51 protein-coding genes (2 of these 51 running past the window's edge) are annotated in these 56,631 nt (G+C 59.1%); 17 read left to right on the top strand and 34 right to left on the bottom strand.

Annotated elements, in window-relative coordinates; genetic code table 11:
* From acpT to OSH03_RS18300, 20 genes are all read right to left on the bottom strand, one after another.
* A protein-coding gene (gene acpT, locus OSH03_RS18395; protein ID WP_266179762.1) for a 4'-phosphopantetheinyl transferase AcpT crosses the window boundary here: on the bottom strand, nt 1-221 show its start. 388 nt of this gene lie to the left of the window's left edge; only the first 221 of its 609 coding nucleotides appear in the window; its start codon is at nt 219-221; its stop codon lies beyond the left edge, outside the window.
* Nucleotides 222-223: 2 nt separating this feature from the next.
* Nucleotides 224-1,453 carry a beta-ketoacyl-ACP synthase gene (locus OSH03_RS18390; RefSeq protein ID WP_061096832.1) on the bottom strand — a complete coding sequence of 410 codons (1,230 nt, stop codon included), beginning with the start codon at nt 1,451-1,453 and terminating at the stop codon, nt 224-226.
* Nucleotides 1,450-2,181, bottom strand: coding sequence for a 3-ketoacyl-ACP reductase FabG2 (locus OSH03_RS18385; protein ID WP_028014712.1), 732 nt, complete (start codon nt 2,179-2,181; stop codon nt 1,450-1,452). The genes OSH03_RS18390 and OSH03_RS18385 overlap by 4 nt, the downstream gene beginning before the upstream one ends.
* Entirely contained in the window at nt 2,178-2,651 is a 474-nt protein-coding gene (locus tag OSH03_RS18380; RefSeq protein ID WP_266179761.1) for a hotdog family protein, read from the bottom strand. The genes OSH03_RS18385 and OSH03_RS18380 overlap by 4 nt, the downstream gene beginning before the upstream one ends.
* Nucleotides 2,648-3,817: a beta-ketoacyl-[acyl-carrier-protein] synthase family protein gene (locus OSH03_RS18375; protein WP_266179760.1), complete on the bottom strand. Its 1,170-nt coding sequence runs from the start codon at nt 3,815-3,817 to the stop codon at nt 2,648-2,650. The genes OSH03_RS18380 and OSH03_RS18375 overlap by 4 nt, the downstream gene beginning before the upstream one ends.
* A 1-nt stretch (nt 3,818) precedes the next feature.
* Nucleotides 3,819-4,397: a DUF3261 domain-containing protein gene (locus tag OSH03_RS18370; protein ID WP_061096835.1), complete on the bottom strand. Its 579-nt coding sequence runs from the start codon at nt 4,395-4,397 to the stop codon at nt 3,819-3,821.
* A complete protein-coding gene (locus OSH03_RS18365; protein ID WP_266179759.1) occupies nt 4,394-6,718 on the bottom strand; it encodes an MMPL family transporter in 2,325 nt (774 codons plus the stop codon). Before OSH03_RS18365 ends, OSH03_RS18370 begins: the two co-directional genes overlap by 4 nt.
* Nucleotides 6,687-7,292 carry a LolA family protein gene (locus OSH03_RS18360; protein WP_119916325.1) on the bottom strand — a complete coding sequence of 202 codons (606 nt, stop codon included), beginning with the start codon at nt 7,290-7,292 and terminating at the stop codon, nt 6,687-6,689. The genes OSH03_RS18365 and OSH03_RS18360 overlap by 32 nt, the downstream gene beginning before the upstream one ends.
* Complete coding sequence (locus tag OSH03_RS18355; protein WP_061096838.1) at nt 7,289-7,711, bottom strand: acyl-CoA thioesterase; 423 nt, start codon at nt 7,709-7,711, stop codon at nt 7,289-7,291. The genes OSH03_RS18360 and OSH03_RS18355 overlap by 4 nt, the downstream gene beginning before the upstream one ends.
* A gap of 3 nt (nt 7,712-7,714) precedes the next feature.
* Nucleotides 7,715-9,406 (bottom strand): glycosyltransferase family 2 protein, encoded by a 1,692-nt coding sequence (locus OSH03_RS18350; RefSeq protein WP_266179758.1) that lies wholly within the window; start codon nt 9,404-9,406, stop codon nt 7,715-7,717.
* Complete coding sequence (locus OSH03_RS18345; RefSeq protein ID WP_253543400.1) at nt 9,397-9,750, bottom strand: ApeI family dehydratase; 354 nt, start codon at nt 9,748-9,750, stop codon at nt 9,397-9,399. The genes OSH03_RS18350 and OSH03_RS18345 overlap by 10 nt, the downstream gene beginning before the upstream one ends.
* Entirely contained in the window at nt 9,737-11,098 is a 1,362-nt protein-coding gene (locus OSH03_RS18340; RefSeq protein WP_266179756.1) for a class I adenylate-forming enzyme family protein, read from the bottom strand. The genes OSH03_RS18345 and OSH03_RS18340 overlap by 14 nt, the downstream gene beginning before the upstream one ends.
* Nucleotides 11,091-11,678, bottom strand: coding sequence for a COG4648 family protein (locus OSH03_RS18335; protein WP_266179755.1), 588 nt, complete (start codon nt 11,676-11,678; stop codon nt 11,091-11,093). Before OSH03_RS18335 ends, OSH03_RS18340 begins: the two co-directional genes overlap by 8 nt.
* A gap of 6 nt (nt 11,679-11,684) precedes the next feature.
* Nucleotides 11,685-11,936 (bottom strand): acyl carrier protein, encoded by a 252-nt coding sequence (locus OSH03_RS18330; RefSeq protein WP_024908875.1) that lies wholly within the window; start codon nt 11,934-11,936, stop codon nt 11,685-11,687.
* 10 nt (nt 11,937-11,946) lie between these two features.
* Nucleotides 11,947-12,204 (bottom strand): phosphopantetheine-binding protein, encoded by a 258-nt coding sequence (locus OSH03_RS18325; protein WP_028014701.1) that lies wholly within the window; start codon nt 12,202-12,204, stop codon nt 11,947-11,949.
* Nucleotides 12,185-13,000, bottom strand: a complete 816-nt coding sequence (locus OSH03_RS18320; protein ID WP_061099613.1) for a lysophospholipid acyltransferase family protein — start codon at nt 12,998-13,000, stop codon at nt 12,185-12,187. The genes OSH03_RS18325 and OSH03_RS18320 overlap by 20 nt, the downstream gene beginning before the upstream one ends.
* On the bottom strand, nt 12,997-13,719 hold the full coding sequence (locus OSH03_RS18315; protein ID WP_266179754.1) for a beta-ketoacyl synthase chain length factor: 723 nt from the start codon (nt 13,717-13,719) through the stop codon (nt 12,997-12,999). Before OSH03_RS18315 ends, OSH03_RS18320 begins: the two co-directional genes overlap by 4 nt.
* Nucleotides 13,720-13,784: 65 nt before the next feature.
* Nucleotides 13,785-14,849 carry a class I SAM-dependent methyltransferase gene (locus OSH03_RS18310; protein ID WP_266179753.1) on the bottom strand — a complete coding sequence of 355 codons (1,065 nt, stop codon included), beginning with the start codon at nt 14,847-14,849 and terminating at the stop codon, nt 13,785-13,787.
* Between the two features lie 68 nt (nt 14,850-14,917).
* A complete protein-coding gene (locus tag OSH03_RS18305) occupies nt 14,918-15,307 on the bottom strand; it encodes a lipoprotein (protein WP_253543395.1) in 390 nt (129 codons plus the stop codon).
* A 321-nt stretch (nt 15,308-15,628) separates the two neighbouring features.
* Nucleotides 15,629-16,678 (bottom strand): AI-2E family transporter, encoded by a 1,050-nt coding sequence (locus OSH03_RS18300; protein ID WP_041911893.1) that lies wholly within the window; start codon nt 16,676-16,678, stop codon nt 15,629-15,631.
* A gap of 145 nt (nt 16,679-16,823) precedes the next feature.
* Here OSH03_RS18300 and OSH03_RS18295 point away from each other — a divergent pair, with 145 nt between their 5' ends.
* Nucleotides 16,824-18,041, top strand: coding sequence for an MFS transporter (locus OSH03_RS18295; protein WP_266179752.1), 1,218 nt, complete (start codon nt 16,824-16,826; stop codon nt 18,039-18,041).
* 4 nt (nt 18,042-18,045) lie between these two features.
* On the opposite strand, the gene OSH03_RS18290 is transcribed toward OSH03_RS18295, so the two are convergent.
* Both OSH03_RS18290 and OSH03_RS18285 read right to left on the bottom strand, forming a co-directional pair.
* A complete protein-coding gene (locus tag OSH03_RS18290) occupies nt 18,046-18,603 on the bottom strand; it encodes a DcrB family lipoprotein (RefSeq protein ID WP_028014694.1) in 558 nt (185 codons plus the stop codon).
* A gap of 72 nt (nt 18,604-18,675) precedes the next feature.
* On the bottom strand, nt 18,676-19,341 hold the full coding sequence (locus OSH03_RS18285) for a 7-cyano-7-deazaguanine/7-aminomethyl-7-deazaguanine transporter (RefSeq protein ID WP_028014693.1): 666 nt from the start codon (nt 19,339-19,341) through the stop codon (nt 18,676-18,678).
* A gap of 167 nt (nt 19,342-19,508) precedes the next feature.
* Here OSH03_RS18285 and tusA point away from each other — a divergent pair, with 167 nt between their 5' ends.
* Nucleotides 19,509-19,751, top strand: a complete 243-nt coding sequence (gene tusA, locus OSH03_RS18280) for a sulfurtransferase TusA (protein WP_008503071.1) — start codon at nt 19,509-19,511, stop codon at nt 19,749-19,751.
* A gap of 106 nt (nt 19,752-19,857) precedes the next feature.
* On the opposite strand, the gene yhgN is transcribed toward tusA, so the two are convergent.
* Nucleotides 19,858-20,451, bottom strand: coding sequence for an NAAT family transporter YhgN (gene yhgN, locus OSH03_RS18275; RefSeq protein ID WP_003861574.1), 594 nt, complete (start codon nt 20,449-20,451; stop codon nt 19,858-19,860).
* A gap of 177 nt (nt 20,452-20,628) precedes the next feature.
* Between yhgN and asd the strand changes: the two genes are divergently transcribed.
* The 6 genes from asd to glgP all read left to right on the top strand — a co-directional run bounded on the left by asd (nt 20,629) and on the right by glgP (nt 31,340).
* The gene (gene asd, locus OSH03_RS18270; protein ID WP_061096847.1) at nt 20,629-21,732 is read left to right on the top strand and encodes an aspartate-semialdehyde dehydrogenase; all 1,104 of its coding nucleotides are present in this window, start codon (nt 20,629-20,631) and stop codon (nt 21,730-21,732) included.
* Nucleotides 21,733-21,971: 239 nt separating this feature from the next.
* Entirely contained in the window at nt 21,972-24,158 is a 2,187-nt protein-coding gene (gene glgB / locus OSH03_RS18265; protein WP_266179751.1) for a 1,4-alpha-glucan branching enzyme, read from the top strand.
* Nucleotides 24,155-26,128, top strand: a complete 1,974-nt coding sequence (gene glgX, locus OSH03_RS18260; RefSeq protein ID WP_266179750.1) for a glycogen debranching protein GlgX — start codon at nt 24,155-24,157, stop codon at nt 26,126-26,128. Before glgB ends, glgX begins: the two co-directional genes overlap by 4 nt.
* A gap of 17 nt (nt 26,129-26,145) precedes the next feature.
* Complete coding sequence (gene glgC, locus OSH03_RS18255; RefSeq protein WP_028014690.1) at nt 26,146-27,441, top strand: glucose-1-phosphate adenylyltransferase; 1,296 nt, start codon at nt 26,146-26,148, stop codon at nt 27,439-27,441.
* The gene (gene glgA / locus OSH03_RS18250) at nt 27,441-28,874 is read left to right on the top strand and encodes a glycogen synthase GlgA (RefSeq protein ID WP_061096850.1); all 1,434 of its coding nucleotides are present in this window, start codon (nt 27,441-27,443) and stop codon (nt 28,872-28,874) included. Before glgC ends, glgA begins: the two co-directional genes overlap by 1 nt.
* 18 nt (nt 28,875-28,892) lie before the next feature.
* Nucleotides 28,893-31,340 carry a glycogen phosphorylase gene (gene glgP, locus OSH03_RS18245; protein WP_266179749.1) on the top strand — a complete coding sequence of 816 codons (2,448 nt, stop codon included), beginning with the start codon at nt 28,893-28,895 and terminating at the stop codon, nt 31,338-31,340.
* Nucleotides 31,341-31,426: 86 nt separating this feature from the next.
* On the opposite strand, the gene glpD is transcribed toward glgP, so the two are convergent.
* The gene (gene glpD / locus OSH03_RS18240) at nt 31,427-32,935 is read right to left on the bottom strand and encodes a glycerol-3-phosphate dehydrogenase (protein WP_048957380.1); all 1,509 of its coding nucleotides are present in this window, start codon (nt 32,933-32,935) and stop codon (nt 31,427-31,429) included.
* A 188-nt stretch (nt 32,936-33,123) separates the two neighbouring features.
* On the opposite strand from glpD, the gene glpE reads away from it, so the two are divergent.
* Genes glpE through OSH03_RS18225 form a run of 3 tightly spaced genes read left to right on the top strand, consistent with a single transcriptional unit; the run spans nt 33,124 to nt 35,109 of the window.
* Entirely contained in the window at nt 33,124-33,456 is a 333-nt protein-coding gene (gene glpE, locus OSH03_RS18235; RefSeq protein WP_028014686.1) for a thiosulfate sulfurtransferase GlpE, read from the top strand.
* A gap of 47 nt (nt 33,457-33,503) precedes the next feature.
* A complete protein-coding gene (gene glpG, locus OSH03_RS18230; protein WP_045259371.1) occupies nt 33,504-34,334 on the top strand; it encodes a rhomboid family intramembrane serine protease GlpG in 831 nt (276 codons plus the stop codon).
* Between the two features lie 16 nt (nt 34,335-34,350).
* Complete coding sequence (locus OSH03_RS18225; RefSeq protein ID WP_126816070.1) at nt 34,351-35,109, top strand: DeoR/GlpR family transcriptional regulator; 759 nt, start codon at nt 34,351-34,353, stop codon at nt 35,107-35,109.
* 61 nt (nt 35,110-35,170) lie between these two features.
* Here OSH03_RS18225 and malT read toward each other — a convergent pair whose 3' ends face one another.
* A complete protein-coding gene (gene malT / locus OSH03_RS18220) occupies nt 35,171-37,876 on the bottom strand; it encodes an HTH-type transcriptional regulator MalT (protein ID WP_266179748.1) in 2,706 nt (901 codons plus the stop codon).
* Between the two features lie 585 nt (nt 37,877-38,461).
* Between malT and malP the strand changes: the two genes are divergently transcribed.
* Both malP and malQ read left to right on the top strand, forming a co-directional pair.
* A complete protein-coding gene (gene malP, locus OSH03_RS18215; protein WP_266179747.1) occupies nt 38,462-40,855 on the top strand; it encodes a maltodextrin phosphorylase in 2,394 nt (797 codons plus the stop codon).
* A 9-nt stretch (nt 40,856-40,864) separates the two neighbouring features.
* Complete coding sequence (gene malQ / locus OSH03_RS18210; RefSeq protein ID WP_266179746.1) at nt 40,865-42,943, top strand: 4-alpha-glucanotransferase; 2,079 nt, start codon at nt 40,865-40,867, stop codon at nt 42,941-42,943.
* 111 nt (nt 42,944-43,054) lie between these two features.
* Here malQ and gntT read toward each other — a convergent pair whose 3' ends face one another.
* The 3 genes from gntT to gntX form a co-directional block, all read right to left on the bottom strand.
* The gene (gene gntT / locus OSH03_RS18205) at nt 43,055-44,371 is read right to left on the bottom strand and encodes a gluconate transporter (protein ID WP_151412432.1); all 1,317 of its coding nucleotides are present in this window, start codon (nt 44,369-44,371) and stop codon (nt 43,055-43,057) included.
* 307 nt (nt 44,372-44,678) lie between these two features.
* Nucleotides 44,679-45,254, bottom strand: a complete 576-nt coding sequence (gene nfuA / locus OSH03_RS18200) for a Fe-S biogenesis protein NfuA (protein ID WP_003861601.1) — start codon at nt 45,252-45,254, stop codon at nt 44,679-44,681.
* A gap of 61 nt (nt 45,255-45,315) precedes the next feature.
* Nucleotides 45,316-45,999 (bottom strand): DNA utilization protein GntX, encoded by a 684-nt coding sequence (gene gntX / locus OSH03_RS18195; RefSeq protein WP_045259366.1) that lies wholly within the window; start codon nt 45,997-45,999, stop codon nt 45,316-45,318.
* A gap of 36 nt (nt 46,000-46,035) precedes the next feature.
* On the opposite strand from gntX, the gene bioH reads away from it, so the two are divergent.
* Nucleotides 46,036-46,809, top strand: coding sequence for a pimeloyl-ACP methyl ester esterase BioH (bioH, locus tag OSH03_RS18190; RefSeq protein ID WP_266179744.1), 774 nt, complete (start codon nt 46,036-46,038; stop codon nt 46,807-46,809).
* A 112-nt stretch (nt 46,810-46,921) separates the two neighbouring features.
* Nucleotides 46,922-47,191 carry a YdgH/BhsA/McbA-like domain containing protein gene (locus OSH03_RS18185; RefSeq protein ID WP_061096861.1) on the top strand — a complete coding sequence of 90 codons (270 nt, stop codon included), beginning with the start codon at nt 46,922-46,924 and terminating at the stop codon, nt 47,189-47,191.
* Between the two features lie 33 nt (nt 47,192-47,224).
* On the opposite strand, the gene feoC is transcribed toward OSH03_RS18185, so the two are convergent.
* The 5 genes from feoC to greB form a co-directional block, all read right to left on the bottom strand.
* A complete protein-coding gene (gene feoC / locus OSH03_RS18180) occupies nt 47,225-47,461 on the bottom strand; it encodes a [Fe-S]-dependent transcriptional repressor FeoC (protein ID WP_041911908.1) in 237 nt (78 codons plus the stop codon).
* An 11-nt stretch (nt 47,462-47,472) separates the two neighbouring features.
* The gene (feoB, locus tag OSH03_RS18175) at nt 47,473-49,791 is read right to left on the bottom strand and encodes a Fe(2+) transporter permease subunit FeoB (protein ID WP_266179743.1); all 2,319 of its coding nucleotides are present in this window, start codon (nt 49,789-49,791) and stop codon (nt 47,473-47,475) included.
* A 30-nt stretch (nt 49,792-49,821) separates the two neighbouring features.
* Nucleotides 49,822-50,049 (bottom strand): ferrous iron transporter A, encoded by a 228-nt coding sequence (gene feoA / locus OSH03_RS18170; protein WP_006177893.1) that lies wholly within the window; start codon nt 50,047-50,049, stop codon nt 49,822-49,824.
* Nucleotides 50,050-50,348: 299 nt separating this feature from the next.
* Nucleotides 50,349-52,679, bottom strand: a complete 2,331-nt coding sequence (locus tag OSH03_RS18165) for a Tex family protein (RefSeq protein ID WP_266179742.1) — start codon at nt 52,677-52,679, stop codon at nt 50,349-50,351.
* An 86-nt stretch (nt 52,680-52,765) separates the two neighbouring features.
* Nucleotides 52,766-53,239, bottom strand: coding sequence for a transcription elongation factor GreB (greB, locus tag OSH03_RS18160; RefSeq protein ID WP_014885539.1), 474 nt, complete (start codon nt 53,237-53,239; stop codon nt 52,766-52,768).
* A 229-nt stretch (nt 53,240-53,468) separates the two neighbouring features.
* Between greB and ompR the strand changes: the two genes are divergently transcribed.
* Both ompR and envZ read left to right on the top strand, forming a co-directional pair.
* Nucleotides 53,469-54,188 (top strand): osmolarity response regulator transcription factor OmpR, encoded by a 720-nt coding sequence (gene ompR, locus OSH03_RS18155; protein WP_001157751.1) that lies wholly within the window; start codon nt 53,469-53,471, stop codon nt 54,186-54,188.
* A complete protein-coding gene (envZ, locus tag OSH03_RS18150) occupies nt 54,185-55,531 on the top strand; it encodes a two-component system sensor histidine kinase EnvZ (protein WP_045259360.1) in 1,347 nt (448 codons plus the stop codon). Before ompR ends, envZ begins: the two co-directional genes overlap by 4 nt.
* 96 nt (nt 55,532-55,627) lie before the next feature.
* Here envZ and pckA read toward each other — a convergent pair whose 3' ends face one another.
* A protein-coding gene (gene pckA / locus OSH03_RS18145; protein ID WP_045259359.1) for a phosphoenolpyruvate carboxykinase (ATP) crosses the window boundary here: on the bottom strand, nt 55,628-56,631 show its 3' portion. It continues 616 nt past the right edge of the window; 1,004 of the gene's 1,620 nt are visible here — the last part of the coding sequence; its start codon lies off the right edge, out of view; its stop codon occupies nt 55,628-55,630.

Genomic DNA, 56,631 nt, shown 5'->3' with positions numbered 1-56,631 from the left:
CTCAGGTTGAACCACAGCGGCTCCCCCTTTGCAAAGGCCGGTTTCCCCTGCTCGCCGTAAATGATGTCGGGGAGCGGAGTGGGGGATAACGTTCTGGCGAGCAGCGTCCGGCCAGCCAGCCAGGAGGCCTGTCGTGCACCCTGAGGTGCCCTGTCTGCGAGCGTTGACGCCAGCGGGTCCGCGCAAAGGGTGGAAATTTTTCCCAGTACAAACCGGTACATAGTTACGCCCAGCGTTTAATGATAATCGAGGTATTGATGCCGCCAAACGCGAAGTTATTGCTCTGCAGATACTCGCAGTCAATCTGACGGGCTTCTCCCATAATATAATCTAAAGCCCCGCATTGCTCATCCGGCTGCGTTAAATTGAGTGTCGGGGCAAACCAGCCTTCGCGCATCATCTGCAGGCTCATCCACGCTTCCAGCGCGCCGCAGGCCCCCAGCGTGTGGCCAAAATAGCTCTTCAGCGAAGAAACCGGCACGCTGTCACCGTAGATGGCGGCCGTCGCCTGGCTTTCGGCGATATCGCCGCGGTCGGTGGCGGTACCGTGCGCGGAGATATACCCCATATCCCTTGCGCTTAACCCCGCCATCGCCAGCGACTGCTCCATGCAAATCTGCATCGTGTCACGCTGCGGCTGGGTGATATGGGCCGCGTCGCAGTTGGTGGCGAAGCCCACGATCTCACCGTAGATGGTGGCCCCGCGCGCTCTGGCGTGCTCCAGCTCCTCCAGAATCAGGGTGCCTGCGCCTTCCCCAATCACCAGACCATCGCGCTGCGTATCAAACGGCGACGGGGTGGTTTTGGGTTCGTCGTTGCGCTGGCTGGTGGCAAACAGCGTGTCAAACACCGCCGCTTCAGATGGACAAAGCTCTTCCGCACCCCCCGCGACCATAACGGTCTGATACCCGTGGCGAATCGCCTCCCAGGCGTAGCCAATCGCCTGGCTGCCGGAGGTACAGGCGCTTGACGTCGGGATCACGCGGCCGCGCAACCCAAAGAACAGGCCGGTATTCACCGCCGTGGTGTGCGGCATCATCTGGACGTAGGTTGTCCCGGTGATGTTATTGGTGTGCTTTTCGGTAAGCATGGTCGCGAACTCGCTGACCGGGCCGGTGCTGCCTGTTGAAGAACCGTAGGCGATACCGGTTTGCCCGTTGGTGAGCACCGCTTCGCCAATCAGCCCCGCCTGCTCAAGCGCCAGCTCGGTGGCGCGGGTCGACATTAGCGACACGCGGCCCATGGCGCGGATGCGCTTGCGGGTATAGTGTTCCGGCAGCGCGAAATCGTCGATCGGCGCGCCCAGCAGGGTGTGCAGGCCATCGTACACCTGCCATTCCGGCATTTTACGCACCGCGTTTTCATACGCCAGCAGCCGGCTGGAAACGGAGTGCCAGTTCTCGCCAAAGGCGGTCACGCCGCCCATGCCCGTAATCACCACGCGACGCGTCATAGCATGCCTCCGTTAATCGAAATGACCTGGCGGGTCACGTAGCCCGCGATATCCGACATCAGATAGCTTGCCAGCCCGGCAACCTCCTCGGCCTGGCCCATACGTTTCATTGGGATGATGGACATCGCTTCTTTGAGCGCGGCCTCCTCCATCTCAATCATGCCGGTATCAATCAGCCCTGGCGCAATGCAGTTCACGGTGATTTTGCGTTTTGCCAGCTCGATCGCCAGCGCTTTGGTGGCGCCGATAATGCCCGCTTTGGCCGCGCTGTAGTTCACCTGGCCGCGGTTGCCCATCACGCCGGAGACGGAGGATAAGGTAATAATGCGCCCGCCTTGACGGGTGCCGATCATGGGCATAATGCAGGGGTGAATGACGTTATAAAAGCTGTCGAGATTGGTGTGGATCACGCTGTCCCAGTCGTCTTCACTCAGCGCCGGAAAGGCGCCGTCGCGGGTAATTCCGGCGTTGCTGACCACGCCATACCATGCGCCATGGGCATCAATTTCCTGCTCCAGCACCTCGCGGCACTGCTCGCGGTTGCCCACGTCAAACGAGAGTAAACGGCCGCTGCCGCCCGCCTGGGTGATGGCGTCCAGCGTCTCCTGCGCGCCTGCGGCATCACGATGGTAATGCACGCCGACGGTGAACCCGTCAGCGGCAAGCTGGCGGGCGATGGCGCGACCAATGCCTTTGCTGGCCCCTGTGACCAGTACGGAACGACTCATGCGTGGGATCCCTGATTAAAAAGCGATGTTAATTCTTCTGCACTCGGCTGGAAGGTGTTGACCCGGCCCGTGGCCAGCGTCTCTTCACCTGCGCAAATCGTGCATTCAAAACTGCCGAAGCGTTCGTCCTGCATCAGCAGCTTAACGGTAATGTCCAGCGTTAAGCCGTTGGCGAAACGCCCGCTGGCGCAGACCAGCTCGCGCGCGCCGAGCACCATGCCCAGCGCGATATGTTCCTGCCCCTGCTGCTGACGATGCCAGCCCGACCAGACGCCAACGGTCTGCGCCATCAGCTCGAGCGCGTACCAGCCCGGCAGGTCGCCATCGGCATTGAGAAACGGTGCCAGCACGCTTTGCCTGTCAACCGCCACGCGGCAGACCGCCATGTCATCCGTTACATTCTCAACGGACCCCAGCAGCATCATGGGCGCCTCGTGCGGCAAATAGGCTTCGGGTGATAGATAGCTCATGACGTTCTCCCCAGCAGAATGCTGGCGTTGTTGCCGCCAAACGCGAACGAGTTAGATAAAATGACCGGCTTTTTCAGGGCGGCGCGCTGGTGCAGCAGGCCGCACGGCGCCAGCGTCTCGTCCGGAGCGTAGCGGGAAAAATCCTGCGGCGGCAAGGGCAGATCGCGCGTCAGGATAAGCCAGCTCAAAGCCGCTTCGGTAATGCCGGCAGCGCCCAGCGTGTGGCCTGTAAGGTGTTTGGTTGAACTGCACGGCACGCTTTCCCCGAAGAGATCGTGAACCACCTGTGATTCAATCTGATCGTTGAGCGGCGTGGCCGTGCCGTGCAGGTTGATATAGCCAATGTCGTCCGGCTGCATGCCCGCTTCGCTGAGCGCCTGAGTGATAGCCCTTATCGCCCCTTCGCCCTGAGGATGCGGGGCGGAAATATGGTACGCATCGCTGGATTCGCCCGTCCCGAGCAGCGCCACGTCCGCGGGTTCCCGGCTCAATACCATCAGCGCCGCCGCTTCACCGATGGTGATCCCCCGGCGGTCCCGGCCAAACGGCTCGCAGAGCGTGGGGGAGAAGGATTCAAGGCTGTTAAAGCCGTTGACGGGCATCCGGCTCAGGGTATCGGCCCCGCCGACAATGGCGATATCCACCAGCCCGGCTTCAATCAGACGTTTGCCGCCGATCATCGCCCGCGCGCTGGAGGAGCAGGCGGTGGAGATCGTATAGGCCGGGCCTTCAAGCTGCAGCCAGTTGGCGAGAAAGCGGGACGGATCGCCCAGCTCCTGCTGCGGATACTGCCAGCGCGTGCTGGTCTCGCCGTCCGTCATGCGCCTAACGTGCTCATCGCCTTCGTCCAGCCCGGAGGTGCTGGTTCCCAGCACCACGGCCACGCGGTCGCGGCCAACGCGGGCGATGGCCTCGTCGACGGCGGGCTGAATCTGCGCCAGCGCGGCCAGCAGCAGCTGGTTGTTGCGGGTGCGGTGTGCAGAGAAGGTGTCCGGGATGAGCGGCAGCTCGCCTTCCACGCCGCCCAGTACCGCTTCGGGTGTTCCCTGCAACCAGCCGGTCCGGGCGTGCATGCCCGGCGCCACGCCCGCAGCCAGGTTGGCGGCAATCTCATCTGGAGAGTTGCCCAGCGCGTTGACCATGCCAACAGCGGAAATATAGATCATCTCAGTCACCCAGATATTGAATGGTGATGTGGTATTTAAAGACGTGCTGCTCGATGCTTATCGGCTCGCGCTTGCCCTTGCGCTGGAGGTAGACAATCTCCGTCACCAGCTTGCCGCTGGCGTTGCGCAGCTCGCGCCGATCGCCATTGTCCTTCAGCGTCCAGCCCTTCGGCAACTGCGGCTGCCAGGCGCTAATCGGCCAGTGGCTGAGCATCACGTCGGCCAGCACCTGGCTGGCTGGCGGCAGCTGCGGCACGACGATGGACTGCTCGGTATGAATACCGCTCTCGTCGTACGTTGCCAGGAACAGACGGATCCCCACGGAGGAGAGCCCGGCCAGCGTGACCTTATGCGCATCCGCGTTGAGCATCACCAGCAGGGACTGCGTTTGCCCGTTAAAGCTGCCGGTCAGCAGCTGCTGGGAGCTTACCGCCGGGCTGATGCCGGGCGGCGGAAGCGTGACTTTGGTGCCCGGCTGGAGCCAGGCCTGAGGCCGCGTCTCTTGGGTATCGGTCGAATGGCTGCAGCCTGCCAGCAGCAGCGCCGCGGCCAGCGCGACGGCGCGATAAACAGCGTTCATTTACGTTTTCTCTCTTTCTTATCCGGCATCGCCAGCGGGGCCAGCAGGAAGGCGGTGAAAATACCGCTCACCAGCACAATACCAAAGCTGCTGATGGCCTGGGTGGCGCTGAAGACGAGCATGCCCAGCGTCAGCAGGGTGGTCATCATCGCCAGGGTAATCGCCAGCATCGAGGTCAGCGGCGTACCGCGCGGGTTGCTGAAGAACAGCGTGTAGTTAATGCCAATGCCGAGCACCAGCACCAGCGCCAGCAGTGAGAACAGATTCACCGGGTGGCCCGTTGCGGCCAGCACCGCCAGCCCGCAGCTCAGCGACAGCGCGGACGGCACCAGGCTTATCAGCCCTTTGCGCCAGCCGAGGCGCAGCATCGCCCCGCAGGCAATCACCGCCAGCGCCGCAAACAGTAGCCCCGTCAGCAGCGTGCGGTAGAGGGCAAACAGGCTGTCAAAGCTGGCTTTGCGATCCACCCAGACGACGCCGTCGTGGCGCGCGGCCAGCTCACCGAGCGCCGCGCTGTTTTTTGCGCCGTCCACCGGCACGAGCACGCCGCTTTCCCCGTCGGGCAGTGTCAGCCAGAGCAGACGCCAGCCTTCGCTGGCCGGGCTGTTAAGCCACGCGTCCACGCTGACCGGCATGGCCTCCAGATTTGGGGATACGGCGTTGAGCCCTGCGCTTTTCAGCACGTCCGTCACCGCCGGCGCGGCGTTCCGCAGCAGCGTAAGGTCGCTTTTCTGGCGGGCCAGCGAGTTCAGCGGCAGGGTGCGCCAGCGGGCAATCTCTCCCGCTTTTTGCGCCTCGGCCAGCGCCGGGGTAAAGGCTTCCAGCCGCTCCAGCGTTTGCTGGGGCGAAGCGCCGTGCACCACAAACCATTTCTGATCGACGCTTTGGCCGGTCAGGGCGGTAATAGCTTTCTCCTGCGCCAGAATATCTTTCGGCAGCGCCTGCAGCTGGGCGATGTCGTCATCCACCCTCAGGGTGCTCATTCCCACGGCAGAGAGCAGCGCCAGCGCGACGGGCAGGCCAATGGACAGTTTTTTACTGCGTCGCCAGGCGGCCAGCCAGCGCAGCATCAGGACCATAAAGGGAACCGGGCGCACCGGTAAACCCCGGCACAGCCACGGATGCCAGAAAATCACCGTCAGGCAGGAGGCGCTCAGCCCCACGGCGGCGAACACCGCCATCTGGCGGATCCCGGGGAAGGGGGCCAGCATCATAATCAGGTAGGCGGCGACGGTCGTCAGCAGCGCCAGCAGCAGCGCATTGCGCACTTTGGCCAGGCTTTGCCAGGGGGAGAGCTCCGCGCCGTGGACCATCCGTTCGGTCAGGTAGTAGAGCGTGTAGTCTGCTGAAATACCGATGATGCTCATGCTCATCACCAGCGTCATCAGGTGCAGTTCGCCAAAGAGCAGCAGCGTCACCGCCGTGCCCGCAAGCGCGCCGATGGCAATCGAGAGCACGCTCAGCAGCAGCGGGCGCAGAGAGCGGAACACCGCCACGATCAGCAGGAACACGCCAAGCAGGGTGGCGATGCCCAGCGTCGAGACGTCGCGCTTGGCCTGCTGGCTGGCGTAATCGCTGTAGAACACGGTTCCGCGGGAAAGCAGCTGAGCCTGCGGATAGCGCGATTTCAGCGTCTGTTGCAGCGCGTTAAGCGTCGTCACGAGCCGGTGGGTCTGCTGCATATCAAACGATGACCCCGCCAGCTCGCCGTGCAGCAGATACCAGTAGTTTCCCGCCCCATCCTGCGTGACCAGCCAGCCGTCCATCAGCCGCAGCTTCTGGCCGTTTTGCGCCAGGGCGAGCTGCGAGCCGCGCATCAGCATCAGCGGATCGTTTTGCAGCTCTTTGCCGCTGACGCCGGAAAAGGCGGAGTAGAGCTGGGATAAAATCCACTGCGCCTGCGCTTCTCCGCCGTTTTGCAGGCGGGCGCGGGTGGCGGGATCGATCAGCCCGTTGCGGTGCTGCCAGAAGAATTCTCCCCAGGCCTTTTGCCCGGCGGCGTCCATCGGGCCCTTAACCTCGCGGAGCGAGTCGCTGCCGTGCAGCAGTTCAAGCCACTGCTGCGCCACGCGCGGATCCGGCTCTTTGCCGGGGCTGACCAGCCAGACCAGCTGGCGGTCGAGACGCTGCATAAACCCGTCGTTGAGCGCCGGCGGGATCGCCCCCAGCGTCTGCTTCGGCAGCATGGCCAGCACGCTGCTGTTCAGCCGCGCGCCGGGCAGCAGCGACAGCAGCACGCCCAGCATAACCAGACATACCGTGGCCCACAGCAGCGCCGGGCGCAGGGATTTACGGTGCGGCAAAGCGTTGGCGTTCGTCATCGGTCAGGGTGGCGGGCGTCAGTTGGTGGTTTGAAAGGGCGATATCGGTTCGGTCGCCCTGCTTATCGTTCAGGCGAATCGTCTCCAGATAGGTCGCGCCGCCCAGATCGAGGGTGGCGAAAATCTTGTCCAGCGGCGTCGTTTTTGGCGTAAGCACCAGCGACCAGCGGCCCGCGCCCAGGTCTTTAAAATCGATGCGGAAGTTCTCTTCCAGCACCTTGCGATCGGCCTGGAACAGGGCCCGCAGCAGGTGGTTGAACTGGAACATCTGCGGATTATTGTCGGCAGTGATGGTCTGCGGCGGCTGGCCGTTAATTGCCTGAACCATCCGCTTGTCGTCCAGCAGCAGCGTCATCGGAAACGGCGCTTTTTGATCCCACAGCAGGCCGCTGTCGCGGGCAATCAGCATCTCGCCCTGCGAGCGCAGCGGCTGCGGCATATCTTTTATCGTGCGGACCTGTTCGAAGTGCGCGCGCACCACGGGCTGCTCGGTGAAGCGCTGCTGCAGTTCATCCAGCGTCACGGCGCTGACCAGCGGGCTGACGATCAGCGCCAGCAAAGGCAACCATTTCATGGCGTAACTCCCATTCGTTCAAACAGTATTGCCGGGCTGACAAAGCACATTTCGCGGGTGGCTTCTTCCACCGCCACCTGGATGGTGTATCCGGTGGTGGTGCGTTTGCCGGTCTGCGCATCGAAAATTTGATAGGCAATGCGCAGGCGGTTTTCATACTCTTCAATCTGCGCGCGGACGCGAATGCGCTGCTCAAAGGTCACCGCATCGCGGTATTTCACCCGCGTGTCGACAACGGGCCAGACGTAGCCGGAGGCCTTCATCTGGCGATAGCCATAGTCAAACTGATTGAGCAGCGCCTCGCGGGCGATCTCAAAGTAGCGGAAATAGTTGCCGTGCCAGACCACGCCCATCATATCGACGTCGTGGAACGGAACGGTGATCTCAACTTCAGTCGTAAAGCGGGGATCGGTCAGCACCCTTTACTCCTTCTCTCTGGACTCTGGCAGATGCCAGAAATCGAAAAAATTAAACCAGTCGAGCGGCGACATCAGGGCGTAATGCTCCAGCCGCTGCGCGTAGCGATCGACGGTAGCCTGCAGCGCCTGCTGGCGTTCCCCGCGCGGCAGGATCAGCGGGTCGGCAAACGGCTCGCTGTGCAGGACAAGCTTACCCTGCTGGCGCAGGGCGAAGATCAACACCACCGGGCAGCGCAGGATGGAGGCCAGGATAAACGGCCCCTGAGGGAACGGCGCGGGCTGGCCCATGAACCGGCTCCAGATCACCCGCCACTCGCCGCCACGCTGCGGGTTGACCGCGATGCGGTCGCCCACGATCGCGACCCATTCTCCGCGCTCAAGCTTCTCTTTGATGGCGATGGCGGTGTCCGGGCCGATGTCGGTGACCGACATCAAATTCACGCCCGCCTGGGGTGCCATTTCGCTCATTATCTGCTTAAAGCGCCGGGCGTTTTCGCTGAAGACCAGGGCGTTGATGGTTTTGCTGCCGTCCAGCTGGGCCAGCGCCCGGCAGGCCTCTACGTCGCCAAGATGGGAGGCCAGCAGCAGCTTGCCCTGCGGCGCCTCGATATTAAGCGTTTCGCTCGCGCCGGGGGCAAAGACCACGTCGCGCGTAAACTTCAGCTCGCCGCGCCAGCTGGCGACTTTGTCCAGCATCGCGTTGCCGAAGCGCATGAAATGGAAAAAGCTGTTGAGCCGTGCTGGAACGGGCAGGTTCCGCTGCATCAGCACCTGCTTCACGCGTGCAATCCACTGCCGCGAAGCCTGCCGCGCCGGCCGCGCGATAAGCCAGTAGACGCCAATCACCGGCCACAGCAGCACGGTAAACGCCCGCCTCCCCAGCAGCTGCCAGACGCGCAGCATCAGGCGCATGCCCCACAGGCCTTTAACCTCGTCCTGCTGCGCCCAGTGCTGGCCGCGTCGACGGAAGAGCAGGCCGGGAATGCGGGGCAGCATGCCGAAGAACAGCCGGGTATGCATCAGGGAGATCCGCACGTTATCCTTTAACGCGTCGAAGTGGGACAGCCCGTCCTGCGGATAGGTCACGCGGGTGGGCAGAAAGACGCTGGTGTTGCCCTGCCAGTAGAGACGGACCATCACTTCGGTGTCAAAGTCCATCCGTTTACCGAGCGTTTCACGCGCGGCGAGCCGCAGCGTGGGCGAGACCGGGTAGACCCGAAAGCCGCACATGCTGTCTTTCAGCTGCAGGGATAAGGTCTCAATCCATACCCAGACGTGGGTGACCCAGCGCCCGTAGAGCCGCGAGCGCGGGATGGAATCATCGTAAACAGGCTGGCCGGAAATCAGCGCGTCCGGGTGGCGCTCCGCCAGCGCCAGCAGTTTGGGGATATCTTCGATGGCGTGCTGGCCGTCCGCGTCCACCTGCAGGGCGTGGGTGTAGCCCGCGCGCGCGCACTCCTCCAGCCCCCTGATGACAGCCGCACCTTTTCCGGCGTTTTGCGCCAGACGGACCAGCGTCATCTGCGGCTGCTCCGCCGACAGCCGCTCGAGCTCCTGGCGGGTGGCGGCTTCGCTGCCGTCATCCACTACCAGGCACGGCAGGCCAAACGGCGCGAGACGCGACAGCACGCTGGCCATCGTGGCGCCGTGGTTGTAGCACGGGATCAGCACGCAGGGGCGGAAGGTTACTGACATAGACGAATTTTCCCGCTGCTGGCGGTATGGCGTTCAGCCCCGTCATGACGCAGGTAGCTGAAGGTCAGCATTTTGCGCCCGGCATGCCACTCAAGCACCAGCGTCACCGTGGTTTCCGGCAGCAGAGGGGCCTGGAACTTCACGTTTTGAATGCTGTGAAAGCGGTAGCCCGGTGCCAGTAGCGTCGTGGCGTAGTGCATCACCCAGTCAAGCTGCGCAACGCCGGGCAGCAGCGGCTGTACGGCAAAATGGCCCTGAAACCAGAACAGAGAGGCGTCGAGATGCAACACGATCTCCAGCTTCTCCGGCTGTGCCTGATGGCGCTCGATTTCATGAATTTTCATGAAATAACTCCTCTAACTGCGCATAGACACGCTTGTTCATACTGTTTACCGGCATCTCATCAACAACGCGCCAGTAGCGCGGCACCGCGACCGGCTCAAGCCACGGCAGCAGGGCGCGACGCCAGGCAAACTCCTGCGCTTTTTTATCCTGCATATACCCGCGCTGACGAACCGCCTCATCCAGCACCAGCAGTGCGCCAATGCCCTGGCGGCCCCCGCGCGTAACCGGCAGCGCCGCCGCCTCGCAAACGCCGTCGAGCTCCAGCAGGCGACGTTCTATTTCGTTAAGCGAGATGCGTTTTTCTTCAATTTTAACCACCCGCCCGCGGCGACCGGCAATGCTGAAAAGCCCCGCGCTGTCGAAGTGGAGGATATCGTCGAGCTGAAGTCCCTCTGGCTCGTGGATCAGCGGCGACGTGACGCGGCAGGCTTCACCTTCCTGACAGAAGCTTACGCCGGGGAAGGGCAGCCACGGCAGGTTATCTTCCACTCGATGGCGCCAGGCGAGGATCCCGGTTTCGGTGCTGCCATAAATTTCGTCCGGCCAGATGTGAAGCCAGCCAACCGTGGTGGAGACGTCACGCCAGGGCAGCATTCCGCCCGCGGAAATCAGCACCCTGACGGGCGGCGCGGCCAGCTCGGTATCGAGGCGCTTCAGGAACGCCGGGCTGCTGATGAACAGGTAATGCCTGTCATGAGGAAGGGCGGCCAGCTGCTCTGCGTAGTAGAGCATCGCGGCATGCAGCGGCAGGCCCATCGCCATCGGCAATACGATGCGAAATGTCAGGCCATAGAGATGCTGCGGGACGACGGAGGCCACAACGCTACAGCCGGCCAGGCGCGCGCCGAAGCGGTCAGCCAGCAGACGGGCTTCGCGATCCAGGCTGACGATGTGCTTAACCACCCGGCGCGGCGTTCCCGTGGAGCCGGAGGTGAACAGCTCTACGAAGCGGTTCTCGTCAATCTCCGGCAGGGGAGCCCAGCGGGCGATCGTCTGGTGGCGGGAGGCCACCACAATCAGCTTCCCGTCAATATCGAGGTGCCGATCGCTCAGGACGCCGCTAAACAGATACTGCTGCTCCTCAAGCAGCGAAACGCGGCTATGGCCGGGAATGACCGGCGTTTTACCGGCATGCAGCGAGGCCAGCAGCGCAACGATAAACAGGTAGCTGTTTTCAAAGCACAGCGCCCAGCGCTCGCCTTCCTGCTGACGCAGGGTGTCGACCAGTAGCGTCACGTCGTGGCGCAGCTGGCCCAGCGTCCAGGTACGATCGTCAAGCCAGGCGACGGGCGTGTCGTCTGGGCGGGGCGCGTTTAACCACTGGCCCAGCGGAAGGGGGTTAGTCATTCTGCATCTCTTTTTTTATCACCCGCTGACGCACCAGCCACTCCGTCGCCATCAGCGTCCCCATCAGGATGTAGGCCACCATGCCGTTCCACAGCGTCCACAGATGCATGTCGCCGTGCAGGACGGTATACAGCGCCATCGCCCCGTTGCCGATGAAAAAGCCGCACCAGACGAGGGTCACCCTGCGGGTATAGCGCACGCCCTCCGGGGGCAAATTAGGCTCACGCAGGCGCGCCAGGCGTTCGACCAGCGGCATCGCTGTCCACAGCGAACCGCCGAACACGGCCAGCATCACAAGATTAACGACCACAGGGTAGAACAGCAGCCACTGGTGGGTTTTCAGCAGGTAGCTTGCCGCGCAGAGCGCGATCCCCGCCAGCGCCACGCATTGCACCACATACCGCATCGGGCCGGTGTTCCGCCGCGCCTGACGCAGCCGCAGCAGCAACAGTAGCGCCATCACGGGCAGCAGCCACGGCAGGCTGTTATGCGTCAGCCCAAATCCAATCAGGAAGGGCCACGCCAGCAGCATCAGCCCCGTCAGGAGTTGGATGACCGGGAACGTCCGTCCACCACGCACGGTGTCTTACTCTTCGCGCAGCAGCTGTTCGACGGCGTCTACCACATCCTGAACGGTACGAACCGATTTGAAGGTTTCCGGCTTGATTTTCTTACCGGTTTTCTTCTGCAGATGGACAATCATGTCCACCGCGTCAATGCTGTCCAGCTCCAGGTCTTCGTAAAGACGGGCTTCGGGGGTAATGTCCTGCGGGTCGATTTCAAAGAGCTTGGTCAGAAGGCCGCAGACTTCCTGATAAATGGTTTCTTGTTCAGTCATAGTTCACATCTCAGGCGCGTTGGGCGTGGATAAAGGACGCCAGGGTGGCGACGGAAAAGAAGTGCTGGCGCATCTCTTCGCTTTCGGCAGAAAGCACCACACCATACTGGTTTTTCACCGCCAGACCCAGCTCCAGCGCGTCGATAGAGTCGAGACCCAGCCCGTCGCCAAACAGCGCGGCATCGGTATCAATATCCTCTGCGGTAAGCTCGTCCAGATTCAGCGTGGTGATAATGAGATTCTTAATTTCAAGATAAAGCGCTTGCATCATTAATTCCTGACAAAGATTGAAGGCCTGATGTTAATCGATGCTGCAGGTGCCGGTTTAACTGCCTTGCCGCCAGTGCCGGTTCTTGTTGCCTTGCATCGTAAAATTCGTCGATGTTCACGCGGTCGCGCACATCGACGGTAAAGACGGGTTTTGCGGGCGGTACATCATACCAGCGGCTTTTTTTATCCAGCAGGTGCTCGCTGCAGTGGATGAGTACGATCCGCAGATCGCTGCGGCAGCGCACGGCAATATTTGCCGCGCCGCGCTGGAGGGCGATAGCCTCGCCTGGCCGGGTACGCGTGCCTTCCGGGAAGATCAACAGCGTGTCGCCCTGGGCCAGACGCTGCTGGCTGGCGGCGAGCAGGGGCTCGGCTTCGCTGTTAATCAGATAATCCGCCGCGCGGATAACGCCGCTGACAAAGGGGTTGCGCAGCAGCGCGCTTTTCACCAGACAGTCGGTTTCGGGCATCACCGACGCCAGAATCACGTAGTCAATTAACGTGGGGTGGTTAGCCACCACCAGACAGCCCCGATCGCCGCGCAGGGCGTCAAGATTGTGAATGCGATAGTCCAGCACCCCGGTGCCGCGGGCAACGGTTAAGAAGAAGCGGAAGCTGGCCGCAATGCTGCGGCGCGCCAGGCGACGGCGTTTGGCGCGATCGCGCTGAACAATCAGCAGCAGGTTGAACCAGACCAGCGACAGCAGCAGGCCGCCCGCGCCAAACAGCACGAAGCAGAATCCGGTCATGACCAGACGCCATAACCAATTGATCCGGGCGGCCAGGCGGTTCATTGGCGCGCCCACTGCCACAGCAGGCGTTCGCCGGGCACTACAAACTGCCGCTCCTCGCTGAGATAGCTTTGCAGGAACATCAGGCTTTGCGGCAGGGCGGGCTCCTCGCCCGTGCTGCCGCTGCGGGTTTCGCACTGCAATCCGTTGCCGGATTCAATCACCAGCGCCACCGCGTACGGCCAGGTGGGCATCTGAGGCGGTAGCGCCGGATGGTAAAATTCCGGCAGCGCGCCGTCAAAATCCACCAGCAGGACGCGGGAGTAGCCCGCGTGCAGAAGGCTCAGCACTTCACACAGGGCCTGCTGGAAGGTGTCCAGCCCGGCGGAAATGGACGACGAGACAACAGGCTGGCGAGCGGCGATCGTGAGATTGCCCACCGCGGAATTGTGCACGGACATGGCGAAGTCGGTAGGCGAGACGGCCTGCCCGGTCGCCAGCGTGTGCAGAATACGGTAATTGCGCTCCAGCTCGCCGTGGCGGCTGGAGTAGACGACGGCATCAACGGCGTGGCTTTGCAGCATGGCAAGACCAATATCTACCGCCAGCTTACTGCCTGAGTTAAGGCGGCGCGCGGTCATCATGGGTAACGCGGTCAGCCGGGGCAGAGGAGCCGTTGGGTCGATGGTCGACTGCAGGCGCGACCACGCCTGCCACTCTGCGGCATCGCTTAGTCCTGGCGCTCTTGCCTGCCAGTCAATAATGTTCAGTGAAAATTTCATCTACGCGCGTCCGCGGAATACCGTATTCAAAGGGCAGGCTGGGCCACCCGGGCAGCCAGGCTGCGCTATTGTTCACGTTTGGTGCAAATTAACAGGGTATGACCTACCCCAAGGTTATCCAGCCGCTGCTCTATGCTGAAGCCCGCCCTTTCCAGGTAGTGATAAAACTTCTCTACGCTGTAAAACCGGCTATTGCCGTTCGCCATACAGGTGAAATAGAGCGAGGTGGCATTCAGGCTGAAGGCCGCCGCTTCATATTTCTGGGCATCCCAGAAAAGCTCCATAATGCACAACCGTGCGCCTGGCTTCATGACCTCTGCGACGCGCGTCAGCATGGCGACAATCTGATCCGGAGAGAAACAGTCCAGGAACTGGCTCATCCACCAGACGTCGGCATCTCCCGGCAATGCCGACGGACTAAGCATATCGACAGCATGGAATCCAATACGATGAGAAAAACCTGCTTTTTCGATGTTTTCCTGCGCCAGCGCTATCTGCTGCGGGAGATCGAGGATCGTCACGGCAACATTGTCGTCATAGCGGCAGCAGCGTAACGACCATTTACCCGTATTTCCGCCCACATCGTACAATTTTGTCGGCGAGCTTGCGAATATATATGGCAGCGCAGCGTCAAAAGCGGCGTCAGAATAGTAATGATCGAAGGCAAACCAGCTCTCTTTTGCCGGGGCAGGAAGCTGGGATAAGGCCGGATAGATGGTTGGCCAGTCGCCAAACACGGATAATCCAGCCGGTTTTCCTTTCTGCAGGGCGTCGGCCAGGTGAAATAACCCCTGGTAACAGACGTCCTGCGTGAAATCCATATTAACGCGGGTCATGGGATCGTGGAGTAAGAAATGGCCCACTTTCGCCAGGAAATAACGACCTTCTTTATAAGTAATTATCCGCCCGCTTAATCCCATGTCTAACAATACGCTGACGGCATAACTGCTCAGGGTACTGTTTTCGGTTATTTCGTCGAGGCTCGCCCCCTTATTACCCTGTTTATCGAGCCAGGCGAGAACGCCCGAGTTACGCAGACAAAGCGCGGTCTGAAATAACATCGGCGCAAAAGCGATGCGTTGCGCTTCGGTAATGGCATCCAGCGCGCTGAGCGTGTCCTTTTCGTACATTGTTGCGTAACCTTTCAGGGCAAGAAATGAGGTTATCGGGCCATGTCCGGCCCGACTTTAGAAAAATATTACAGCGCGGCGCCCGCAGAGAGGTTCAGCTGAATATCGTGGTCGAGGTTGTTCACCCAACGGTTATAATTTTTGTGAATTTTACCGTCTGCCGCTTTCAGGTTCAGGCTGCTTTCGTAATTAATTGAATAGCTTGTCGCAGAGTAGGGAATACGCACCTGGACCGAGTGATCGCGTGCCTGCAGACGCCCCTTAATAACGCCCGGGCCCGCTTCCGTCATGATCCAGTCACGCTTCTGGCCTGCTTTCAAAATGGCGGTTTTCACCTGATCGGCAGTATGACCCGCGCCCACGACAGAGTGAACCTGAGCGATAGGGGCGGTACGCGCACAGCCAGCCAGTGCGCCAACGAATACGGCAGCAGCGCACCATTTAACGATCTTTTTCATCAACAACTCCATATCAATAATAACAATTAAAGGTAGTCTTTTTTACAAACAAGCATCACCAGGCTTATGGATTAAGTCAGGTGTGTGTTTAATCAATATTAATGTTTACATTACGTCGTCGCTAAGGCGGGGTATAATATCACGCAAAATAATTAATCATTCCGTTTTTTTTAATTTGCTTTAAGGGGCTTGTTGCATTTAAGCGAAATCTGGGCGAGTTGATAAAAAACGGAATGAATAAGCCTTAACGCAAATAAAAATACCGCGACGGTGAGCGTCGCGGTATTTGACGGTATAAACCAGCTTACACAGACGGATACGTTACCCCGGCAACCGGCTTTTCGGCCGCCCCGGCCCAAGCAGGATCGCCAGCTTGCTGCCCCCTTTGGTGGTTTCCATCCAGATTTTACATACGCTGGTCAGCGGGACCGAGAGCAGCATGCCGACCGGGCCCAGCAGCCATCCCCAAATCAGCAAGGATAAGAACACCACCAGCGTCGACATGCCCAGCCGGTGCCCCATCATGCGCGGTTCAAGAATGTTGCCCAGCACCATATGCACGACGAGGAACAGCGCCCCGACCAGCATGCATTCGTAGAAACCGTTAAACAGAAACGCCTGGATCATCGGCGGCACGGCGGAAAGCACCGCGCCGATATTCGGCACGTAGTTCAGCAGAAACGCCAGCACCCCCCACATCAGCGCGAACTGGACGTCCATCAGCATCAGCCCCAGCCAGACGATAATCCCGGTCCAGACGCTCAGCAGCGTTTTCAGCGCCAGATATTTGGAGACGCCCTTTAAGGCGCGGTGCAGGCCGGCAATGTGTATTTGCGGGTTATTTAAAGCAAAGCGCAGCTTATATGGAACATGGCGCACTTCGAACAGCATAAACACCACCGTCATGACCAGCAGCAAAATGCTGGCCATCGCGCCGGACAAACCGGTCATCAGCGTGGTGGCGTAGGTCATGACCTTCTCGGAATCCATCCTGCGCAGCATCCGTTCTGGCGAAATATGCAAGTTAAGAAAGGGCATCATCTCCTGCAGCGCGACGATCTTACGCGTCAGCTCTTTATTGTACTGCGGCAGCATGGTGGAGAATTCGCTCAGCGATGCCGCCAGTACGCCGAAGAGCGCCGTCAGGCCAATCAGCATCACAATAACCACGATGGTGATGGCCACCGGGCGGCTCACGCCCCGGCGTAAAAACCAGGTCACCAGCGGATTGAGGACAATGGCAAAAAAGAGCGCCAGCAGGAGCTGGACGATAATGTCAGCGGCAGCATGAATGCCCGCAAGGATAACCACCAGACAGGCGAGTTTTAATAAGATGTGGAGCCCTGCTTTATCGGGCTGGGGAGCTAACATGCGCGTTCCTTAATATGATGACCCGTTAAGTGTAGTGCCTGGGGGCCGCTTCGTCTGGCACCGATAATCTGAAAGTCGGGGCTGATTTTCTTATTGCGCCGTGGTAATAGTGAAACACTGTTGCAAAAAATTCAGGTAGAACCCCATGCCCGAACCTGACGCCGAACCGGCGCTGAGCGGATTGCGCCTCAATCTGCGTATTGTTTCCGTCGTTATTTTCAACTTTGCCAGCTACCTGACGATCGGCCTGCCGCTGGCGGTGCTGCCGGGCTACGTCCATGACGTGATGGGTTTTAGCGCGTTCTGGGCGGGGTTGGTCATCAGCCTGCAGTATTTCGCCACGCTCCTCAGCCGCCCGCACGCCGGGCGCTACGCCGACCTGTTCGGCCCTAAAAGCATCGTGGTGGTGGGATTGTGCGGCTGTTTCCTGAGCGGCCTGAGCTACCTGCTGGCCGCAGCTACCGGCGCCTGGCCGCTGGTCAGCCTGGCGCTGCTGTGCCTGGGCCGCGTTATTCTCGGGATTGGGCAAAGCCTGGCAGGAACCGGCTCAACGCTTTGGGGCGTGGGGGTTGTCGGTGCGCCGCACATTGGCCGGGTGATCTCCTGGAACGGGATTGTCACCTACGGGGCGATGGCGCTCGGCGCGCCGCTTGGCGTGGCCTGCTATGCCTTCGGCGGGCTGTATGGACTGTCGCTCACCATTATGGCGGTCGCGCTTGTGGCGATACTGTTTGCGCTGCCGCGCCCGAAGGTGAAGGCCAGCAAGGGCAAGCCGCTGCCGTTTCGGGCCGTGCTGGGGCGCGTCTGGCCGTACGGCATGGCGCTGGCTCTGGCGACCACAGGCTTCGGCGTGATTGCGACCTTCATTACCCTGTTTTATGACGCCAAAGGCTGGGAGGGCGCGGCCTTTGCGTTAACCCTCTTTAGCGGAGCGTTCGTAGGCGCACGCCTGCTTTTCCCGAACGGTATCAACCGTCTGGGCGGGCTGAACGTGGCGATGATCTGCTTTGCGGTTGAGATTGTCGGGCTGCTGTTAACCGGCATCGCCAGCGCGCCCTGGATGGCGAAAATTGGCGTCTTCCTCGCAGGGGCCGGTTTCTCGCTGGTCTTCCCGGCGCTGGGCGTGGTGGCGGTGAAAGCCGTGCCGCAGCAGAACCAGGGGGCGGCGCTGGCGACCTATACGGTATTTATGGATATGTCTTTAGGCATTACCGGGCCGCTGGCGGGGCTGGTAATGGCCTGGGCGGGGGTACCGGTGATCTACCTTGCCGCGGCGGGTCTGGTGATAATTGCCCTGCTGCTGACGTGGCGGCTAAAAAAATGGCCCCCGGTGCAGGCACCGGAGGCCACGTCATCGTCGTGAAGGGTTACTGGATCACGATGGTGTTAATGATGTTTTCAGCAGCCGTCTGCGCTTTCTGCTGATCTTCCGCTGGCAGGGTGATCTGCAGGGTCAGCAGTTTGTTATCAACCTTGCCCAGCACCACAGAAGACCAGGCGGTCTGGCCTTTTGCGGAGATGATGCTGTCCAGCTGCTGCAGCTTGTGGCCTTTCAGCTCGATGGATTTATTGGTCACCACCTGCAGCTGCGGATCGCGGCCGCGCTGCTGGTCTTCCAGACGTTTAGACAGGACGGCCAGGTCTTCGCTGGTGTCGTCGCCCACAATCACAATGACCGCTTTCTGGCCGGTTGCGTCGGAGTAAACGTGCATATTATTCGCCTGGGTGCCCAGCTTGCCGCTCTGATCAGTCATATCGGCTGGCAGAGAGAAACTGAGTTTGCCATCCATCAGATTCACCGGCTGACCGGTCGCGTTGCTCTCTGCGGATGCGCCCTGAGCAGGCGTTTTCGTGTCGCTGTTATCACAGGCTGCAAGACCCACAACCAGCAGGCCAATCCCGACATATTTAACCAGATTGCGCATTGACTTCTTCCTTTCGATAAACGGCCATAGCGGCTCATTCACCCATCTTATCACAACTGATAAAGCGAACCCTTAACCAGCCTGCAATGCGGTGATTTCAGATTTATCTGCCAGCCTTTTCAGCAGCATATTCAGCAGCACGCCGTACATCGGCAGGAAGAAGACAATGCTGATGAGCACCTTGAAGCAGTAGTCCACCAGCGCGATCTCCATCCAGTGCTCGGCCATAAAGGCATCCGGGCTGCGCCAGAAGGCGATGAAGAAGAAGGCCAGGGTATCGCTCACGTTGCCGAACAGCGTGGACGCGGTCGGCGCCATCCACCAGCGGTGATTCTGACGCAGGCGGTTAAACACGTGCACGTCGAGGATCTGCCCCAGCGCGTAGGCCATAAAGCTTGCCGCGGCGATACGGGCGACAAACAGGTTGAAGTGGGTTAGCGCCTCAAAGCCCTGCCAGCTTCCCATGTAAAACAGGGAGGAGATCACGTACGAGATGAACAGCGCCGGAAGCATGACCGCGAAGATAATGCGGCGCGCCAGCGGTGCGCCAAAGATACGCACGGTCAGATCGGTGGCGAGGAAAATAAACGGAAAGCTGAACGCGCCCCAGGTGGTATGAAAACCAAAAATGGAGATAGGGAGCTGCACCAGATAGTTGCTGGAGGTGATCACCAGCAAATGGAAAAGCGAAAGCCAGAACAACGCTTTTACGCGCTGTGATTCAGAGAACTGCGTCATATTGTGACCTTTTTATACGTTGGGGTGAGGGAACCCAATAAAAACCGCAGCATGATACTGCTTTGGCTGGACATTGCAATGGTTAGTTTTTGCGCAATCGTTAACCTGGTTTGCATTGCCCGCGCCGGGGCGTAAACTACAGCCGTTTTTACCTGACCGAGAAGATCATGACCGACCTGTTTTCCAGCCCAGACCACACCCTCGATGCCCAGGGCCTTCGCTGCCCGGAGCCGGTAATGATGGTACGTAAGACCGTGCGTAACATGCAGACCGGTGAAACGCTGCTGATTATTGCCGACGATCCGGCCACCACGCGCGATATTCCCGGTTTTTGTACCTTTATGGAGCATGAGCTGGTGGCGCAGCAGACCGAGGCGCTGCCGTATCGGTATTTGATTCGTAAGGGGTAGGTGGGCAGTCCTCTGCGGCCTGATGCCCTCACCCCGGCCCTCTCCCACGGGGAGAGGGTGCAAACACTAAAATTGGCCATGCAGTGGCCAATTTGCTTTTACCTTGCTAGCCTTTCATCCACGCCCGGATCCCGTCCAGGAACATCTGCGTTGCCATCATTACCAGAATCAGCCCCATCAGACGCTCCAGCGCGTTTACCCCTTTCTCACCCAGCAGGCGCAGGAACAGCGACGACTGCAGCAGGATGATAAACGTCCCGCCCCAGGCGATCAGCAGGGCAATCACCAGATGGCTCATCTGGTTCGGATACTGATGCGACAGCAGCATCAGCGTCGCCAGAATCGTCGGCCCGGCGACGAGTGGGATCGCCAGCGGTACAATAAACGGCTCTTCACCCGCGGGCAGGCCGCTGCTGCTGCCTTCCGCGCTCGGGAAGATCATCTTAATGGCGATCAGGAACAGAATAATCCCGCCGGAAATCGAAACCGTTTCGGCGCGCAGGTTCAGGAAGGCGAGAATTTTTTCACCGGCAAACAGGAAGATAAACATCACCAGCAGGGCAATAAGCAGCTCGCGGATCATGATCGCCCGGCGACGCTTCGGCTCGGTGTGTTTTAGCACCGACATGAAGATTGGCAGGTTACCCAGTGGATCCATTATCAGGATCAATAAAACCGCTGCTGAAATGATTTCACTCATGTAAATTATCCCTGAAACTCTCTATGGTTATTATGATAATTAGCTGTATTTCTGATTGCCGGGCAATCATCGATTAATTTCGCTTGCGACTTTGGCAGCATTTTGTAATGTGAAGCATATCCCAGTTCAATACTGGCTTGCACAATCAGCACACACCCTCAGCAGGAAAAAAATGCTATGAAAAACGTTGGTTTTATCGGCTGGCGCGGTATGGTCGGCTCTGTACTCATGCAACGCATGGTTGAAGAGCGCGATTTCGACGCTATCCGCCCGGTCTTCTTCTCCACTTCCCAGCTCGGCCAGGCTGCTCCGTCCTTTGGTGGTACCACAGGCACGTTGCAGGATGCTTACGATCTGGAGGCGTTGAAGGCACTTGATATTATTGTGACCTGCCAGGGCGGCGATTATACCAACGAAATCTATCCAAAGCTGCGTGAAAGCGGCTGGCAGGGCTACTGGATTGACGCGGCTTCTTCGCTGCGCATGAAAGACGATGCCATCATTATTCTCGACCCGGTTAACCAGGGCGTCATCACCGACGGCCTGAACAACGGCGTGAAAACCTTTGTTGGCGGTAACTGCACCGTCAGCCTGATGCTTATGTCCCTCGGCGGCCTGTTCGCGCAGGATCTGGTGGAGTGGGTCTCCGTGGCGACCTACCAGGCCGCGTCCGGCGGCGGCGCGCGTCACATGCGCGAGCTGCTGACCCAGATGGGCCAGCTGCACCACAGCGTTGCGGCCGAGCTGGCAAACCCGGCGTCCGCTATTCTCGATATCGAGCGTAAAGTCACCGAGCTGACCCGCAGCGGCGAGCTGCCGGTGGACAACTTCGGCGTACCGCTGGCCGGTGGCCTGATCCCATGGATCGACAAACAGCTGGACAACGGCCAGACCCGCGAAGAGTGGAAAGGCCAGGCCGAGACTAACAAAATTCTTAATACCGCGTCGGCGATCCCGGTTGACGGTCTGTGCGTGCGTATCGGCGCGTTGCGCTGCCACAGCCAGGCCTTCACCATTAAACTGAAAAAAGATGTGTCTATTCCGACCGTGGAAGAGCTGCTGGCCGCGCACAACCCGTGGGCGAAAGTGGTGCCAAACGATCGCGATATCACCATGCGTGAACTGACCCCGGCTGCCGTTACCGGCACGCTGACCACGCCGGTTGGCCGTCTGCGCAAGCTGAACATGGGGCCGGAGTACCTCTCCGCGTTCACCGTCGGCGACCAGCTCCTGTGGGGTGCCGCCGAACCGCTGCGCCGCATGCTGCGCCAGCTGGCGTAATAATTTGTTAAACACGGGGGGTGATTGTCACCCCCTTTTTTTGCGTACTACATGGAGTAAAACGCAGATGTCTTATTTTTTATCAGGAGGAACCACGACGTTGGCTATGCTTTAAGGAAGATTTATTTCTCACCTGAGGGTAGGGCGGAGCAGAGAGGATTAACTGCACCGTTTAGGTCACATTAAAAGTCGTCCCGGAGCGCGTAAAAAGGGCGACATAAAAAAACAGGATGAATACCATGTCCGATCGTATTTCGAGAGACGTGATTAATGCGCTTATTGCGGGTCATTTTGCCGACCCCTTTTCTGTGCTAGGGATGCACCGTACGGAGGCCGGGCTGGAAGTCCGGGCGTTGTTACCGGATGCCACCGAAGTCTGGGTCATTGAGCCCAAAACCGGCCGCAAGGTGGGCAATCTGGAGTGCCTCGACTCGCGCGGCTTCTTCTCGGGCGTCATGCCCCGCCGTAAAAATCCCTTTCGCTATCAGCTCGCCGTTATCTGGCACGGCCAGCAAAACCTGATTGACGATCCCTACAGCTTCGGCCCTCTGCTGAAAGAGATGGACGCCTGGCTGCTCTCCGAAGGCACTCATCTTCGCCCTTATGAAACGCTGGGTGCCCATGCGGATACCATGGACGGAATTACCGGTACGCGGTTTGCCGTGTGGGCGCCTAACGCCCAGCGCGTCTCCGTCGTTGGGCAGTTCAACTACTGGGACGGTCGCCGCCACCCGATGCGCCTGCGCCGTGAGACGGGCATCTGGGAGCTGTTTATCCCCGGGGCGCATAATGGCCAGCTCTACAAATTCGAAATGATCGACGCGCACGGCAAGCTGCGCATTAAAGCCGACCCGTATGCCTTCGAAGCGCAGATGCGCCCGGATACCGCGTCGCTGATTTGCGGCCTGCCGGAGAAGGTCGTCCAGACGGAGGAGCGTAAGCAGGCCAACCGCTTTGATGCGCCGATCTCCGTTTACGAAGTGCATCTCGGCTCCTGGCGCCGCCACACCGATAACAACTTCTGGCTCAGCTACCGGGAGCTCGCCGACCAGCTGGTGCCGTACGCCAAATGGATGGGCTTTACCCACCTTGAGCTGCTGCCGGTTAACGAGCATCCGTTCGACGGCAGCTGGGGCTATCAGCCCACCGGGCTGTACGCCCCGACGCGCCGCTTCGGCACGCGGGATGACTTCCGCTATTTCATTGATGCCGCGCACGCCGCCGGGCTGAACGTGATCCTCGACTGGGTGCCGGGCCATTTCCCTTCGGATGATTTTGCGCTGGCAGAGTTCGACGGCACGAAGCTGTACGAGCACAGCGACCCGCGAGAAGGCTATCACCAGGACTGGAACACGCTGATCTACAACTACGGTCGCCGTGAAGTCGCCAACTACCTGGTCGGGAACGCGCTGTACTGGATAGAACGGTTTGGCATTGACGCCCTGCGCGTGGATGCGGTGGCGTCGATGATCTACCGCGACTACAGCCGCAAAGAGGGGGAGTGGATCCCGAACGAGTATGGCGGTCGTGAAAACCTGGAAGCGATTGAGTTCCTGCGCAATACCAACCGCATTATCGGCGAGCAGGTGGACGGCGCCGTGACCATGGCGGAAGAGTCGACGGACTTTGCGGGCGTCTCCCGCCCTCCGTCATCAGGCGGTCTGGGGTTCTGGTATAAGTGGAACCTGGGCTGGATGCACGACACGCTCGACTACATGAAGCTCGACCCGGTTTATCGTCAGTATCACCACGATAAGCTCACCTTCGGGCTGCTCTACAACTACACCGAAAACTTCATGCTGCCGCTGTCGCACGATGAAGTGGTGCACGGCAAAAAATCCATTCTCGACCGCATGCCGGGCGACGCGTGGCAGAAGTTTGCCAACCTGCGCGCCTACTACGGCTGGATGTTTGCCTTCCCGGGCAAAAAGCTGCTGTTTATGGGCAATGAGTTCGCCCAGGGGCGCGAGTGGAACCACGACTCAAGCCTCGACTGGCATCTGCTGGAAGGCGGCGACAACTGGCACCACGGCGTGCAGCGCCTGGTGCGCGACCTGAACCTGACCTACCGCCACCACAAAGCGCTGCACGAGCTGGACTTCGACCCGTACGGCTTTGAGTGGCTGGTGGTGGACGACCACGAGCGCTCGGTGTTTGTCTTTGTGCGTCGCGATAAAGCGGGCAACGAGATTATCGTCGCCAGCAACTTCACGCCGGTACCGCGCGAACACTACCGCTTCGGCATTAACCAGCCGGGCAAATGGTGCGAGATCCTGAATACCGATTCCATGCACTACCACGGCAGCAACGCCGGTAACGGCGGGCTGGTGCAGAGCGATGCGATTGAAAGCCACGGGCGGCCAAACTCCCTGAGCCTGACGCTACCGCCGCTTGGCACCATCTGGCTGATGCGGGAGGGCGAATGACGCAGCTTACGGCAGGTAAACCCGAACCGCTCGGCGCGAGCTTTGACGGAAAGGGGGTGAACTTCACGCTCTTTTCTGCTCACGCGGAGCGGGTGGAGCTCTGCGTGTTTGACGGGGAGGGTAACGAGCACCGTTACGATTTACCGTCCCGCACGGGAGACATCTGGCACGGTTACCTGTCCGGCGGGCGTCCGGGAATGCACTACGGTTTTCGCGTCCACGGCCCGTGGGAGCCTTCGCAGGGGCACTGGTTTAACCCGGCAAAGCTGCTGATTGACCCGTGCGCGCACCGCGTGGACGGCGAGTTTAAAGACGACCCGCTGTTCCACGTCGGCTACGGCGAGCCCGACCACCGCGACAGCGCGCCCGTCGCGCCCAAAAGCGCGGTGGTGCACGATCTCTACGACTGGGAAGACGATGCCCCGCCGCGCACGCCGTGGGGCAATACCGTCATCTATGAAGCGCACGTCAAAGGGCTGACCTATCTGCACCCGTCGATCCCCAAAGAGATGCGCGGCACCTATCAGGCGCTTGGGCATCCGACCATGGTCGCTTACCTGAAGCATTTGGGCATCACGGCCCTGGAGCTGCTGCCCGTGGCGCATTTCGCCAGCGAGCCGCGCCTGCAGCGCCTGGGGCTGAGCAACTACTGGGGCTACAACCCGCTGGCGATGTTTGCCCTGGAGCCGCGCTATGCCGCACATTCGGAAAAGGCGCGGGATGAGTTTCGCGACGCGGTGAAGGCGCTCCACGCCGCAGGAATTGAGGTCATTCTGGACGTGGTGCTGAACCACAGTGCGGAAAGCGATCTTGACGGCCCGACGCTCTCACAGCGCGGAATCGATAACCGTAGCTATTATTGGATCAGGGAAGATGGCGATTACGAGAACTGGACCGGCTGCGGTAACACCCTCAACCTCAGTCATCCGGCGGTCACGCATTACGCGTACGAATGCCTGAAATACTGGGTTGAGACGTTCCACGTGGACGGTTTTCGTTTCGACCTGGCGCCCGTGATGGGGCGCACGCCAGCGTTCAGCCAGCAGGCGCCGCTGTTTGAGGCAATCAAGAACTGCCCGGTGCTCTCGCAGGTGAAGCTTATTGCCGAGCCGTGGGACATCGGTGAAGGCGGTTATCAGGTGGGGAACTTTCCGCCGCTGTTTGCCGAGTGGAACGACCACTACCGCGATGCCATCCGCCGCTTCTGGCTGGCGCGCGATCTGTCACTGGGGGAGTTCGCCGGACGCTTTGCCGCCTCCAGCGATCTCTTTAAGCGCGACGGAAAACGTCCGTCGGCCACTATCAATCTGGTGACGGCGCACGACGGTTTTACGCTGCGCGACTGCGTTTGTTTCAATCAGAAACACAATGAGGCCAACGGCGAAGAGAATCGCGATGGCACTAACAATAACCATAGCTTCAATCATGGTATAGAAGGGTTAGGCGGAAGTCTGGATGTGATCGAGCGGCGACGCGCCAGCGTTCATGCGCTGCTGACGACGCTTTTGCTGTCGCAGGGCACGCCGATGCTGCTGGCGGGCGACGAGCACGGCCACAGCCAGCATGGCAACAACAACGCCTATTGCCAGGACAACACCTTAACCTGGCTCGACTGGGGAGAGGCGAACAGCGGGTTGACCCATTTCACCGCGGCGCTGATCCACCTTCGCCAGCAGATCCCCGCCCTTACCGCCGACAGCTGGTGGGAAGAGGGCGACGGCAACGTTAGCTGGCTGAATAAAGACGCGCAGCCGTTGAGCGCGCAAGAGTGGCAACACGGCATCACCTGCCTGCAAATCCTGCTTTCGGATAAGTGGCTGGTGACGCTGAACGCGACGGACGACGTCGCAGAGATTGTTTTACCTGACGGGGAGTGGCGAGCTGTTCCCCCCTTTGCCGGAGCGGATAATCCGGTAGTAATGGCTGTCTGGCACGGGCCTGCGCACGGAGTGTGCGTATTCCAAAGATGATAAAAAAGGAGTTAGTCATGGTTAGATTAGAGAAGAACGATCCGTTAATGTTGGCACGCCAGCTACCATTAAAAACCGTTGCCCTGATACTCGCGGGCGGGCGTGGTACCCGTCTGAAAGATTTGACCATCAAGCGCGCCAAGCCGGCCGTTCACTTTGGTGGTAAGTTCCGCATTATCGACTTTGCGCTCTCAAACTGCCTGAACTCGGGCATTCGCCGCATTGGCGTCATTACGCAGTACCAGTCGCACACCCTGGTGCAGCATATCCAGCGCGGCTGGTCATTCTTCAGCGAAGAGATGAACGAGTTTGTCGATCTGCTCCCGGCGCAGCAGCGCGTTCACGGTGAGAACTGGTACCGCGGCACGGCGGATGCCGTGACCCAGAACCTCGACATCATTCGCCGCTACAGCGCGGAATACATCGTGATCCTCGCGGGTGACCACATCTACAAGCAGGATTACTCGCACATGCTGATCGACCACGTCGAAAAAGGGGCGCGCTGCACCGTGGCGTGTCTGCCGGTGCCCGTTGCCGAGGCGACGGCGTTTGGCGTGATGCACGTGGATGCGGACGACAAGATTATCGACTTCGTTGAAAAACCGGCGAACCCGCCAACCATGCCGGGGGATGACACCAAATCGCTCGCCAGCATGGGGATCTATGTCTTTGATGCAGATTATCTTTATGAGCTGTTGGAAGAAGACGACAAAGACGAAAGCTCCAGCCACGACTTCGGTAAAGACATCATCCCGAAAATTACCAAAGCTGGCATGGCCTATGCACATCCTTTCCCATTGTCCTGCGTGCAGTCCGACCCGAATGCGGAGCCTTACTGGCGCGATGTGGGAACCCTGGAAGCGTACTGGAAAGCCAACCTCGATCTGGCGTCCGTGACGCCTGAGCTGGATATGTACGACCAGAACTGGCCGATTCGTACCCACATGGAATCCCTGCCGCCGGCGAAGTTTGTTCAGGACCGCTCCGGCAGCCACGGCATGACGCTGAACTCGCTGGTCTCCGGCGGGTGCATCATCTCCGGTTCGGTGGTGGTGCAGTCCGTGCTGTTCCCGCGCGTGCGTATAAACTCATTCTGTAATATCGATTCGGCAGTTCTGCTGCCGGATGTCTGGGTAGGGCGCTCGTGTCGTCTGCGTCGCTGCGTGATCGACCGCGCCTGCGTCATTCCTGAGGGAATGGTGATTGGTGAAAACGCTGAAGAAGACGCGCGTCGCTTCTACCGTTCTGAAGAGGGGATCGTGTTAGTCACACGGGAAATGTTGCGGAAGCTGCAGATCAAACAGGAGCGATGATGCAGGTTTTACACGTATGTTCTGAGATGTTCCCGTTGTTAAAAACGGGCGGCCTGGCGGATGTTCTTGGTGCATTACCCGCGGCGCAAATCGCTGGCGGGGTGGATACCCGAGTCCTGCTGCCCGCCTTCCCGGATATCCGGCGCGGCATACCTGATGCAAAGGTCGTGACCCGCCGTGAAACGTTTGCCGGACGCATCACCCTGCTGTTTGGGCATTACAACGGCGTAGGGATCTACTTGATCGACGCGCCGCACCTGTACGACCGTCCGGGCAGCCCGTATCACGATACGAACCTGTTCGCCTATACCGACAACGTGCTGCGCTTTGCGCTGCTCGGCTGGGTGGGGGCGGAGATGGCCGTCGGGCTGGATCCGTTCTGGCGTCCGGATGTGGTGCACGCGCACGACTGGCACGCCGGGCTGGCGCCTGCATATCTGGCGGCAAAAGGGCATCCGGCAAAATCGGTGTTTACGGTCCACAACCTGGCGTATCAGGGCATGTACTACGCGCATCATATGAATGACATCGATCTGCCATGGTCGTTCTATAACATGCACGGGCTGGAGTTCAACGGGCAAATTTCGTTCCTGAAGGCCGGGCTGTACTACGCCGACCACATCACGGCGGTGAGCCCCACCTACGCGCGTGAAATTACCCAGCCGGAGTTTGGCTACGGTCTGGAAGGATTGCTGCAGCAGCGCCACCGTGAAGGCCGCCTGTCGGGCATTCTGAACGGCGTGGATGAGCAGATCTGGAGCCCGGAAACCGATCTCCTGCTGGCCGCGCGCTATGGCCGCGACTCCGTAGAAGACAAAGCGGAAAACAAACGCCAGCTGCAAATTGCGATGGGGCTGAAGGTCAACGACAAGGTGCCGCTGTTTGCGGTGGTCAGCCGCCTGACCAGCCAGAAGGGGCTGGATCTGGTGCTGGAGGCGCTGCCCGGTTTACTGGAGCAGGGCGGGCAGCTGGCGCTGCTCGGCGCGGGCGACCCGGTGCTGCAGGAAGGGTTCCTCGCCGCCGCCGCGGAACATCCGGGGCAGGTGGGCGTGCAGATTGGCTATCACGAAGCGTTCTCGCACCGCATCATGGGCGGCGCGGACGTTATTCTGGTGCCGAGCCGTTTCGAACCCTGCGGCCTGACGCAGCTCTACGGCCTGAAATACGGCACGCTGCCGCTGGTGCGCCGCACGGGCGGGCTGGCGGATACGGTGTCGGATAGCTCTCTGGAAAACCTGGCGGACGGTATCGCCAGCGGGTTTGTCTTTGAAGACAGTAATGCCTGGTCGCTGCTTCGGGCGATTCGGCGTGCTTTCGTCTTGTGGTCCCGTCCATCCCTGTGGCGTTACGTTCAGCGTCAGGCGATGTCCATGGACTTTAGCTGGCACGTTGCGGCGCAGTCGTACCGCGATCTCTATCAACGCTTGATGTAACGAGGCGAAGTTACTGATATGAACGCTCCATTTAGCTACTCTTCACCCACGCTCAGCGTTGAGGCGTTAAAGCACTCGATCGCCTACAAGCTGATGTTCACCATCGGGAAAGATCCGGTCATCGCCAACAAGCACGAGTGGCTGAACGCCACCCTGTTTGCGGTGCGTGACCGCATGGTCGAACGCTGGCTGCGCTCTAACCGCGCCCAGCTTTCGCAGGAGACGCGGCAGGTTTACTACCTGTCGATGGAATTTTTGATTGGCCGCACCCTCTCCAACGCGCTGCTGTCGCTCGGTATCTACGACGACGTCAAAACCGCGCTGGAAGAGATGGGGCTGGACTTAGAAGAGCTGATTGACGAAGAGAACGACCCGGGGCTGGGCAACGGGGGGCTGGGGCGTCTTGCCGCCTGCTTCCTCGACTCGCTGGCGACGCTGGCGCTGCCGGGCCGCGGGTACGGCATTCGCTACGACTACGGCATGTTCAAGCAGAACATCGTTGATGGCCGTCAGAAAGAGTCTCCGGACTACTGGCTGGAGTACGGCAACCCGTGGGAATTCAAGCGCCACAACACGCGCTACAAGGTGCGCTTTGGCGGACGTATTCAGCAGGAAGGGAAAAAATCCCGCTGGGTGGAAACCGAAGAGATCCTCGCCGTGGCCTATGACCAGATCATCCCCGGCTACGACACCGATGCGACCAACACGCTGCGCCTGTGGAACGCCCAGGCGAGCAGCGAGATCAACCTCGGTAAATTTAACCAGGGCGACTACTTTGCGGCGGTGGAAGATAAAAACCACTCCGAGAACGTCTCCCGCGTGCTGTACCCGGACGATTCAACCTACTCCGGGCGCGAGCTGCGCCTGCGTCAGGAGTATTTCCTCGTCTCCGCGACGATTCAGGACATCCTCAGCCGCCACCATCAGCTGCACAAAACCTACGCCAACCTGGCGGAGAAAACCGCGATTCACCTCAACGACACCCACCCGGTGCTCTCCATCCCCGAGCTGATGCGCCTGCTGATCGACGAGCATAAGTTCAGCTGGGACGACGCGTTCGAGGTGACGTGCCAGGTGTTCTCCTACACCAACCACACCCTGATGAGCGAAGCGCTGGAGACCTGGCCGGTGGACATGCTCGGCAAAATTCTGCCGCGCCACCTGCAGATTATCTTTGAGATCAACGACTACTTCCTCAAGACGCTGCAGGAGCAGTACCCGAACGATACCGGCCTGCTGAGCCGTGCCTCAATCATTGATGAATCCAACGGTCGTCGCGTGCGCATGGCCTGGCTGGCGGTGGTGATCAGCCACAAGGTCAACGGGGTATCCGAGCTGCACTCGAACCTGATGGTGCAGTCCCTGTTCGCTGACTTCGCGAAGATCTTCCCGACGCGCTTCTGCAACGTCACCAACGGCGTCACGCCGCGCCGCTGGCTGGCACTGGCCAACCAGCCGCTCTCCGACGTGCTGGATGAGAATATCGGCCGCACCTGGCGCACCGATTTGAGCCAGCTGAGCGAGCTTAAGCAGCATATTGATTTCCCGACGGTGAACAAGGCCGTGCGGGAAGCCAAGCTGCTGAACAAGAAACGTCTGGCGGTCTGGCTGGCGATGCACCTCAACGTGGTGGCAAACCCGAAAGCGCTGTTCGACGTGCAGATCAAACGCATTCACGAGTACAAGCGTCAGCTGATGAACGTGCTGCACGTGATCACCCACTACAACCGCATTAAGGCCGATCCGACCGCAGAGTGGGTGCCGCGCGTGAAGATCTTCGCCGGTAAGGCGGCTTCCGCCTACTACATGGCGAAGCACATCATTCACCTGATTAACGACGTGGCGAAGGTGGTGAACCAGGATCCGGAGATTGGCGACAAGCTGAAAGTGGTATTCATCCCGAACTACAGCGTCAGCCTGGCGCAGCTGATCATCCCGGCGGCAGATCTCTCCGAGCAGATCTCCACGGCGGGAACGGAAGCGTCCGGCACCAGTAACATGAAGTTTGCCCTTAACGGCGCGCTGACCATCGGCACCCTGGACGGGGCTAACGTTGAGATTCTGGAGCACGTAGGGGAAGAGAATATCTTTATCTTCGGTAATACCACTGAAGAAGTGGAGGCGCTGCGCAGGAAAGGTTACTCCCCGCGTGAGTTCTACGAAGGGGATGAAGAGCTACGTCAGGTCCTGACGCAGATTGCGACCGGCGTGTTCAGCCCCGACGAGCCGGGCCGCTATCGCGATCTGGTGGATTCGCTGATTAACTTTGGCGACCACTACCAGGTGCTGGCGGATTATCGCAGCTACGTGGATTGCCAGGATAAAGTGGACGAGCTGTACCGCCAGCAGGAGAAGTGGACCAGCGCGGCGATGCACAACATCGCCAACATGGGGTATTTCTCGTCTGACAGGACCATCAAGGAGTATGCCGAGAACATCTGGCATATTGATCCGGTGCGGTTGTAAAAACAAAGCCCGGTGGCGCTGCGCTTACCGGGCCTGCGGGATCGAGTAGGCCGGGTAAGGCGGAGGCGCCACCCGGCTTTTTTTATTTACGACGCCAGCGACAATTCACGCTTTCCCGCATGCTGCTGCAGCCACTGCGCCACGCGAGACTGCTGCTCGGCGTTAAGCCACATCCCTTCTTTAGTACGACGCCAGATGGCATCTTCCAGGCGGCGAACCCACTCGTGCTCGACCAGGTAGCGCAGCTCGGCCTCGTACAGCTCGTGGCCGAAATGTTCACCCAGATCGGCAAGCGATTTCGCGTCGCCCAGGAACAGCTCGGTATTGCTGCCGTAGGTGCGAGCGTAGTGGCGCGCCATCCCTTCGGTAATGAACGGGAAGCGACGGCGCAGCTTCGCGGCGTAATCGTCGCGGTTTCCGCCGATATCTCCGCCGGGCAGCACCGCCTCTTTGGTCCACGCCGGGCCAATACCTTTATAGTACGGCGCCAGTTTTTCCAGCGCGTGCTCGGCCAGCTTGCGGTAGGTGGTCAGCTTGCCGCCAAACACCGACAGCAGCGGTGCCTGACCGTCTACGTCGTGGATATCGAGCGTGTAGTCGCGGGTGATGGCCTGCGGTGAGTCAGACTCGTCATCGCACAGAGGACGCACGCCGGAGTAGGTCCAGACCACGTCATCGCGTGACAGCTGTTTCTTAAAGTGCGCGTTATACACTTTCAACAGGTAGTTCACTTCGCTCTCGTCGATCTCAACGTTTTTCGGATCGCCTTTGTACTCCACGTCGGTAGTGCCGATGATCGAAAACTCGTCCATCCACGGGATCACAAACACGATGCGTTTATCTTCGTTTTGCAGAATGTAGGCCTGCTTCTGGGTATGCACGCGCGGCACCACAATGTGGCTGCCTTTGATCAGGCGGATGCCGTACGGGGAAGGCAGATGCATGCCGTCGTCGAAGAACTGCTTCACCCACGGGCCGGTGGCGTTCACCAGACCGCGCGCTTTCCAGCTGAATTTTTCGCCGGTATCAATGTCTTCCGCTTCGACAATCCACAGGCCGTTTTCACGACGGGCGGCGGTCGCGCGGGTACGGGTTTTCACCTCGCCGCCTTTCTTCTCGACCATCTGCGCATTCGCCAGCACCAGGCGCGCATCGTCCACCCAGCAGTCGGAATATTCGAAACCGCGCACGATCTCCGGCTTAAGGACCGATTCTGAGCCAAAACGCAAACCGTTCGAACCCGGCAGGCTGGTGCGTTTACCCAGGTGATCGTACATAAACAGGCCGATGCGGATCATCCACGCCGGACGCAGGTGCGGGCGGTGGGGCAGGCGGAAGCGCATCGGGATCGCCAGATGCGGAGCCATTTTCAGCAGCACTTCGCGTTCGGCCAGCGCTTCGCTGACCAGGCGGAATTCGTAGTGTTCCAGGTAGCGCAGGCCACCATGGATCAGCTTGGAGCTGGCGGACGACGTCGCGCAGGCGAGATCGTTAGCTTCCAGCATCAGCACGGATAAACCGCGTCCTGCGGCATCAACCGCAATACCGGCACCGTTGATGCCACCGCCTATCACAATCAGATCTTTGGTTTCCATAACACCCTCATGCACTTTCGTTAAAGCTCAAAAATGTTCGATATCGCTCATAATAGCAAAGGAACGCGCTTTTGGTAACATCAAAAAAACAATTTAGAGTGATATGGATAACATAATGGCGTTTACCCGCCGCCAGGACGTACACTACGGGGTAAAATCTTGTCGTTGACCACTGTAAAGAGAACACCATGGATCAGTTTGAATGTATTAACGTAGAAGAAGCCCACCAGAAGATGCACCAGGGAAAAGCGGTGCTGGTGGACATCCGCGACCCGCAGAGTTTTGCGATGGGCCACACGCCGGGCGCGTTCCATCTCACCAACGACACGCTGGGCGCGTTTATGCGCGATAACGACTTCGAAACGCCGGTCATGGTCATGTGCTACCACGGCAACAGCAGCAAAGGCGCGGCGCAGTACCTGATTCAGCAAGGCTATGACGCGGTATACAGCGTCGACGGCGGCTTCGATGCCTGGCATCGTCATTTCCCGGCAGAAGTGGAATACGCGTTTGAGCGCTAATCCCGCTATACTGTCCCCTTTTGTGTGGAAATAAGCGACCGCTGCCCATGTTGATGATCACCTCTTTTACCAACCCGCGCGTCGCCCAGGCGTTTGTCGACTATATGGCGACGCAGGGCGTTATTCTGACCATTCAGCAGCATACTCAGACCGACGTCTGGCTGGCCGATGAGAGCCAGGCTGGGCGGGTCAACGAGGAACTGGCGCGTTTTCTTGAGAACCCTGGCGACCCGCGCTATCTGGCGGCGAGCTGGCAATCCGGCCAGACCGGCAGCGGGCTGCACTACAGCCGTTTTCCCTTCCTTGCCACGATTCGCGAGCGCGCGGGCCCGTTTACGCTGCTGCTGATGGCGGCCTGCATTATCGTCTTCATTATTATGAACGTGGTGGGCGACCAGAGCGTGATGATCGCGCTGGCGTGGCCGTACGATCCGTCGCTGGATTTTGACGTCTGGCGCTACTTTACCCACGCGCTGATGCACTTTTCGGTGATGCACATCCTCTTTAACCTGCTGTGGTGGTGGTATCTCGGCGGTATCGTTGAGAAGCGGCTCGGCAGCGGCAAGCTGATTGTCATCACCGTGATTAGCGCCCTGCTGAGCGGCTATGTGCAGCATAAATTCAGCGGCCCGTGGTTCGGCGGGCTGTCGGGTGTCGTCTACGCTCTGATGGGCTACGTCTGGCTTCGCGGGGAGCGCGACCCGGAAAGCGGCATCTATTTACAACGCGGATTAATAGCCTTTGCGTTAATATGGCTAATTGCCGGATGGTTTGATCTGTTTGGTATGTCTATCGCCAATGGTGCACACGTCACCGGCCTCGCGGTCGGGCTGGCAATGGCGCTTGCCGACACGCTCCATGCGCGAAAACGAACATAATTCTCAGGGATAATTGATGAAACAAACACAACGTCATGACGCCATTATCGAACTGGTCAAAAAGCAGGGATACGTCAGCACCGAAGAGCTGGTTGAGCAGTTTGCCGTCAGCCCGCAAACCATCCGTCGTGACCTGAACGATCTGGCCGATCAGAACCGTATTTTGCGCCACCACGGCGGCGCGGCGCTGCCGTCCAGCTCGGTCAACACCTCCTGGCACGACCGTAAAGCCACGCAGACGGCAGAGAAAGAGCGTATTGCGCGTAAAGTGGCGAGCCAGATCCCGAACGGGGCAACGCTGTTTATTGACATTGGCACCACGCCGGAAGCCGTCGCCCATGCCCTGCTGGATCACGAGAACCTGCGCGTGGTGACCAACAACCTGAACGTCGCCAACACCCTGATGCAGAAAGACGATTTCCGCATCATCCTCGCGGGCGGCGAGCTGCGCAGCCGCGACGGTGGGATCATCGGCGAAGCGACGCTCGATTTTATCTCTCAGTTCCGCCTCGACTTCGGCATCCTGGGGATCAGCGGCATCGACAGCGACGGCTCGCTGCTGGAGTTTGATTACCACGAGGTGCGCACCAAGCGCGCGATTATTGAGAACTCACGTCACGTGATGCTGGTGGTGGACCATTCGAAGTTTGGACGTAACGCGATGGTGAACATGGGCAGCATCAGCATGGTGGATGCGGTCTACACCGACGTGATGCCGCCGGCGGGCGTGATGCAGGTGATTAAAGATAATAATGTGCAGTTAGAGTTGTGTTGAAAAGCCTTTCCCCCTCTCCCTGTGGGAGAGGGCCGGGGTGAGGGCATCAGACCGCAGGGATCTACACCCCGTACCCCATCATCTTCAACAGCTGCTGCGCATGCTGCACCGCGTCCTGACGGTGCGCCACGCCCAGCTTCTGATACAGATTTCGGATGTGCGTTTTGATGGTGGTTGCCGCCACCGCCAGCTCTCCGGCAATCTGCTCGTTGCTGTAGCCTGAATAGATCAGCCCCAGCACCTGCCATTCGCGCTGGGTGAGCGGGCTGGTGCGGATAAGCTCCGGCACTTCCGGGTGGTTCAGCAGGCGTTCAACAAAGTTCTCGTCGAAATGCGCAAACTTGTGGCGATGATGCTGGTTAATCTCGCGCAGGATGCGCTGGGCGCGATGCTGATCCAGCTCCGGCAGCGTGTTGAGCTGAATCAGCTGGCGCAGCTGCTGCGCCATCACTTCACCTTCAATCACGAAGTGGCTAATAAACCCGGTGCGGTTCGCCAGCTGCAGGGCTTCCAGCAGCACGCGCTGGGCGTCGTTTTTGCGCCCCGCCTGCCAGTAAAGCTGGTTTAACAGCAGCAGGTTGCGGTTCAGATCGCTCATCAGACGCAGGCTGCGGGCGTTTTCGTTTAACTCTTCCAGCACAATTTCGGCAGGCTCAAAGTCACCCAGCAGGATCTGCACGCGGGCGATGTTGCGCCACTGGCTTTGCAGGAAGTGGTTATTGGCAAATTCTGGTTTAGGCGTCTGGCGCAGCCAGTTGGCGGCGGATTTTTTGTCCCCCGTCATCTGCCAGTAAATTACCCGAACCTTGTCGGCGTTCGATACCCAGTCGCTGTGATACTGACCGTTGCCGAGCAGGTTTTCCAGACGGTTAAGGTGATTGCGGGCATTATCCAGATCGCCGCGCGCCAGCGAGCACTGCACCAGCAGGGCCAGACACTGCAATTGCTGCTGAGGCTGGAAGCCAGAGAGCACGTTCACACCCTGACGGGCGCAGCTTTCTGCTTCATCCAGGCGCGACCATGCCCACAGCAGCTGAGCGCGAATACGCAACAGGAACTCGTGCATCGGCAGCTGTTCCAGGTGCTGCTCACGAATCAGCTGGAACGCTTTTTCCTGATTTTCCCAGGCGGCCTGCAGGAACCCCTGTGCGAATAAAATCTCGCTTTGCTGGATCAGGCTCCACAGGGCGTAGTGCCAGACATCATGGCGGCGCGCCATCTGCTCGGTTTGCTGCATCAGCGAAAGGGAGCGCGTCAGCTCGCCCTTGCAGTGCAGCACTTCGCCGTGTACCGAGGTGGCCACAATCCGGCTGTAGAAATTCGCCAGCGGCAGCTCGTCCAGCGCGACCATCGCCAGCCGTTCCGCTTCATCCGCATCGCCGTCGTTAATCGCGACCTGCGCCCGCAGGGCGTTAAATTCGCCGTGCAGGGTGATATCCATTTCGCTTTCCATCTCCTGCTCGGCGCGCGCCAGCAGGGTATTCACTTCGCTGTAGCGGTGCTGGCTCTGCATCAGCCAGGCCTGGAGCAGCACCAGACGCGGGTTCTCCAGCAGGCTCTCCCACGGCAGGGCTTTCAACGACTCTTCCAGCAGCGTCAGTTCACTGTGGTTAAACAGCCCCCACGCGTGGTTAAGCAGGATATCACGCAGCATGCTGGCGTCACCGGCGGCAAGCGCGTGGTGAATGGCCTCGCTCGGGAAGCCTTGCGCCATCCAGCTTTCGGCGGCGGCGCGGTGGATTTCCGGTAATTCCGTTGCCAGCTCCCACTGGCAGCGCTGGCGCAGGAAGCTGCCAAACAGCGGGTGGTAGCTGAACCACTCGCCGGGGTCGTCCATGCGCGTCAGGAACAGGCCCTGACGTTCAATCTCTTCCAGCTGCAGCTGACCGTTTTCACAGCCTGTTACGCGCACAATCAGCGCGTCGTTCATGGAGCGCAGCAGGGAGCTTTTCAGCAGGAAATTGCGGGTGGAGGGATCGACGCTGTTCAGCACCTCATCCACCAGGTAATCCGAAAGATGGCTGGCGTTGATGCCGGCCAGACGACGCGCAGACTGGTGCGTCGGGCTGTTGTTTTGCCGGGCAGAGAGGGCAATCAGCTGTAGCGCCGTGGCCCAGCCCGCGACGTCATCACACAGGCGGCTGCTTTCAGCGGCCTCAATCGGCGAGGTCAGGCGGCAGTCAAAGAACTGTTTTGCTTCCTGGTGGGTAAAGGCCAGCTGCTGGCTGCCCACTTCCAGAAGCTGATCGCGCACGCGAAGGTTGGCAATACCCAGCTGCGGCAGGTTGCGTGACAGCACCACTAAGGTCAGGTTTTCCGGCTGATGGCGCAGGAAGAAGCGCATCGACTCGTGGATAACCGGGTTCGTGATCAGATGATAGTCATCAATCACCACGAACAGCGGGCGATGCCATTCGGCCAGTTCGATAAACAGCTGAGAAAAAAGGGAGGACAGGCTGGCGTACTGGCGCTTTTGCACCATTGCCTCGCTGGCGACGCAGTGTCCGTTGGTTGCCTGTTGAATAGCGGCAATCAGATAGCTGGCAAAACGCTCTTGCTGGTTATCGCCCTCGTCGAGGGAGTACCAGCCAAGATCGCTCTTACCTGCGGCCCATTGTGAAATGAGCGTTGTTTTTCCATAACCTGCAGGGCTCGTAACCAGCGCCAGTCGGAAATTATGCGCGCCGGAAAGTTTAGCCAACAGACGCTCGCGGACCACTGTATGGTCAAGACGAACCGGGCGACTTAATTTAGACGGAATCAACATAGGTTTCACTTCACTGTGGGGAACGAGAGAATTTATTTTTTTTGCGCTTCGTAATTAATAGCTATAAGGTCGGTCAGAAAGAGAACTATTGCAAGTTATGTCTGGCTTTTGTGGCTCTGAATTTGCACTCTGTCACAAAACATTCCGGCCAGTACTGGAACTTTTTTGAAAAGGCTTTGATGCCGCGTCAATGCTGGCTTGTATGACTGTCGCGCGGCTGGGCTGAAACTGGTTTCAGAAAGGTATAATGACGTCAAATTTAATAAACTGCGGGTAAAGTTGAGCGGGATTAATAATCTCCTTAGGTATGACCCGATTGCTGAAATATTATTCTCCGTAAGCAATCATTTCCGCGCGGATTAATTTCACCCGAAACCGCATTTCATTTCTTTGACATTCTCCCCGGTTACTTTTTTATCTTCCGGGCACACTCCGGCTATGCTCTCAGAGTGGCCTCGATCACACTTTTATGCTCATCCCCGCTACTCCTCCCTGTCTAATCCCCCACGGGAGGAGGAAGAGGGGAAATGAGCCAGGCACACTAGCGCCAACTTGTGTTTTCTTTCTAAAGGATGCCGATCCCCTATGTCACAGCCTACCTTCAACAAAGCTCAATTCCAGGCTGCCCTGACGCGTCAGTGGCAGCGTTTTGGCCTTCATGCTGCAAACGAGATGACGCCTCACCAGTGGTGGCAGGCGGTGAGCGGGGCGCTCGCAGAGCAGCTGGATGCTCAGCCCGTGGCGAAGCCCGTCAAAGGCCAGCGTCACGTTAACTATATCTCGATGGAATTCCTGATTGGTCGCCTGACCGGCAACAACCTGCTGAACCTCGGCTGGTATCAGGAGGTGGGTGACGTGCTGAAAGAGCACGACATTAACCTGACCGACCTGCTGGAAGAAGAGATTGACCCGGCGCTGGGCAACGGCGGTCTGGGCCGTCTGGCGGCCTGTTTCCTTGACTCTATGGCAACGGTCGGCCAGTCGGCGATTGGCTATGGCCTGAACTACCAGTACGGCCTGTTCCGTCAGTCGTTTGCCGACGGCCATCAGATGGAAGCGCCGGACGACTGGCACCGCAATACCTACCCGTGGTTCCGCCACAACGCGCAGCTGGACGTGCAGGTCGGCATCGGCGGGAAAGTGACGAAGCAGGGGCTCTGGGAACCGGCGTTTACCATTACCGGTGAAGCCTGGGATCTACCGGTGCTCGGCTACCGTAACGGCGTGGCGCAGCCGCTGCGTCTGTGGCAGGCGAAGCACGCGCATCCGTTCAACCTGACCAAATTCAACGACGGCGATTTCCTGCGCGCCGAGCAGCAGGGCATCGACGCCGAGAAGCTGACCAAAGTCCTCTACCCGAACGACAACCATCTGGCGGGTAAAAAGCTGCGTCTGATGCAGCAGTACTTCCAGTGCGCCTGCTCCGTGGCGGACATTCTGCGTCGTCATCACCTGGCGGGCCGCAAGCTGGCACAGCTGCCGGATTTCGAAGTGATTCAGCTGAACGACACGCACCCGACCATTGCCATCCCGGAACTGCTGCGCGTGCTGATCGACGAGCATCAGCTGAGCTGGGACAACGCCTGGGCCATCACCAGCCGCACCTTCGCCTACACCAACCACACCCTGATGCCGGAAGCGCTCGAGTGCTGGGATGAGAAGCTGGTGAAAACGCTGCTGCCGCGCCACATGCAGATCATCAACAAGATTAACGACCAGTTTAAAGCGCTGGTGGAGAAAACCTGGCCGGGTGACAAAGCCGTCTGGGCCAAGCTGGCGGTGGTGCACGATAAACAGGTGCGCATGGCGAACATGTGCGTGGTGAGCGGCTTTGCCGTTAACGGCGTGGCGGCGCTGCACTCCGATCTGGTGGTGAAAGATCTGTTCCCGGAATATCACCAGCTGTGGCCGACCAAATTCCACAACGTGACCAACGGCATTACGCCGCGTCGCTGGATCAAGCAGTGCAACCCGCTGCTGGCCGGCCTGCTGGACAAGACCCTGAAGAAAGAGTGGGCCAACGATCTGGACCAGCTGATTAACCTTGAAAAATACGCCGACGACGCGAAGTTCCGCGAGCAGTACCGCGCGATCAAGCTGGAGAACAAGGTTCGCCTGGCGGAGTTCGTGAAAATGCGTACCGGGATTGAGATCAACCCGAATGCCATTTTCGATATTCAGATCAAGCGCCTGCACGAGTACAAGCGTCAGCACCTGAACCTGCTGCACATTCTTGCGCTGTACAAAGAGATCCGCGAGAACCCGCAGGCAGACCGCGTGCCGCGCGTGTTCATGTTCGGTGCGAAAGCGGCGCCGGGCTACTACCTGGCGAAAAACATAATCCTCGCCATCAATAAAGTGGCGGCGGCGATCAACAGCGATCCGAAAGTGGGCGACAAGCTGAAGGTGGTGTTCCTGCCGGACTACTGCGTCTCGGCGGCTGAAATGCTGATCCCGGCGGCGGATATCTCCGAGCAGATCTCGACCGCAGGGAAAGAGGCGTCCGGTACTGGCAACATGAAGCTGGCGCTGAACGGCGCGCTGACCGTCGGCACGCTGGACGGTGCGAACGTCGAAATCGCCGAGAAGGTCGGTGAAGAGAACATCTTTATCTTCGGCCATACTGTTGAAGAAGTGAAAGCCATCAAGGCCAAAGGCTACGACCCGGTGAAATGGCGTAAGAAAGACAAAGTGCTGGATGCGGTGCTGAAAGAGCTGGAGAGCGGCAAATACAGCGACGGCGACAAGCACGCGTTTGATCAGATGCTGCACAGCATGGACAAACACGGCGGCGACCCGTACCTGGTCATGGCGGACTTCACGGCCTACGTTGAAGCGCAGAAACAGGTCGACGTGCTGTACCGCGACCAGGAGGCGTGGACCCGGGCGTGCATTCTGAACACCGCGCGCTGCGGCATGTTCAGCTCTGACCGCTCAATCCGTGATTATCAGGCCCGTATCTGGCAGGCAAAACGCTAAGGAAGCGCGATGGAGAGTAAACGTCTGGACAGTGCCGCGCAGGCGGCGGGAATTAGCCTCAGTTACATCAATGCGCACGGCAAACCGCAGTCTATTGGTGCGGACACCAAAAGACGTTTGCTGGATGCCATGCACAAAACCGACGCGAAAGCGTCGGTTGCTCCGGTGCCAAACGTGAAGGTCTTTACCGCAGGCAAAAAGATGCCTCTGGCGGTGGACGGGCGCGGCGAGTTTAGCTGGCTGCTCACCACCGAGGAGGGGCATCAGCACAAGGGCCACGCCACCGGCGGCAAAACGTTAAACCTTCCGGCGAAGCTGTCGGAGGGCTATCACAGCCTGACGCTCACCCAGGACGAACAGCGTTTTCACTGCCGGGTGATCGTCGCGCCAAAACGCTGCTATGAGCCGCAGGCGCTGCTTGAGGGCAAAAAGCTGTGGGGCGCCTGCGTGCAGCTCTATACGCTGCGTTCCGACAGCAACTGGGGCATCGGCGATTTTGGCGATCTGAAAAAGATGCTGGCATCTGTTGGTGAGCGCGGCGGAGCGTTTATCGGCCTCAACCCGATCCACGCGCTCTATCCGGCCAACCCGGAAAGCGCCAGCCCATACAGCCCGTCTTCCCGACGCTGGCTGAACGTGATTTACATCGACGTTAACGCGTTAGACGATTTCAAAAACAGCAAAGAGGCGCAGGCCTGGTGGAAGCTTGAGACCACCCAGCAGCTGCTGAAGCAGGCCCGCGATGCGGACTGGGTAGATTATGCCAGCGTGACCGCGCTGAAAATGGCGGCTCTGCGCCTGGCGTGGAAAGGCTTTGCGAAGCGCGACGACGAGCAGATGGCGGCCTTCCGCCAGTTCGTAATGCAGGAAGGTGAAAGCCTCTACTGGCAGGCGGCATTTGATGCGCTGCACGCGTATCAGGTGAAAGAGGACGAAATGCGCTGGGGCTGGCCGGTCTGGCCGGAAGCGTATCAGACCGTGGATACCCCGGAAGTCAAAGCCTTCTGTAAAAATCATGCCGACGAGGTGGACTTCTACCTGTGGCTGCAGTGGCTGGCGTACAGCCAGTTTGCCGCCTGCTGGCAGGTAAGCCAGGGCTATAAGATGCCGATCGGCCTGTATCGCGATCTGGCCGTGGGCGTGGCGGAAGGGGGCGCGGAAACCTGGTGTGACCGTGAGCTCTACTGCCTGAAAGCCTCCGTCGGCGCGCCGCCGGATATCCTCGGCCCGCTCGGTCAGAACTGGGGCCTGCCGCCGATGGATCCGCACGTCATGGCGGCGCGGGCCTACGAGCCGTTTATCGACCTTCTGCGCGCGAACATGCAGAACTGCGGGGCGCTGCGCATTGACCACGTGATGTCCGTGCTGCGCCTGTGGTGGATCCCATACGGTGAAACGGCCGATCACGGGGCGTACGTGCAGTATCCGGTGGACGATCTGCTGTCGATCCTGGCGCTGGAGAGTAAGCGTCATCAGTGCATGGTGATCGGTGAAGATCTCGGTACCGTGCCGGTGGAAATTGTCAGCAAGCTCCGCGACAGCGGCGTCTACTCCTATAAAGTGCTCTATTTTGAAAACGACCATGAGAAAACCTTCCGCGCGCCGAAAGCGTACCCTGAACAGTCAATGGCAGTCGCGACGACGCACGATCTTCCTACGCTCAGGGGCTACTGGGAAAGCGGCGATCTGACCCTCGGCAAAACGCTGGGGCTGTATCCGGATGAAGAGGTTCTGCGCGGACTGTATCAGGACCGCGAGCTGGCGAAGCAGGGGCTGCTGGATGCGCTGCACAAGCATGGCTGCCTGCCGAAGCGTGCCGGACATAAGGCGTCGCTGATGGCGATGACTCCAACGCTCAACCGTGGCCTGCAGCGCTATATTGCCGACAGCAACAGCGCGCTGCTCGGCCTGCAGCCGGAAGACTGGATTGATATGGCGGAGCCGGTGAACGTTCCGGGCACCAGCTATCAGTACAAGAACTGGCGCCGCAAGCTGTCCACAACCCTTGAGGCGATGTTTGCCGATGACGGGGTGAACAGGCTGATTAAGGATTTGGACAAGCGGCGAAAAGCAGTCGCGAAGAAATGATAAAAAAACCCGCCAGCGGCGGGTTTTTTCTTGCCCGGCGGCGCTACGCTTACCGGGTCTACATGGATCGAGTAGGTCGGGTAAGGCGTAGCCGCCACCCGACTTAATGCATCAGATTGCCATATTCAGCAGCAGACACCCTACCAGGCCGCACACCGAAATAATGGTTTCCAGCATCGACCAGGACTTGATGGTCTCACCGATGGTCAGGTTGAAGTACTCCTTGAACAGCCAGAAGCCCGGATCGTTCACGTGAGAGAAAATCACGCTGCCGGAGCCTACCGCAATAACCATCAGCTCAGGGCTGACGCCCGTGGTGGCAATCAGCGGCGCAACGATACCGCCCGCGGTGATTGCCGCAACGGTTGCAGAGCCCAGCGCAATACGCAGCACGGCAGCAATAGACCACGCCATCAGGATTGGAGAGATGTTGGTTTCGTGCATCATGGAAGCAATGTATTTGTCCACGCCGCTGTCGACCAGCACCTGCTTGAACGCACCGCCACCGCCGATAATCAGCAGCATCATGGCAATGATTTTAATGGACGAGGTCAGCGTGTCGTTGATCTGATCCATGGAGCGGCCGCGGTTCAGGCCGAAGGTGAACATCGCAATTAATACCGCAATCAGCGTTGCCATCACCGGGTCGCCGAGGAATTCGGCAACGGCCAGGAACGCGTGGCCTTTCGGCAGGATCATCTCCGCCACGGCGCGCATCGCCATCAGGATCACCGGTACCAGTGAGGTCCAGACGCTGACGCCAAAGCCCGGCATCTCTTCTTCGGTGAAGGTTTTAGCGCTGTACAGACCTTCCGGGATAGGCTTATCAATACCTTTCAGGAAGCGAGCATACACCGGGCCTGCCAGAATCACGGTCGGGATCGCCAGAATCGTACCGAACAGCAGGGTTTTACCCATATCGGCGTGGAAGATGGTGGCGATGGCGGTTGGACCCGGGTGCGGCGGCAGGAAGCCGTGGGTCACGGACAGCGCCGCAGCCATTGGCACACCCACGAACAGCAGCGGGATGTTGGCCGCGGCGGCGATGGTGAACACCAGCGGCAGCATCAGCACGAAGCCCACTTCATAGAACAGCGCGAAACCGACGGTAAAACCGGTTAACACCACCGCCCACTGGATGTTCTTCTTACCAAATTTTTCGATAAGCGTGGTGGCAATACGCTGCGCGCCCCCGCAGTCCGCCAGCATTTTACCGAGCATGGCGCCGAAGCCCATGATCAGCGCCAGGCTGCCGAGCGTGCCGCCGACACCGGCTTTGATAGAGCTGATAACTTTAACCAGCGGCATCCCCTGCATCAGACCGACTGCAAGTGCCACCAGAACCAGAGCGATAAATCCGTTCATTTTGAAACGGATCATCAAGAGCAGTAATAACACAACACCGATAGCAACGATGACTAATGGCATGATTTACCTGGCCTTTGAATTGTTATGGGTAACGTCATTGTTTCAACGACAAATTCCGATTGTCCCAACTGGGAACAGAGTGGTTAACGGCACTCATACTGATGCCAGCGAAACAGTTAAGTTTAGTCGGCTGTTATAAGGGTGTTGAGTGCCCACGAGAATGATACGGGTAACATATCGTGGTTGAGAATCACCCAGTGAGGCAAAATTTGAATTATGAGACGCAGGTCAACATATCGAGATGGGAAGGCGAGGGAGTCAGGCCCGGTACGCGTAGCGCCACCGGGCAATACGGGCGGAGACTGAATTAGTAGTAGGAGTGCTCGCCGCGCTGGTGCTCTGTCAGATCGCGCACGCCTTTCAGTTCCGGGAACTCGTTCAGCAGCTGCTTCTCGATCCCTTCTTTCAGGGTCACGTCGACCATGGAGCAACCGTTACAGCCGCCGCCGAACTGCAGGATCGCCAGACCGTCTTCCGTGATTTCCATCAGGGAAACGCGACCGCCGTGGCCAGCCAGCTGTGGGTTGATCTGGGACTGCAGCAGATACTCAACGCGCTCCATCAGCGGGGCATCGTCAGAGACTTTACGCATTTTGGCGTTTGGCGCTTTCAGAGTCAGCTGAGAACCCAGCTGGTCGGTGACGAAGTCGATCTCCGCATCTTCAAGATACGGCGCGCTCAGTTCATCGACGTAAGCGGTGAGCTGTTCAAATTTAAGGGCAGTGTCAGTTGCTTCCACAGCATCCGGAGGACAATAAGAGACACCACATTCTGCATTCGGAGTGCCTGGATTGATCACAAACACGCGGATCTGCGTCCCTTCTTCCTGATTTGCCAGCAGTTTGGCAAAGTGCGCTTGTGCAGAATCGGAAATACGGATCATAGCTTTGGCCTAATAGTTGACTAAATTACCTGGGTATAATCATACGCCCATTGAAGAAGGGCTACAAGGTACGGCACAGACACCATACCTGAACCGACGCGGCGCCGCTTTGCAAAAGCAGTCGGGAAAGTTCAGCAACGGTACTGCCTGTGGTGACGACGTCATCCACGATGGCGATATGGAGGCCGTGGACCGGTAATTCAAGGCGAAAGGCGTTTTTCAGGTTTCTTTTGCGAAGCCGGGCGTTGAGCTGGTGCTGGATGGCGGTGGCATGCACGCGGGTAAGCGCGCTGGCATCGTAGCGACAACCCAGCCACCGGGCGAGCGGGCGGCAGAGCAGGTCGCTTTGATTATAGCCGCGCCGCCAGTGCCGGCGTCGGTATAAGGGGACATTCACCACCATGTCGATTTTCGGCAGAGCGCGGGTTCGTCGCGCCTGTAAAACGGCCAGCAAAAGCAGGCGGGCAAGGGGCTGCGCCAGAGAACTCTGGCCGGAAAACTTCAGGGCGTGAATAAGCCCGCTCAGCGGCGGAACATAATCATCCACGGCCACCAGCGCGCTCCACGGCGGGGATTTTTTCAGGCAGCGGCCGCAGGGTAAATCGCGGTTCGCCGCCGGTAAACCACATTGCGGGCAGGTTGTGATACGCCTTTCCAGCGAGCGCGTGCAGACGGAACAGACGCCCCACGCGCTGAGGGCAAGCGGCATTTTGCATAGCCAGCACAAGCCAGGCACTGTTAGCATGTGCAACCTCCATGTGAAAAAAGAGAACAGTAACTGATGAAGACGCTGTGGTGGCAGACCGTAGGGACAGGAAATTGCCATCTTGTGCTGCTGCACGGATGGGGCCTGAATGCGGAAGTGTGGCATTGCATAAGTGAGGAACTTGCCTCGCAATTTACGTTACATCTGGTCGATCTGCCGGGCTACGGTCGCAGCCGCGGCTTTGGCGCGATGTCGCTTGATGAGATGGCACAGCAGGTTGCGGACGCCGCGCCGCAAAATGCCATCTGGCTGGGCTGGAGCCTGGGCGGGCTGGTGGCAAGCCAGATTGCGCTCTCCTGGCCCGAGCGCGTTAGGGCGCTGGTCACCGTGGCCTCGTCGCCATGCTTTAGCGCGCAAGAGGCGTGGCCCGGCATCAAACCTGACGTGCTGGCAGGCTTCCAGCAGCAGCTGAGCGACGATTTCCAGCGGACCGTCGAGCGATTCCTCGCCTTGCAGACGATGGGCACCGAAACCGCGCGCCAGGATGCAAGAGCGCTGAAGCAGGTGGTACTTTCCCTGCCGATGCCGGACGTTAAGGTGCTTAACGGCGGTCTTGAGATCCTGAAAACGGTTGATCTGCGCGAGCCGCTGGCCGGGCTGAGCATGCCGCACCTGCGCATCTATGGCTACCTCGACGGGCTGGTGCCGCGCAAGGTGGTTCCGCTTCTGGATTCCCTCTGGCCGGACAGCGAATCACAGGTGATTGCCAAAGCCGCGCATGCCCCGTTTATCTCTCATCCGACGGAATTTTGTTCAGCGCTGGTTGCGTTAAGTCAACGTTTAGACTGATTATTTTCTATCCTGCCTGGAAAAAGTTACACACCGCAACCATACTCCAGATGTCGTTGCGGTTGTTCTGCCTACGATAATCAAAAACAACAATCCTATGGAGAGTCAGGCTATGAAACTTGTTACAGGTATTGTCACTTCTCTGGTTATTGGGTCACTGTCATTTGGCGTTTTTGCGGCAAAAGAGCTGGAAAAAGATAAAGTTGCCGGCATGAATCTGACGAAAGTTGGTGAGATTTCTACGTCTGACACCACCGCGCCGATGGACGCAAAAAAAGAGCTGTCGAAGAAAGCGGATGAGCTGGGCGGCACCTACTACGTCATCACCAGCGCAGAAAAACAGACCAAAAACGTACGCGCTACCGCGGACGTCTATAAGTAATACGATAAAGCCGGGCAGCAATGCCCGGCTTTGTTAGCGCAGTGCCCACCACTCCCTGAGGCAGGCCTTTCCTTCCGGGCAGCTTTTACAACTGCCGGAGAGGCAACCCTCCGCTTCTTCCTGAATCCGCACGGCTTTACCCATCGCTTCCAGGCGCTCCAGCATGGCATCGATCATCGGCTGCGGCGTATGCAGGCTGAGGCTGAGCTGTTTTGCCTCCATCCGCCCCTGAAGCGCCAGCAGGTCACGAACCTGAATCAACGATGCCATATGTTTTCCCCTTAGTGACAGTCGCCCGCCGGGCTGTTGCAGCAGGTGGTTGGGGTTTTACGCGTCGCCAGCAGGTTGATATCAACGCGGCTCCGCGCCCGGCGCAGCAGGCCAATCACAATCACGTTAAACAGCACGACCGCCAGGATGCTGACCAGGCTGTATCGCGGGTGCTGGCTGAAGTTAACGGTCTGATAAAACAGCGTCGCCAGCGAGTAGGCGATATTCAGCCCCCACAGGATGGAGAAGCCCATCCAGCCTCGGCTGGACTCGCGGGCAATCGCCCCCATCACCGAGATGCACGGAATATAGAGCAGAACGAAGATGAGGTAGCTGTAGGCCGCAGACGCGCTGCCAAACTTCTCGCCCATCACGCCCATGGCTCCGGTCGCCATTTCGCCGTCGCCTTTGCTGGCCTCAATCGGGTTCGCCAGCACGCTCAGGCTGAAGGTGTCTTTCAGGCTCTGCCAGGTTTCCTCAAGGGCACCCAGCAGTTCGTCACCGAGGTGAAACTCCGCCGGGTTAAATTCCTGCTCCTGAATGTTCTCTGCGGTGTAGAGCGTGTTCAGGGTCCCGACGACCACCTCTTTCGCCATCGCACCGGTGAACAGGCCCACGGTTGCCTGCCAGTTATCCTCCTGCACGCCAATCGGTTTGAAGACCGGCGTGATGACGCGGCTGACGGAGGCGAGGGCAGAGTCGTTGATGTTATCTGCCGCCTGACCGGTGAGGGTAAAGCTGTTCAGCGCGCTCAGGAAAATACTGACAATAACAATCACCTTACCGGCGCGCAGCACGAAGCCTTTCAGGCGCTGCCAGGTCTGGATCGCCAGGCTTTTCAGATGCGGGACGTGATAGACCGGCAGCTCCATTACAAACGGTGACGCTTCACCGCGCATGATGGTGTGCTTGAGCATTAAGCCGGTCAGGATCGCCATCACGATGCCCAGCACGTACAGCGAGAAGACCGCCAGCGCGCCCTGCTGGCCAAAGAAGGCCGCCGCGAAGACGGCAAAGATTGCCAGACGCGCGCCGCAGGACATAAATGGCGCCATCATGATGGTCATCAGACGTTCACGCGGTGCATCCAGGGTACGCGCGCCCATTACCGACGGCACGTTACAGCCGAAGCCGACGATCAGCGGGACGAAGGATTTACCCGGCAGGCCCAGCGCCTGCATCAGGCGGTCCATCACGAAGGCGGCGCGCGCCATGTAGCCGGAATCTTCCAGGAACGAGAGGAACAGATACATCATGCCGATCTGCGGCACCAGCGGCAGAACGGTGTTGATACCGCCGCCGATCCCCTGGGCAAGGAAGATGGTCAGCCATTCCGGGAAGTGCAGGGTGTAACCGACCCACTGAATACCGTGTACGAAGACCGCGACGGAACCCGCGTCAAAAATCGGCTGCAGCGCGCCACCGATGTTAATCGCGAGCAGGAACATCACGTACATCACCAGCAGGAAGATGGGTAAACCGAGGAAGCGGTTGAGCACAATTTTATCCACCGCCGCCGTAAAGCGGCTGGGCTCTGCGGTAAGCGCGTTGCTGACCACGTCGCAAATTGACGCAATGGCCTGATAACGCGCATCGGCGATGTGCAGCGCCGGGTCGTCGAGCTCGTCGCTGAGACGGGCGAGGGCCACGTCCAGCTTATCCGCCGCATGTCCGGCATAGGCGCGGCTGTAGATATCCCCTTCCAGCATCTGCAGGCCGAGCCAGAGACGCTGTTTCGCAGGCATATTTTTGTCCATCTCCTGCGCCAGCAGTTCGGCTTCGCGCAGCAGCGGCTGGGCGTAGTGCACCAGCTCAACGTCGCGGTTTCCCGCGTGGCGGTCAATCGCCAGCTTCAGGGCGTCGATACCGCGAGCGCGGGTCGAGACCATCGGAACCACCGGGCACCCCAGGCGCGCGGAGAGGGCATCGACGTCAATGCGCAGCTTTTGTTTCTCTGCAATGTCGAGCATGTTGAGCGCCACGATGCAGGGGATCCCCAGCTCCAGCAGCTGCAGCGTCAGGTAAAGGTTTCGCTCGAGGTTAGAGGCGTCGACCACGTTGATCAGCAGATCCGCGTCGCCGCCAAGAATATAGTGGCAGGCAATTTGCTCATCGAGCGAAGTCTGGGATGAAATCGTGGTTAAGGAATAGGTGCCGGGCAGGTCAACCAGGGTGACCTGATTGTCCGTTGTCGTGAACTGTCCTTCTTTACGTTCAACCGTTACGCCTGCCCAATTTCCCACGCGCTGGCGCGCGCCGGTTAACTGATTAAATAAGGTTGTCTTGCCGGAATTAGGATTGCCAATTAAGCCAATAGTTAATTTTTTCATTGTATTAGACCCACCGAAACCGCTGGCTTGTTAACGGGATAAAGATTCAACTTCAATTAATGCGAGGTCTTTTTTGCGCAGAACCAGATTCACGCGCCGGGTTTCGATATGAACAGGATCGCCCAGCGGCGCTACACGCACGACCTGGAATGATGAGCCGGGCAGCATGCCTAGTGACAGCAGCTTCTGCCGATAGGCCGGGCTAATTTCGCGGGTAAAACCGGTAATTTTCCATGCACTGTCTGGAGTGAATTGCATAATGCCTGATTCCACGAGAGGTTAAATAATCTACACTGCGATGATAATGAGAATAGTTTTTATCAGCAATAATAAAAATGTGACGGGATGTTGTTAATCGTATTAATTTGCGGTCTGATTGACCTTGCTCAATATTTGCAGAATTACCCGGGAAGGAATAAAAAGCGTATTTGTTAATGGAGTGATAAATAGCGGTTTAAATATGGGTGTGCAATCGGTTTCATATATTTCGAGATGATTTTATTCCCCTCACCCTAACCCTCTCCCCTTTGGGGAGAGGGCCGGGGTGAGGGGAGAGGTCAGCGTTTCTTACCCATCGCCGCCGCCAGCGCGTCCATCATCGCGCTGTTGCCCGCAGGCTGGGCGTCACGCCCGCGCGGTTTTGCGGCTTTCGCGGCCGGACGCTGCTGCTCGCGGCCTCCGCCGTTGCCGCCACGGCGCGCGTTGGTGTCGCCCGGCTGCTCGTCCAGACGCATGGTCAGGGCGATACGCTTGCGCTGCAGATCCACTTCCAGCACCTTCACCTTCACGATGTCGCCCGCTTTGACCACGGTGTGCGGGTCTTCAACGAACTTGTCGGCAAGGGAAGAGATATGCACCAGACCGTCCTGATGCACGCCGATATCCACAAACGCGCCGAAGTTGGTGACGTTGGTCACCGCGCCTTCCAGCACCATGCCCGGCAGGAGATCGTTCATGGTCTCGATGCCGTCAGCAAAGGTCGCCGTTTTGAACTCAGGACGCGGATCGCGGCCCGGTTTTTCCAGCTCTTTGATGATATCGGTGACGGTAGGCACGCCGAATTTGTCGTCGGTGAAGTCCACCGCTTTCAGGTTGCGCAGGGCGCTGCTGTCGCCCATCAGGTCTTTAAGCGCCTGCTGAGTCGCGGCCAGGATGCGCTCAACAACCGGGTACGCCTCCGGGTGAACGGTAGAGGCATCCAGCGGGTTATCGCCGTGGTTAATGCGCAGGAAGCCCGCGCACTGCTCAAAGGCTTTTGGCCCCAGGCGACTTACCTTCAGCAGCTGCTGACGGTTCTGGAACTGGCCGTTCTCATCGCGCCAGGCCACGATGTTTTGCGCCATCATGCGGGTTAAGCCCGCCACGCGGGTCAGCAGGGGAACGGAAGCGGTGTTCAGATCCACGCCGACGGCGTTTACGCAGTCTTCCACGACCGCGTCCAGCTTGCGCGCCAGCTGCGTCTGGCTCACGTCGTGCTGGTACTGGCCCACGCCGATGGATTTCGGGTCGATCTTCACGAGTTCGGCCAGCGGATCCTGCAGGCGACGGGCGATGGAGACCGCACCGCGCAGGGAAACGTCCAGGTCAGGGAACTCCTGCGCCGCCAGCTCAGAGGCGGAGTAGACCGATGCGCCCGCTTCGCTGACGATCACTTTCTGTGCCGTCACTTTCGGGAACTGCTTCTGCACGTCGAGGTAGAAACGCTCGGTTTCGCGTGATGCGGTGCCGTTACCGATGGCAACTAGCTCCACGTTGTACTTCTCGCACAGCGCCGCCACCACGACGGCGGCTTTCGCTGCCTGCCCGGTATGCGGGTAAATGGTGTCGGTGGCGACCAGCTTGCCGGTGCCGTCAACCACAGCGACCTTCACGCCGGTACGCAGGCCCGGATCGAGACCCATGGTGGCGCGCAGGCCCGCAGGGGCAGCCATCAGCAGGTCGTGCAGGTTACGGGCGAAGACGTTGATCGCTTCATCTTCGGCGCGCTCGCGCACGGTGCCCATCAGCTCGGTTTCCAGGTGCATCAGTACCTTGATGCGCCAGGTCCAGCTCACCACGCCTTTGCGCCAGCTGTCCGCCGCGGCGTTGTTCAGGCGCAGGCCGAGATGGTCGATGATAATCTGCTCGCAGTGGCTCTCTTTGGGCGGCTCGTCAAACTGCGGGTCGGCGTTCAGGGAGAGCTGGAGCACGCCTTCGTTGCGCCCGCGGAACATCGCCAGCGCGCGGTGAGAAGGAGTGGTTGAAATCGGTTCGTGGTGATCGAAGTAGTCGCGGAACTTCGCGCCTTCTTCCTCTTTGCCCGCGACGACGGTAGAGACGATGTGGGCGTTCTTCCACAGATAATCACGCACTTTGGCCAGCAGGGCGGCGTCTTCCGCGAAGCGTTCCATCAGAATGTAGCGCGCGCCGTCCAGAGCAGCCTTGGTGTCCGCGACGCCTTTGTCGGCGTCGATAAATTTGGCCGCTTCGGTTTCCGGGTCGTGAGAAGGCTCGTTCCACAGCAGGTCTGCCAGCGGCTCAAGGCCCGCTTCAATCGCAATCTGCCCGCGGGTGCGGCGCTTCGGTTTGTACGGCAGATAGAGATCTTCGAGTTCGGTTTTGCTCAGGGTGCCGTTAATGGCGCTTTCCAGTTCGCCGGTCAGCTTGCCCTGTTCGCCGATGGATTTAAGGATCGCCTGACGACGTTCTTCCAGCTCGCGCAGATAGCCCAGACGGGTCTCCAGGTTACGCAGCTGCGTGTCATCCAGACCGCCTGTGACTTCCTTACGATAACGTGCAATAAACGGCACGGTGTTCCCTTCATCAAGCAGGCGAACGGCAGCTTCTACCTGTTCGGCTCTGGCCTGAAGTTCACCCGCAATAATGCGGCAGAGCGAATCTTTCATCATGGCTTTATCATCTTGTGGGTCAAAAATCAGGGGATAGTTATACGGGCTGACACGGCAAAATGCCAGCCGGGGAGGGCGCTCTCGGACTATTTTACGTAGACGATCTCATTAACGTACCAGCTGGCTTCACCCGCTGGGGTCTGAACGACGGCCAGGTCACCCACTTCCTTTTTCAGCAGCGCGCGGGCCATCGGGGAGTCGATGGAGATGTAATCTTTACGACCAAAAATTTCATCGTAGCCGACAATGCGAAAACGCAGGGTGTCACCGTCGTCGTTTTCAATCTCCACCCACGCGCCGAAGAACACTTTGCCCTCCTGCTGCGGGGAGTAATCGACAATTTTCAGATTCTCAAGACATTTGGTCAGGTAGCGTACCCGGCGGTCTATTTCGCGCAGCCGCTTTTTATTGTACTGGTAGTCCGCGTTCTCGCTGCGATCGCCCAGGCTGGCCGCCCAGGTCACCTTTTTGGTCACCTCAGGACGCTCTTCGCGCCACAGGTAATCCATCTCTTTTTTGAGCTTCTCGTACCCTTCGCGGGTGATCAGGGGCGTTTTCATGATGCAGCCTTTAATGCCGGTTAACTGTCTTTGCGCACAATACGTAGCGCACAGTGTAACAGACAAGATTAATAATGATTTATGTGATGAAATGAACAGATAAGCTGCTGTTAAATATGCTTTGTAACAATTTCGACTAGAATTTATACCAGAATTAACTGGTCGAATACGTGCACTTTTTTAGAATACGCTGTTACAAAGACTATCCGAACCTTTGGGAGTACACACAATGCAAGAGAACTACAAAATTCTGGTCGTGGATGACGACATGCGCCTGCGCGCGCTGCTTGAGCGTTATCTGACCGAGCAGGGCTTCCAGGTTCGTAGCGTCGCGAACGCTGAGCAGATGGACCGTCTGCTGACCCGCGAATCTTTCCACCTGATGGTTCTCGACCTGATGCTGCCGGGTGAAGACGGGCTTTCTATCTGCCGCCGTCTGCGCAGCCAGAGCAACCCGATGCCAATCATCATGGTGACCGCGAAGGGTGAAGAGGTTGACCGTATTGTGGGCCTCGAAATCGGCGCGGATGACTACATTCCAAAACCGTTCAACCCGCGCGAGCTGCTGGCGCGTATTCGCGCCGTGCTGCGACGTCAGGCGAACGAGCTGCCGGGCGCGCCGTCTCAGGAAGAAGCGGTGATAGCCTTCGGCAAGTTCAAGCTGAACCTCGGCACCCGCGAAATGTTCCGTGAAGATGAGCCAATGCCGCTCACCAGCGGCGAGTTTGCCGTTCTGAAAGCGCTGGTCAGCCACCCGCGCGAGCCGCTTTCTCGCGATAAGCTGATGAACCTGGCGCGCGGTCGCGAATACTCCGCAATGGAACGCTCTATCGACGTGCAGATATCCCGCCTGCGTCGCATGGTGGAAGAAGATCCGGCGCATCCTCGTTATATTCAGACCGTGTGGGGTCTGGGCTACGTATTTGTCCCGGACGGCTCTAAAGCATGAGGCGAATGCGCTTCTCGCCGCGAAGCTCATTTGCCCGCACCCTGCTGCTGATCGTCACCCTGCTGTTCGTCAGCCTGGTGACGACCTACCTGGTGGTGCTGAACTTTGCGATCCTGCCGAGCCTCCAGCAGTTTAATAAGGTCCTGGCCTACGAAGTGCGTATGCTGATGACCGATAAGCTGCAGCTGGAGGACGGTACGCAGCTGGTTGTTCCCCCGGCATTTCGCCGTGAAATCTACCGTGAACTGGGCATTTCGCTCTACTCGAATGAGGCGGCGGAAGACGCAGGCCTGCGCTGGGCGCAGCATTATGAATTCCTCAGCCAGCAGATGGCGCAGCAGCTGGGTGGCCCAACGGAAGTGCGCGTTGAGGTTAACAAAAGCTCGCCCGTCGTCTGGCTGAAAACCTGGCTGTCACCCAACATCTGGGTGCGCGTTCCGCTGACCGAAATCCATCAGGGCGATTTCTCACCTCTGTTCCGCTACACCCTGGCCATTATGCTGCTGGCGATAGGCGGCGCGTGGCTGTTTATCCGTATCCAGAACCGACCGCTGGTCGACCTGGAGCACGCGGCGCTGCAGGTCGGTAAAGGCATTATTCCTCCTCCACTGCGTGAATATGGTGCCTCTGAAGTGCGTTCAGTAACGCGAGCGTTTAACCATATGGCGGCAGGCGTGAAGCAGCTGGCGGACGACCGTACGCTGCTGATGGCAGGCGTCAGTCATGACCTTCGCACCCCGCTGACGCGTATTCGTCTGGCGACGGAGATGATGGGTGAAGAGGACGGTTATCTCGCCGAGTCCATTAACAAGGACATAGAAGAGTGTAACGCCATCATCGAGCAGTTCATCGACTACCTGCGCACCGGCCAGGAGATGCCGATGGAAATGGCCGATCTGAATGCGGTGCTGGGCGAAGTGGTGGCCGCAGAAAGTGGTTATGAGCGTGAAATTGATACTGACCTTCAGGACGGTGAAATTCAGGTTCGTATGCACCCGCTCTCCATTAAGCGTGCGGTGGCCAATATGGTGGTCAACGCGGCGCGCTACGGTAACGGCTGGATTAAGGTCAGCAGCGGGTCTGAACTCAACCGCGCCTGGTTCCAGGTGGAAGACGACGGTCCGGGCATTAAGCCCGAGCAGCGTAAGCATCTGTTCCAGCCGTTTGTGCGCGGCGATAGCGCGCGCAGCACCAGCGGTACGGGCTTAGGCCTGGCGATTGTGCAGCGTATTGTGGATAACCATAACGGATTGCTGGAGATCGGTACCAGCGAGCGGGGTGGGTTGAGCATTCGCGCCTGGCTACCGGTGCCGGTGACGCGGGGGCAGGTGAAAGAGAGTTAAAAAAGGTGCGGGCTGATGCCCTCACCCCGGCCCTCTCCCACGGGGAGAGGGAGAAAACATTAAAAAAGGCAACTTTCGTTGCCTTTTTGCTTTTACCTACAGCTTCGGTCCCGCACTCACCAGCGCTTCACCTGCCGGGGTATCGGTATACTTCTCGAAGTTCTCAATGAACAGCTTCGCCAGCGATTCCGCCTTCTCGCGCCACTGCTCCGGCGATCCGTAGGTATTGCGCGGGTCGAGGATACGCGTGTCCACGCCCGGCAGTTCCGTCGGAATGGCCAGATCAAACATCGGCAGCGTGAAGGTTTCGGCGTTATCCAGTGAACCATCCAGAATGGCGTCGATAATGGCGCGGGTATCTTTGATAGAGATACGCTTGCCGGTACCGTTCCAGCCGGTATTGACCAGGTAGGCCTGCGCGCCGGATGCCTGCATGCGTTTCACCAGTACTTCTGCGTACTGCGTCGGGTGCAGCGACAGGAATGCCGCGCCGAAGCAGGCGGAGAAGGTTGGGGTTGGCTCCGTGACGCCACGCTCGGTACCCGCCAGCTTGGCGGTAAAGCCTGAGAGGAAGTGGTACTGCGTCTGGCTGGCGGTCAGGCGAGACACCGGAGGCAGCACGCCGAACGCATCCGCCGTCAGGAAAATCACCTTCGTGGCATGGCCCGCTTTTGACACCGGCTTAACGATATTGTCGATGTGGTAGATCGGATAAGAGACGCGGGTGTTTTCGGTTTTTGACGCATCGTCGAAGTCGATAGAGCCGTCGGCACGTACGGTGACGTTTTCCAGCAGCGCGTCGCGGCGGATCGCGTGGAAGATATCCGGCTCGGCCTCTTCAGACAGGCGAATGGTCTTCGCGTAGCAGCCGCCTTCGAAGTTAAACACGCCGTCATCGTCCCAGCCGTGTTCGTCATCGCCAATCAGACGGCGTTTTGGATCGGTGGAGAGCGTGGTTTTCCCGGTGCCGGAAAGACCGAAGAATACCGCCACGTCGCCTTTCTCGCCGACGTTCGCCGAGCAGTGCATGGAGGCAATACCGCGCAGTGGCAGCAGGTAGTTCATCACCGAGAACATCCCTTTCTTCATTTCGCCACCGT

The organism is Enterobacter nematophilus (assembly GCF_026344075.1).
Lineage (GTDB): Bacteria > Pseudomonadota > Gammaproteobacteria > Enterobacterales > Enterobacteriaceae > Enterobacter > Enterobacter nematophilus.
Note: the sequence above shows the minus strand (reverse complement) of the source record. Positions and strands in the feature narration are given on the sequence as shown.

What these genes read in the sequence shown, in the direction of transcription:
- OSH03_RS18285 (WP_028014693.1), bottom strand. Translation starts at nt 19,341, where the DNA reads ATGACGCAGTTCTCTGAATCACAGCGCGTAAAAGCGTTGTTCTGGCTT.
- asd (WP_061096847.1), top strand. Translation starts at nt 20,629, where the DNA reads ATGAAAAACGTTGGTTTTATCGGCTGGCGCGGTATGGTCGGCTCTGTA.
- OSH03_RS18385 (WP_028014712.1), bottom strand. Translation starts at nt 2,181, where the DNA reads ATGAGTCGTTCCGTACTGGTCACAGGGGCCAGCAAAGGCATTGGTCGC.
- OSH03_RS18330 (WP_024908875.1), bottom strand. Translation starts at nt 11,936, where the DNA reads ATGACTGAACAAGAAACCATTTATCAGGAAGTCTGCGGCCTTCTGACC.
- glgP (WP_266179749.1), top strand. Translation starts at nt 28,893, where the DNA reads ATGAACGCTCCATTTAGCTACTCTTCACCCACGCTCAGCGTTGAGGCG.
- OSH03_RS18165 (WP_266179742.1), bottom strand. Translation starts at nt 52,679, where the DNA reads ATGATGAAAGATTCGCTCTGCCGCATTATTGCGGGTGAACTTCAGGCC.
- OSH03_RS18340 (WP_266179756.1), bottom strand. Translation starts at nt 11,098, where the DNA reads ATGACTAACCCCCTTCCGCTGGGCCAGTGGTTAAACGCGCCCCGCCCA.
- OSH03_RS18310 (WP_266179753.1), bottom strand. Translation starts at nt 14,849, where the DNA reads ATGTACGAAAAGGACACGCTCAGCGCGCTGGATGCCATTACCGAAGCG.
- OSH03_RS18295 (WP_266179752.1), top strand. Translation starts at nt 16,824, where the DNA reads ATGCCCGAACCTGACGCCGAACCGGCGCTGAGCGGATTGCGCCTCAAT.
- ompR (WP_001157751.1), top strand. Translation starts at nt 53,469, where the DNA reads ATGCAAGAGAACTACAAAATTCTGGTCGTGGATGACGACATGCGCCTG.
- feoC (WP_041911908.1), bottom strand. Translation starts at nt 47,461, where the DNA reads ATGGCATCGTTGATTCAGGTTCGTGACCTGCTGGCGCTTCAGGGGCGG.
- glgA (WP_061096850.1), top strand. Translation starts at nt 27,441, where the DNA reads ATGCAGGTTTTACACGTATGTTCTGAGATGTTCCCGTTGTTAAAAACG.
- OSH03_RS18370 (WP_061096835.1), bottom strand. Translation starts at nt 4,397, where the DNA reads ATGAACGCTGTTTATCGCGCCGTCGCGCTGGCCGCGGCGCTGCTGCTG.
- greB (WP_014885539.1), bottom strand. Translation starts at nt 53,239, where the DNA reads ATGAAAACGCCCCTGATCACCCGCGAAGGGTACGAGAAGCTCAAAAAA.
- OSH03_RS18390 (WP_061096832.1), bottom strand. Translation starts at nt 1,453, where the DNA reads ATGACGCGTCGCGTGGTGATTACGGGCATGGGCGGCGTGACCGCCTTT.
- nfuA (WP_003861601.1), bottom strand. Translation starts at nt 45,254, where the DNA reads ATGATCCGTATTTCCGATTCTGCACAAGCGCACTTTGCCAAACTGCTG.
- OSH03_RS18185 (WP_061096861.1), top strand. Translation starts at nt 46,922, where the DNA reads ATGAAACTTGTTACAGGTATTGTCACTTCTCTGGTTATTGGGTCACTG.
- OSH03_RS18365 (WP_266179759.1), bottom strand. Translation starts at nt 6,718, where the DNA reads ATGACGAACGCCAACGCTTTGCCGCACCGTAAATCCCTGCGCCCGGCG.
- yhgN (WP_003861574.1), bottom strand. Translation starts at nt 20,451, where the DNA reads ATGAGTGAAATCATTTCAGCAGCGGTTTTATTGATCCTGATAATGGAT.
- malP (WP_266179747.1), top strand. Translation starts at nt 38,462, where the DNA reads ATGTCACAGCCTACCTTCAACAAAGCTCAATTCCAGGCTGCCCTGACG.
- envZ (WP_045259360.1), top strand. Translation starts at nt 54,185, where the DNA reads ATGAGGCGAATGCGCTTCTCGCCGCGAAGCTCATTTGCCCGCACCCTG.
- glpD (WP_048957380.1), bottom strand. Translation starts at nt 32,935, where the DNA reads ATGGAAACCAAAGATCTGATTGTGATAGGCGGTGGCATCAACGGTGCC.
- OSH03_RS18305 (WP_253543395.1), bottom strand. Translation starts at nt 15,307, where the DNA reads ATGAAAAAGATCGTTAAATGGTGCGCTGCTGCCGTATTCGTTGGCGCA.
- OSH03_RS18225 (WP_126816070.1), top strand. Translation starts at nt 34,351, where the DNA reads ATGAAACAAACACAACGTCATGACGCCATTATCGAACTGGTCAAAAAG.
- OSH03_RS18300 (WP_041911893.1), bottom strand. Translation starts at nt 16,678, where the DNA reads ATGTTAGCTCCCCAGCCCGATAAAGCAGGGCTCCACATCTTATTAAAA.
- glgC (WP_028014690.1), top strand. Translation starts at nt 26,146, where the DNA reads ATGGTTAGATTAGAGAAGAACGATCCGTTAATGTTGGCACGCCAGCTA.
- glgX (WP_266179750.1), top strand. Translation starts at nt 24,155, where the DNA reads ATGACGCAGCTTACGGCAGGTAAACCCGAACCGCTCGGCGCGAGCTTT.
- gntT (WP_151412432.1), bottom strand. Translation starts at nt 44,371, where the DNA reads ATGCCATTAGTCATCGTTGCTATCGGTGTTGTGTTATTACTGCTCTTG.
- OSH03_RS18315 (WP_266179754.1), bottom strand. Translation starts at nt 13,719, where the DNA reads ATGAAATTTTCACTGAACATTATTGACTGGCAGGCAAGAGCGCCAGGA.
- OSH03_RS18290 (WP_028014694.1), bottom strand. Translation starts at nt 18,603, where the DNA reads ATGCGCAATCTGGTTAAATATGTCGGGATTGGCCTGCTGGTTGTGGGT.
- OSH03_RS18380 (WP_266179761.1), bottom strand. Translation starts at nt 2,651, where the DNA reads ATGAGCTATCTATCACCCGAAGCCTATTTGCCGCACGAGGCGCCCATG.
- bioH (WP_266179744.1), top strand. Translation starts at nt 46,036, where the DNA reads ATGAAGACGCTGTGGTGGCAGACCGTAGGGACAGGAAATTGCCATCTT.
- feoB (WP_266179743.1), bottom strand. Translation starts at nt 49,791, where the DNA reads ATGAAAAAATTAACTATTGGCTTAATTGGCAATCCTAATTCCGGCAAG.
- OSH03_RS18325 (WP_028014701.1), bottom strand. Translation starts at nt 12,204, where the DNA reads ATGCAAGCGCTTTATCTTGAAATTAAGAATCTCATTATCACCACGCTG.
- glgB (WP_266179751.1), top strand. Translation starts at nt 21,972, where the DNA reads ATGTCCGATCGTATTTCGAGAGACGTGATTAATGCGCTTATTGCGGGT.
- glpG (WP_045259371.1), top strand. Translation starts at nt 33,504, where the DNA reads ATGTTGATGATCACCTCTTTTACCAACCCGCGCGTCGCCCAGGCGTTT.
- tusA (WP_008503071.1), top strand. Translation starts at nt 19,509, where the DNA reads ATGACCGACCTGTTTTCCAGCCCAGACCACACCCTCGATGCCCAGGGC.
- OSH03_RS18350 (WP_266179758.1), bottom strand. Translation starts at nt 9,406, where the DNA reads ATGTCAGTAACCTTCCGCCCCTGCGTGCTGATCCCGTGCTACAACCAC.
- OSH03_RS18320 (WP_061099613.1), bottom strand. Translation starts at nt 13,000, where the DNA reads ATGAACCGCCTGGCCGCCCGGATCAATTGGTTATGGCGTCTGGTCATG.
- OSH03_RS18360 (WP_119916325.1), bottom strand. Translation starts at nt 7,292, where the DNA reads ATGAAATGGTTGCCTTTGCTGGCGCTGATCGTCAGCCCGCTGGTCAGC.
- glpE (WP_028014686.1), top strand. Translation starts at nt 33,124, where the DNA reads ATGGATCAGTTTGAATGTATTAACGTAGAAGAAGCCCACCAGAAGATG.
- OSH03_RS18375 (WP_266179760.1), bottom strand. Translation starts at nt 3,817, where the DNA reads ATGATCTATATTTCCGCTGTTGGCATGGTCAACGCGCTGGGCAACTCT.
- gntX (WP_045259366.1), bottom strand. Translation starts at nt 45,999, where the DNA reads ATGCTAACAGTGCCTGGCTTGTGCTGGCTATGCAAAATGCCGCTTGCC.
- feoA (WP_006177893.1), bottom strand. Translation starts at nt 50,049, where the DNA reads ATGCAATTCACTCCAGACAGTGCATGGAAAATTACCGGTTTTACCCGC.
- malT (WP_266179748.1), bottom strand. Translation starts at nt 37,876, where the DNA reads ATGTTGATTCCGTCTAAATTAAGTCGCCCGGTTCGTCTTGACCATACA.
- OSH03_RS18345 (WP_253543400.1), bottom strand. Translation starts at nt 9,750, where the DNA reads ATGAAAATTCATGAAATCGAGCGCCATCAGGCACAGCCGGAGAAGCTG.
- malQ (WP_266179746.1), top strand. Translation starts at nt 40,865, where the DNA reads ATGGAGAGTAAACGTCTGGACAGTGCCGCGCAGGCGGCGGGAATTAGC.